We start from the raw sequence: 57671 nt of genomic DNA on the forward strand, positions 1-57671 counted from the left end.
ATCAGATTGTTCTCATTGTGACGAAAATCCTTATTCAACTTGAGCAATGTTGAGTCTTTGCTCCAGTCAACAGATTTCCCATTCTCCCTTTGATCGTTCCATTGCTTTTTAAAAATGCTTAAAAAATCGGGAAGCTGGGAAAAGGTAAACACACCAATTACTTTAGGTTGCCATTTTACCCAATAGGCAGTTAATGACACTTTAATGCTATCGGGATTATCTGTTTGCCTTACCTCAAAAGTTAAAGCTTTGCCATAATCTCCTTTAAATTGACCTAAGTAAGCGGTCACTTCATCTCTTTTGGTAGAGTCCGCAATTTTAGTCATTATATACGCTTTGGTAAATAATTTCGGCGTTGTCCAAGGCAAAACAACTTTCTTATTGTTCTCTAAAACCCGAAACTGATATTTTTGTGTGTTCTCTGCATTAATCCCATTTACGGTTATAATTATTCCGGTAGAGTCGAATATAGGTACAGCATATATTCCCGCATAGCTATTGTTAGCTTGCATATACGTTTCTGATTTCTGATTAGAATAACTTTTCAATTGAGGAATTTTTTCCAGTACATGGTAATAATTTACCGCCAGTTTATTGGAGAAAAAAGCCGAAATCAATAAGTTGTTCTGCTTATAAAATTTGCCGTTGCGACTGTAAAATGTGTGGGAGAAATATTTACGGATAGAATCACCATGCTGATCGCTTTCGATAATCGGGTTGACTTTGTCAAGGGTCATCTCCAGCTTTTGCGCGTAACAAAAAGCGATAGAAAAGTAGAAAATAGCGAATGTGATCGTTCTACGCATCGGATTCTTTGAGTTTATCTGATTTCAAAGTAAAGGCTTTAAGCTATTGGTTGTATATGAGGATTTGAATCTTGTAACTACTATTTTGAATTTGGTAGTTAAAGTAACATTTGTAAAACCTTAATGTGCTTAGGTTGTTGTAATTGCTTTTTTATATAAATTGCACATAAAACCCAAACAAAATGAAGAAACTTTACCTATTTAGCTTGTTCCTTCTGTTTTTTGCTGCAATGTCTTTTGCTCAGAACCAACAGGATTATAGCACAAATGCAATTTTAACCCAAAGGGTTAAGTTGCTAGTTCAGAAATACCCACAATGGGTTAAATCTAAATCTCTCACACAAACACTAGGCGGAAAAGATATTCTGATGCTTACCATCGGATCTGGAAAGACAGAAGGTAAGCCTGCTATTGCTGTTGTTGGCGGAGTGGAAGGCAAGCATCTGCTCGGTGTAGAAATGGCAATCGGCTTCGCAGAAAAGCTTTTGGCGGGCTCTGGGACAGATACCGTTAAAAATTTGTTAGCTAAACAAACTTTTTATGTTTTTCCGAACATGAGTCCGGATGCTACTGAGCAGTATTTTGCTAAAGTAAAAAGTGAGCGTAGTGGTAACGAAAATAAAACAGATGATGACCGCGACGGAAAGACAAATGAAGATGGCTCCGATGATTTAGATGGAAATGGTAAGATTACCTGGATGCGGATTTTAAACCCTACCGGAAAATATAAACTTAATACAGATGATCCAAGGTCGCTTGTATTAGCAGACGCAACAAAGGGTGAGACGGGAAAGTACATTTTATTGCCCGAAGGGTTAGATAATGATAAAGATGGCAATTTTAATGAAGATGGGGAGGGCGGGATACACTTTAACAAAAATTCAAGTTTCAATTTTAAAGCGTTTGCGCCAGGAAGTGGTGAGTATGCTGTTTCTGAAAAGGAGAATCGGGCATTATTCGACTTTCTTTTTGACGCTTTTAACGTTTATGCCGTAGTTACTTTTGGTCCAGTGAACAATCTTTCTACGCCAGTGACTTTTAATCCGAGTGGTATAGCAAAAAGGGTAATTACGAGTTGGTACGACGCTGATGTTAAAGCAAATACGTTGGTGTCTGATCGATATAATAAAATTACTAAGACAAAAGATGCACCAAAAGCGCCAGGAGAAAGTGGAGATTTTTCACAGTGGGGATACTTTCACTATGGTCGTTTAAGTTTTAGTACCCCAGGATGGTGGGTGCCAAAAGTAACGCCTGATTCTGCTCGTAAAGAGAAGAAACTTACCAATGATGACGTAGTAGCGGCTTATTTACGTTGGGCTGCCGGCCAGGGAATTACGAATACATTTACACCATGGAAGGCGGTAACTCATCCTGATTTTCCAGGGGAGACAGTTGAGGTAGGCGGGCTAGATCCATTTGTATTGATTAATCCTCCGTACAAATTAGTAGATGGCATTGTAACTAAACACACTGATTTTTTAGTTGCCCTTGCGGGGATGGCGCCAAAGTTAGACATGGTAAATATTAAAATGGAAAAAGTTGCAGATGGGTTAAACCGTGTTACCTTAATGGTGATGAATACTGGAGAATTACCCACCTACACCAAAGTTGGAGATCGAAGCTATTTCTTAAAAAAGATTTTGGTAAAACTGAACCTAAATACCAATCAATCTGTGGTTAGCGGACGCAAAACTCAAACGATAGAGAGTATTCAAGGAAAAGAGTATAAAGAATTAACCTGGCTAATCAAAGGGAACGGCAAAATAACAATCGACGCTGGCAGCCCCACTACAGGTAGTAAATCTATTGAAGTAACGCTATAATCTGTACAAGAATGAATATTAAACATACTATTTTTCTGGCGGTAATGATGTTTTACGCTGGAATTGTAAGCGCTCAAAAACCCGAGAATTTTTTGGCAGCAGTAGGTACCCCGCCAAATCCGAAAGTAACAGTAAGTTGGAATCGTTATAACGATTACGCTGCCATCACGGATATCTGTAAAAAGCTAGCCGCTGCCCATCCAAATTTGGTAAAGCTTGAAGCGATGGGAAAATCGTTTCAGGGGAAAGACCTTTGGGTGATGACAATCAGTGATGCCAAGGTTGGAAATCCCGATAAAAAACCAGCGATGTATATTGATGGAAATATACACTCTAACGAGATCCAGGGAAGTGAGTTTGCACTCTATACGGCATGGTATTTAGTAGAGATGCACGCTGCAGGTAATAAAGCAATCCAATCCTTACTTGCAGAGAAAACATTTTACATTGCTCCAACCATTAACCCAGACGCACGGGATCATTTTATACATCAGGCAAATACTGCTCATTCGCCCCGTACAGGCTTAATTCCGATCGATAATGATAGAGACGGTGGAACAAATGAAGATGGCTTTGACGATTTAGATGGGGACGGGCACATTGTGATGATGCGCCGTAAAAATGTTAATGGCCGTTATAAGGTCGACCCAAGCGATAACCGTAGAATGATTATGGTCGGCGGAGAAGAAAAAGGCGAATACGAGCTACTGGGGTCGGAAGGGATCGACAATGATGGTGATGGTTTTGTAAATGAAGACGGGGAAGGAGCTTATGATCCCAACCGTGATTGGGGATGGAACTGGCAACCAAACTATATTCAGGGAGGAGCCTATAAATACCCATTCTCTATCCCAGAAAATAGAGCTATTGTTGATTTTGTAATGAAACACCCAAATATTGCTGCGGCACAATCTTACCACAATAACGGAGGCATGATTTTAAGGGGACCGGGTGCCTTAGAAGATTTGGATACATATAATGCGCAAGATGTTCGCGTTTATGATGCATTAGGAAAGAAAGGTGAGGAAATGTTGCCGGGCTACCGATATTTGGTGGTTTATAAAGATTTATACTCTGTTTTTGGAGGCGAGTTAGATTGGTTTTACGGTGGTAGAGGAATTTATACCTTTTCTAATGAGTTGTGGACCGGCTACTCTATGTACAATAAAAAAGATGGAGAAGACAGCCAAAATCAACTTTACACATTCGATAAAGACCTTTTAATGAAAGATGCTTTTGTAGAATGGCACCCCTTTAAACACCCAACTTACGGCGATATTGAAATTGGTGGGTTTAAGAAAACTTATACGCGTTTACATCCAGGCTTTTTGTTAGAAAGTGACGCACATCGCAATATGGCTTTTAGCGTTTTCCACGCATATAATACACCAAAACTAAGTGTAGGAGAAATAGAGGTGGTTAATATTGGAGGTGGCCTAACTCAAGTAACTGCGATTGTGAATAACGAAAGAATGATTCCTACGCATTCTAGTCAGGATGTTAAAAACAACATCGAGACCCCCGATATCATTTCGCTATCTGGAGGTACTGTAGTTGCAGGAATGACGGTTATGAACCGCGACTTAGGAATTACAACCGAACAAAAAGGTGACCCTGCAAATATCAAAGTCGACAATATTGCAGGACATAGCTATGTAACTGTTCGCTGGTTGGTAAAGGGTGGTGCAAAATTTACGGTAAACGTAACTAGTAAAAAAGGCGGAACAGCAAGTAAATCAAACTAATACTAATTTTGTTGTCCAACGCATCGCGAAGGATTTAAAGATTGAATCATGAAGAAATATATATTAGCACTCCTATTGTTATCGACAGTTGTGCACGCGCAGCAAGTTGCACCTTTAACAGTTGAGAAAATAATGCGTGATCCGAAATGGATGGGGGTGGCGCCAACGAATTACAAATGGTCTGCAGATAGTAAAACGGTTTTCTTTACCTGGAATCCAGAGAGTAAAGAAAAAGACCAGACTTATAGCGTTAGCGTGGTAAATGGGAAGCCAATTTTAGCTGATGATAAAAACATGGCGCAGGAGATTGGAAATAATTATACTTATAACAACGATCGTAGTTTAGGCCTTTACGAGAAAGGCGGCGATATTTATTTTTATAATTTTAAAACCAAGGTAGAGTCCAGATTAACCAATACGGTAGAAAGAGAAAGTGGAGCACGCTTTTTATTTAATAATGAAATTGTTTATCAACGTGGCGATAATGTATTTCAGGTTAACCTTGCGAATAGCGAACTTAAACAATTAACCAATTTTGTAAGGGGTAAAAGACCGACAAGTCCCGAAAGGCCTATGGCAAGTGTTCAGGATTCCTGGTTAAAGACTGATCAAGCCGAGTTGTTCGATATCATTAAGAAAAGAAATAAAGCGGGTACAAGAAGCGGTATGTTTGGGGGAGGTGGAAGAGGCGGTTTCAATACCAGCTTTACACCGCAAAAAATGATCAAAACAATTTATTTGGAGGATAGAATATTAACTAATATTATTGTTAGTCCGGATGGAAGATTTGTTACTTATCGCCTAACAACACCGGTAACCACTAACCATAATATTATTGTTCCTAATTATGTAACTGCTTCTGGTTACACGGAAGATATACCCGGTAGAACTAAGGTTGGGGAAACCCTAGCGAAATCCGAATCGTTTATTTACGACCAGCAAAGGGATAGTATATATGTTATTCACACAGCCCAAATTCCTGGGATAAAAGACCTGCCTGATTATGTAAAAGATTATCCCAAACAATTGGAGGAGCGTGCAAAGAAAAATGAAGATAGAAAAGTTAACCTTTTAGGACCAATTTGGAATGAAAGGGGTAGTAATGCGATTATAATAGCTGATGCAGCCGATAACAAAGATTTGTGGATATTAAAGCTTAATGCCGCTACTGGCGAAGTGAGTTTATTAGATAGACAAAGAGATGAGGCTTGGATTGGAGGACCTGGAGTTGGTGGAAGAAGTTTAGGCTGGATAGATCAAAACCGGTTTTACTATCAAAGTGAGGCGACAGGCTACTCTCATGTATATGTGTGTAATATTGCAACTGGTGAGAAAAAGCAAATAACTTCGGGTAAATGGGAAGTACAAAGCTTGCAATTATCTAAAGATAAGAAAACATTTTATTTGTCGGGCAACAAGGAACATCCAGGTATTACTCATTTTTATAAGATGAATATCGAAGGGGGAGATTTCGTTCAATTAACTTCGATGAAAGGGGGCAATGAGATTACGATGTCACCCGACGAGAAATGGTTAGCGATTAACTATTCTTATATGGACAAGCCATGGGAACTGTACATCCAACCGAATAAGCCCGGAGCCAAAGCGGTTCAGGTAACTAAGTCTACCTCAACAGAATTTGATTCCTATAAATGGCGTCAACCGGATATGGTTACATTTAAGAATCGCCATGGTGCGGATGTTTATGCACGGGTTTATCCGGCTACCAACCCACATCCTAATAAACCAGCGGTCGTGTTTGTACACGGGGCAGGTTATTTACAAAATGTACATTTCTGGTGGAGCCAGTATTTTAGGGAATATATGTTCAATAACATGTTGGCCGATAATGGCTATACAGTAATTGATATTGATTATACCGCAAGCTCTGGCTACGGTAGAGATCACCGTACGGGAATTTATCGCGATATGGGAGGTAAAGATTTATCTGATAATGTGGACGGTGTTAAAATGCTAGTGGAAAAATATGGCGTTAATCCTAAACATGTAGGCTTGTACGGGGGCTCTTACGGTGGTTTCATCACTCTAATGGGTATGTTTAAAGAACCAGAGGTTTTTGCTGCTGGAGCGGCCTTAAGGTCGGTTACTGATTGGGCGCATTATAATCACGGATACACTTCCAATATTTTGAATGAGCCCGTTAACGACCCGATTGCCTATAAGCGCAGTTCCCCTATTTATTACGCAGATAAGTTAAAAGGGAACTTATTAATGGCACACGGTATGGTTGATGTAAATGTAAATTTTCAAGATATTGTGCGTATTACTCAACGCTTTATCGAGCTGGGAAAAGATAATTGGGAGCTTGCCGTGTACCCGGTAGAAGATCATGGCTTTGTTGAGCCAAGCAGTTGGACCGATGAGTATAAACGGATTTTTAAACTGTTTGAAACAACGCTGAAGAAATAGTCTCGGGTGTGAGAGAATCCGTCATTGCGAGGCACGAAGCAATCTGTGAGATAGATTGCTTCGTGCCTCGCAATGACGGTACTTGCTTGCTAATTTCCATGGCAATAAACCCAGGGCTGATGACTCTGGGTTATTTAAATAGATTTTATCTATAAGCCCATAAAAACTATAGATGGGCAATAAGTTAAGCCTCGTTGTTTTTGACTTCAATTAGCCGTACCTTTGCGCCATAAATAAAAAAATTATAATTATGGCATTTGTAGGAAAAAAGTTCCCTAACGTTAGTATTGATGCAATATCTGAAATGGGCGATGATATGAAAATCAATATCTTTGAAGAAGCAGTAAATAAGAAAACTAAAGTATTGTTATTCTGGTATCCGAAAGATTTCACTTTTGTTTGTCCAACAGAATTACATGCTTTTCAAGCAGCCCTTCCAGAGTTTGAACAAAGAAATACGATGGTAGTCGGCGCATCATGTGATACGAATGAAGTTCACTTTGCTTGGTTAAACACGGCAAAAGATAATGGCGGGATTGAAGGTGTTACCTATCCTCTGTTAGCTGATACACACAGACATTTATCTAGCATTTTGGATATCTTGGATCAGGAGGTTAATTACGATGCAGAAGGAAATGAATCATTCGAAGGTTCTAATGTTTCTTACCGCGCAACCTATTTAATTGACGAAACGGGTAAGGTATTCCACGAAAGTGTAAACGATATGCCGTTGGGTAGAAATGTTAAAGAATATTTACGCTTAATCGATGCTTATAGCCACGTACAAAAACATGGTGAGGTTTGTCCGGCGAATTGGGAAGAAGGTGCAGTTGCGATGAGTGCTGACAGACAAAGTGTTGCAGAGTATTTGAGTGCTCATTTAAACTAAGTTAAAAGATGTTTTTAGAATTATCAGAAGATAACCTTCAACAGTTTTTGGAAGACAACACCAAAGTAATGGTACAGTATTCAGCCTCATGGTGTGGGAATTGTAGAATTATGAAGCCGAAGTTTAAAAAATTAGCTACGGAGAATGAAAGCGTTGCCTTTTTAATGGTAGATGCTGAAAAATATCCAAACTCAAGAAAATTTGCAAATGTAGATAATCTACCAACTTTTGCTGCTTTTGAGCATGGCGCTTTAGTAGGTCAAATTCAAACCAACAAGGTTGAGGGGTTGAATGAGTTGTTTACCAAGATTAAATAAGCATGAAAATTCCGGTAATTAGACAATTATTTCAGAATAGTACGCCCGAAGAATTGGAAACAACCTTAAGCGTATTAGAGGGGTTTTGTGAGTTTAGAGGGGTAAGCGAAACCGAAATTGATGTGGCAGGCGAGATGATCACCAATATTTGTGGTGCACTCGAGGTTCATGCCAAAGTTAAAGACGGCGTTTTAGAAAAAGATGCCTTAAATGCTTTTGCTCAACGCGTAATGGGCTCTATTGATAGATAATTTTACTGGGCTTACGAAACCTTAAGACTTCGTAAGCCTAGTTTTTAAACGTCTAGTTTTCCTTCGATTGAATCGTCTAATGTTTTGCCGATAATTGCGCCGGCAATCATTTTTACAAAAGCGATTGCGTTACCGTGCTTATTGTCCCAGTAATATCCCTGTGTAGGCTCTACTTTGATGACTGAAATCCGCGGATCGTCTTCGCCTTCTGTGAACCAGACTTTTAATAGGGGTTCCCAAAGCTCCTTAATTTTAGCTCGGTCTTCTGAAATGGTTGCTATACCATAAATGCTCAGAAAATCCGAATGTTTTGATCCTTGAAACAATAGTTGTACAAAAGGATCCACGGCTACTTCGTCATTTTTGTGGCTGTCATTGGCGCTGAGAAACCAAAAATTTCCTTCCTCATCGACTTTTTGAACAGACATGGGCCGGGTTGAAGGAGGTAATCCTGTTTTGATGTTGCTGCAAAAGAAGCAACTGCTATTCTTTTCGGTTATTTCTTTTATTCTTTCTGCTGCTGCGCTGCCTGAAAGATCTTCATGATTTTTTTCGGGTTGTTGTTTATTGATGCTATCCATAGACTTGAGTTATGAAAAGCTAACAATGAATTTAAGAGATTGTTTTACTATACAATCGAAATTTTAATCCCCAAACTCTCTAAGCCTTTTCTCATTACTTCAGAAATTCCCCTGTCAGTAATAATATGATCTACTTTGTCGAGACCACAAATTCTTCCAAAACCACGTTTACCGAACTTGGTAGAATCGGCAAGTACAATGATTTTTTGCGAAGCGGCAATCATTTGACGGTTAAGGTGGGCTTCCAGGGCATTTGTTGTTGTTAAACCGAATTCTAAATCAATCCCGTCCACACCTAGAAACAACTTGCTGCAATAAGATTCAATAAGCATTCCTTCCGCATACGGACCCGTAACGGAAGAGGAGCTTTTTCTTAATACACCCCCCAATTGGATAACTTCAACATTTGTTTGGTGGACGAGTTCCAGGGCAACATTTAAGGACGCTGTTACGACTGTGAGCGTTTCAACAGGTTGGATGTTTCTTGCAAAAGCTAAAACTGTTGTGCCAGAAGCAATAATAATCGAGTCGTTCTCTTCTACAAGTTTAGCTGCAACTTGCCCAATCTGCATTTTCTCTGTCGCCTGGAGCAGCTCCTTTTCATTTACAGGACGATCCACAATATACGGGTTGTTTAAGGTAGCCCCACCATGCGTTCTGTACAGTAAAGACTTGTCTTCAAGTAATTTTAAATCCTTCCGAATGGTGACAGAAGAAACTTTAAGCTCTTTACATAGGGTCTGGACATCCAAACTTCCATGTTGCTGAATCTTATTTAAGATATATTGATGTCTCTCTGCAATGCCTATCATTTTATGAAGATTAAATCTGGCGTTCAAGATAAATATATTTTATAAAATAAAACATCCCAGGAAGATTAAAAATAATAAGACGAATACTTTTTTATTTAAAAAATTATGTATAGTTTCGTTTATGATAATTTAAGCGCGAAACGAAAGTTATCGAAAGATCATTTAAAAAGAGAGTTAATGAACGGAATTGCTTTTAATAGGGAAACTTTTTTAGATCAACTAGCAAATCGTAGTGATTGGGATGTAATTATTGTCGGGGGTGGGGCTACAGGCCTGGGTGTAGCAGTAGATTCTGCAACCAGAGGCTTCAGTACCTTGCTTTTAGAACAATCCGACTTTGCTAAAGGCACTTCAAGCCGTAGTACAAAGTTAGTACATGGTGGCGTGAGGTATTTGGCTCAGGGCGACATAGCTTTGGTGTATGAAGCACTGCATGAGCGCGGTTTGTTGCTTAAGAATGCGCCTCATTTAGTGAAGGATCAAGAATTTATTATTCCTATTTATTCTTGGTTTTCCAAATATAAATACCTTTTAGGATTAACATTTTATGATATGCTGGCGGGTAAAAGTGGTTTTGGTAAATCATCTTTTCTTAAGAAGGAAAAAGTAATTGCTGCGATACCTGGTCTTAAAGAAAAAGGCTTAATTGGTGGGGTGCGCTATAGTGACGGGCAATTTGATGATGCAAGATTAGCCCTTAACTTAGCACAAACGGCAGCAGAGCACAATGGAGTAATTTTAAATTATATGAAAGTTACTTCCCTAACAAAAACTGGAGACAAGGTGTCTGGTGTAATCGCTGAAGATGCTGAGACCGGCAAGTCTTACAAGTTAAATGCAAAAACAATCGTAAATGCTACAGGAGTATTTGTTGACGAGATCCTAAAGATGGATATGCCTTCTGGCGATCCTTTGGTGAGGCCAAGTCAGGGAGCACATATTGTTTTAGATCAGTCTTTTTTGCAAGGTGATGCGGCTTTGATGATTCCTAAAACAACTGACGGCCGGGTTTTGTTTGCTGTGCCTTGGCATGGAAAGGTGTTAGTGGGAACTACTGATACGCCACTAAATGCACATAGCTTGGAACCGGTTGCATTAGCAGAAGAAGTAGATTTTATACTAGCCACGGCGGGGCAATATCTTACCAAAACGCCAACAAAGCACGATGTACTTTCTGTATTTGCCGGCCTTCGCCCATTAGCTGCCCCAGGGAAAAATACCAATAGCACGAAAGAAATTTCAAGAAGCCATAAGTTAATTGTTGCCCAGTCGGGCCTAATTACGATTACGGGCGGTAAGTGGACCACCTATAGAAAAATGGCTATGGATGTCTTAGATAAAGCCATAGAGATTGGGCAGCTTGCGGTCAAAAAATGTGTCAGTCAGGACGTACATATCCATGGTTTCCAAAATCAAAGGCTTAAAGACGACCTGGCAATTTACGGTAGCGATGCTGATGAAATACGGAAGCTAATGAAAGAAAATCCAGGTCTTTCTAATCCTTTGCACCCAGCTTACAGGTTTAACCAAGCGGAAGTAGTATGGATGGTAAGGAGCGAAATGGCAAGGACGGTAGAAGATGTTTTAGCAAGAAGAATGAGGGTCTTGTTTTTAGACGCAAAGGGCGCGATTGCATTGGCTCCTGCAGTTGCAAAAATTATGGCAAATGAATTGAAAAAGGATGATGGTTGGGTTGATGATCAACTCAGGGCTTTTAATCGTTTAGCAAGCGCATATTTACTTTATGAAGTTTTAATAACTCAAAAAGAAGTTATGGGAGTAGCATAAATAGATTTTAACTTAATAGAGATTTAATATAAACTTTACGTAGAAAAGAGACATTTGTCCCGTTAGTTAAAAATGAAATAAATCGAAACGTAAGTAAACAAAAGAAACTAACCAAAATAAATCAAGTGATGAATAGAGATTATCTTAGAAGGAAGGCTTTAGTGTATATACTTGGGGCGACCAAGTTGGTCACGGCTATAGCCTTACCCTTATTTTTGTTTGAAGTGCCGGCAATGGCTTTTGTCGCACCGCCAATGCTTGTCCAATCGCAAGAAATTGTTACTATAAAAGGTAAAGTTGTTGACGAAGCTGACAATTCTGCCATTCCTGGTGCAACGTTGGTGGATGCACAGCGCAAAGTATTGGGCTTAACCAATGCTGATGGTATGTTTAGTATCAAATTGCCAAAAGGAACAGCTTTTAGCGTTAATATGATTGGCTATACAACATATACGCACACCGCTAATCAAACCAATGACAACCTGATGGTGAGAATGAGTGCCTCCAACAGTCGACTGCAAGAAGTTGTTGTTACGGCATTAGGAATAAAGCGAGAGGAGAAATCATTGGGTTATGCCGTTACAAAAATAGATAGCACGCAGCTAACCAACGCGATTTCCAGTAACTGGACCGATGCATTGTCTGGAAAGGTTGCGGGGTTAAATCTTGTCAGAAACGGCGGCCCAGCTGGATCAAACAAGATTATTCTGCGTGGAGAGAATAACTTGACAGGTGATAACGAGGCTTTGATTGTAATAGACGGTGTAGTGGCAAGTAGCAGTTCTAGACGTACGGCTTCCACAGGCGGTGGTGTTTATGGAACTTCTGGTGATATTATGCCAGCCGATTTTGGCAGCGCCCTGAACGATTTAAACCCAGACGACATACAAGATGTTACCGTGCTAAAAGGCCCTGGAGCGTCTGCCTTGTATGGCCAGCGGGGTGCTAATGGTGCAATTTTAATTACCACCAAGTCAGGTAACAAGAATAAAGGGAAGCTTGGTATTACTTTCACATCAAATACTGCATGGGAGAGTGTAAACCGTGGTCCCGACAGACAGAGCGAATATGGACAAGGACAATTCGGTGTGTCGTACTTTTCGTATGGTACTACCGATGATGGCGCAAGTACCAACGGAACCAGCGCAACTTGGGGTGCTCCGTTCGCTTCAGGGGGGAACTTCTTCCAATACGATCCAGCTCTCAAAGGCCGGAGTTTAGAGAGAATGCCATGGGTTTCCTATGAAGATCCGATTGATGCGTTTTTTAAAACAGGTTTAGAAACAACAAATTCAGTAAGTTTAGGCGGAACATTTAAAAAGATCGCACTACGCTTTTCTGCTAGTCACGGTACAAATGAGTGGATAGTGCCTAATACGGGTTTAGAACGTACTTCGGCATCTCTCTCCGCGAACACCAACCTTACTAATAAACTGAGTTTATCATTGAAAGTTGGGTATAATAACCGATTTAGTGATAATTTACCAGCCACGGGTTATGGCAATCAATCACTGATGTATTGGTTTATGTTTGCCCAACCCAATGTTAATACCGATTGGTACAGAGACTATTGGGTAAATGGGATGGTAAACCGTCAATTTGTGAACATCACCACAACGAACCCAGAAAGCCCTTATGCAATTTCAGAACAATATCTGAATTCGCAGCGAAGAAATGGTGTTTTAGGCAATATTCAAGCCACCTATAAATTTACAGATGAATTAAGTTTGATGCTTCGGTCGTCTATAGATTATAATAAGGATAATCGCGATACTAGGCGCCCATTTGATGCTTCAGGAAATAAATTTGCACAAGGATCTTACCGTGAGCAGGACATTAATTCATATGAAGTAAATGCAGATTTCTTATTAAAGTATGACAAAAAAATCACTAAAGATCTAAGTCTGTCAGCAACTGCTGGGGGCAGCCAGATGAGAAACCACTATAATAAAGCCGAACTAAGAGCGGATGGTCTAAAAGAGCCGGGAATTTATAGGTTGGATAATAATGCAAATCCTTTAATCTCTGTGCCAGATACGGCACAATACCGTATTAACAGTTTCTATGGAGCGATGTCATTTGCTTTCAAGAATTACTTGTATTTGGATTTAACAGGGAGACAAGATTGGAGCAGTACTTTGGCAACGCCAACGAGGACGGATAATGTTGGATTCTTCTACCCGTCTGCTAGTGTATCATTTGTACCGTCAGATCTATGGCAAATGCCAAAAGCTATTAATTTTGCTAAATTAAGAGCATCCATATCGCAGGTAGGTAGCGGAGGTACTTCACCTTACCGTACAGCTTACAACTATACCTTAGCATCCAATGGAATTTATCCAGACAGTGCGATGACCAATCCAAACGTTTTGCCAAATCCGAATTTGAAACCGTTAAAAACGACAACCTTAGAGGTTGGAGCTGAAGTTAAGTTTTTTAATAACAGATTAAGCTTTGATATAGCTGCCTATGCAGGAAGCACTAAAAATCAGATTTTAAATAGGTTAGTTGATCGAGCAACGGGATATAATGTTGCAGTAGTTAATATCGGAAGAGTTGACAACAAGGGTTTGGAGCTCGCTGTGAATGGAACAGTCCTAAAAGCGAAAGAATTTAGTTGGAACTTAACGGGAACTTTTACAGCTAACCGAAACAAAATCAAGGAATTAGCGGACAGTTCGGTAGTACTCCGGACTGGCGCATTGGGAGGTGGACAAGTAGTTGCAAATGTAGGTGGCAGTATGGGTGATCTTTACGGCCGTGGCTATCTCCGTTCTCCGGACGGCCAGATTATTTTTGACCCAACCACGGGAAATGCGAGAACCAATTCAACAGACTTACTTTATCTTGGAAATACAATGCCTAAATTTAGATTCAGTTTTGGAACGGGTATAACTTATAAGCGTTTTAATGTAAACGCGTTGTTTGATGCACAACTGGGAGCTGTTGGCCACTCGCTAACGTTCTCTAGAATGGCTGCGCTAGGGAAGCTTAAAATAACGCTGCCGGGAAGATATAATGGAGTAGTGGGAGATGGGGTAGTCGAAAACCCAGATGGTACGTACCGTAAAAATGATGTGATAGCGACGAATTTTGAGAGTTATTACACCTCACTTTATGGCTCTGATCAAGCAGAGGGAAGTGTGTTTAGAACGGATTATGTTAAATTTAGGGAGGCTACGATAGGCTACTCGCTTAAATCAGACCTTGCAAGGAAACTGGGATTATCTAGTGTAAAATTGAGCTTTTACGGACGTAATTTATTTATTTGGTCGCCATGGCCGGCATTCGACCCTGAGTTTGGAACATTATCTGGTTCAGACATTGTTCAAGGGTTTGAAACTGGTCAATTGCCATCAACCAGGACTTATGGTTTTCGTTTAGTTGTAGGTGTTAATTAAAAAGAAAATGAAAAAGATTAAAAATATAACCAGTTATACGCTATTACTAGCTCTTGGAATTTCATTCTTTTCTTGTAAGAAAGATTTTAATGAAGTAAATAAAGATCCTATTGGAAAATCGACTACAACGGCTAATCAATTATTGGCTCCTGCCTTAACAGGTGTGTTATATGCAAATATGGTGCGTAATCGTAGCTTTAATAATGAACTCATGCAGGTTACGGTTGACCTAGGAGATAATGAAGGAAAAGTCTTTCGATATGATATCAGGCGCAATGTTGCCGATTACACCTGGAATACTTGGTATCCGCAGTTAACAAATCTAAGAGATATCTACACAATCGCTAGTCAGCCAGAATCTCTAAACAAATCGTATCAGGCTATCTCATTAATTACCGAAGCATGGGTGAGTCAATTGCTTACAGATGTGTATGGAGATGTGCCTTACTTTGAGGCCAACCAAGGTAAAGTTGGTTTGCTGGAACCGGCTTACGATAAGCAAAAGGATATTTACCTGGATCTCTTCAAAAAACTAGAGGAAGCAAATACTCTGCTAGCCGCTGGTGAAGCGATTATACCCACTGGAGACCCTGTTTATCAAGGTGACGTGTCGAAGTGGCGAAGGTTTGGAAACTCATTGTATTTAAGACTGCTGCTTCGTGTTTCTGGAAAGGCGGACGTGAGCGCGGCGGTAATTGCCAAACTGAAAGAAATGATTGACACTAACCCTTCCAAATACCCGATTATGGAAAACAATACCCATACGGCTAACATTCTTTGGAATGGTACAAACAGTAGTTCAGCAGTTTACTCTTCCCCATTTATGATCAGCATTCGCGCTGTTGACTTTAGAACACCCGCTATCTCTGAGTTTTTTATAGATAATCTTACAACTTGGGCAGACCCAAGAATTAACCAATCTTTAGGAAAAAATAACGTCAACAGATGGGGAATTGCTCCCGGAATGAATGGTTTTGCCGGAGTACCTAGTGGTTATGCAAGTGGAAGTACCATCCTAAAACAAGCCTATTTTTATTCAGATGCACAAACCAATAATCCAACCACCTTACAAACTGACCCATATACTGGTATTATAATGAACGTGGCCGAAGTGGATTTTATTTTGGCAGAAGCTGCTGCTAAAGGATGGATAAATGGAACAGGAGAAGCCTATTACTACAAAGGAATAGCGCACTCTATCAACTATTGGATGCCCAACTTATTAATTGACCCTAATGACCCGAAAGTTATAGCCTATGCTGTAGCTGCCGATATTGATTGGGATAATTCACTGCCTTTAAATACAACTACAAGAGGGACGCAAAGTAAAATGGAGTTAATTCATTTGCAAAAGTACTACGCACTTTTTTTGGTCGACTTTCAACAATGGATTGAATTTAGGAGAACGGGACATCCTTTCTTAAATCCAGGAACAGGTTTGGCAAATGGGGGTAAAATGCCAGCTAGGTTAAATTATCCACTCATTAGCCAATCGACTAACCCGACAAGCTATAAAAATGCGGTCGCATCTCAAGGGCCTGATGATATTAATACATTAGTTTGGTGGCAAAAACCTTAGGAAGTAAAGCAGTTAAATTTGCTGCATTACCATTAAAATTAAACATAAAAAGATGAAAAATACATTAAAATATATCCTTTTACTAACTGCAATTGTTGGAATCTGGACCGGATGTAAACGAGATGACGATTATGTCAAAAGCACACCAAGCGATTTTATTTCCAATTTCGATTTAAAAAAGCTGTATAAAGAAAGCGATTTACCGCTAACCGCTACGCTATTGGGTGGTGCGACTTCTATAAAAGGAGTAGTCATCTCCGATTTTAGGGCGGGAAACTCTCCCGCTGGACTGCTGATTATGCAAAATAGCCGAATGGCTGGAAATGGAATTGATTCTTTGCGCGGCATGGCTTTTAACATTGGATCAGACGCCTCAACATATCTTCCAGGCGACTCTGTTCATATCAAGGTTGAAGGTGCAACCTTAAAAAGAGTAAACGGAATTCTGCAAATTGTTGGGGTCTCGAGTACCTCAGTTACAAAAATTTCTAGTGGTAAAGCAGTAAGAACCCAAGCGGTAAATACTGGTAAAATTTTAGCTAATCCATCATTTTATGAAAATACTCTTGTGACCATCAGTAGCGCATTGTACGATCCAGAACCCGATGCTGATGCAACTTATGCGGGCGACAGAGTAATAGACGATGGTTTTGGTAAAGCAACTGTGCACACAGAATCTACCGCTGATTTTGCAAACATGCAGGTGCTGCCAACTGGTAATTTTACGGGTATCCCTTTTGTAACTGGTAGTGGCGTTTCGGCTAAAATTAATTTATGGTTACGCGATGCGGATGATTTTTTCTTTGTGGTATTGCCTAAACTTTCTCCAATAATTATATCAGGTTATATGGTGGATCCAAATGGTGGTGATGGAAATAATGAATACATACAGTTTTTAGCAACTCGAGATATTAATTTTGCAACAACGCCATTTGCTGTTTATACAACTAACAATGCTGGCGCAAGCGTTACACCTGCACTGGGATGGAATACAGGTGGAAGTAGGACTTACAAGTTTAACTTAACTTCTGGAACTGTATCAAAAGGAGAATACTTTTATATAGGAGGTACAAATAAAAATATAAACGGATCTTCATCAACGGTATCTACAGATATTAGTTCTGCAAATTGGATTGTTAGTTTAGATTATACTAGTTTAGACGGAGCAGATGGAATTGGGACCAAAACATCAAACCTCTTAGCTAATAGTGGTAACGTAGCGGGTATTGCAGTTTTTGCAGGCACAAACGTTACTCCATCTACCGTTCCGTTGGATGTAATTTTCTATGGCGGTGCCGGGGGTGTCTTTTATAGCGCTGGTCCTCCAGAAGTGGGTTACAGAATTACTAATACCGATTATTATGGTACAATTAATCCCCTAACCCGACTACCGCAAAATTTCTATGGCGCAGGTACAAATAAAAATCGTTTAACTTTCCCTTCTGCTTCAACTAGCTTCTCTAAACTTGGCGGTGTTTACGACGCTACCTCAGGAAGATGGGTTACCGGAAGAACTTTAACATCTGTTAAACTAAGCCCAACTTCGCAACTCATTGAAATTGAAGGAGAAGGAACAAGCCTTGTGAATTAGATCAACATAGCCACTATGAATAGAAAATCGTTTTTACAAAACATAGGTTTAATTACCGGAAGCGCCTTTATCTCTATCAAAGCGAACGCTTTAAATAAATTAAAGCGAAACGAAACGATTACAGGGAGCGTTAGCGCGGACGGAAAGGGAATTGCTAATGCAATTGTTTCAGACGGTTTTTCAGTTGTTGAAACAGGCGCCAATGGAAAGTTCGTTATTACTCCCAATGAAAAAGCGCAAGCGATTTTTTTAAGTACACCAGCAGGTTACGATTTTAACGTTAAAAGCAACATTGCAAAACAATACGAAAACCTTGGAGCGAGAAACGAATACAATTTTAAACTGAAGAAGTTGAGAAAAAGTGACGATGCACATCGTTTCATTATATGGGCAGATCCGCAGGTAAAGAACAAAAAGGATGTTGCTCAGATGATGGCGACTTCAGTCCCAGATGTACAGCAGCTAATTCGTGAAATGGGATCAAACGCACTGGTTCATGGCATTTGCGTAGGAGATATTGTATGGGATAATTTGCCTTTATATGAAGATTATAACCTTGCCGTAGCAAAAATGGGCATTCCATTTTTTCAAGCGCTTGGTAACCACGATATGGATTACCGAATGGGCGGCGACGAGACTTCAGACAAAACCTTTAAGCAATATTTTGGGCCAACATATTATTCGTTTAACCGGGGCAAGGCGCATTATATCGTATTAGATGATGTGCGTTATCTCGGTCGGGAAAGAGAATATGACGGTTATATTTCTGAAGAACAACTGGCTTGGATGGAAAAGGATCTGGCATTCGTGCCAAAGGATAATTTAGTCATAATTAATCTCCATATCCCCGTTCATAATGCTGTTAAGAATAAAGAAGATTTTTACAGAATTTTAGAAAAGTTTACCAATGTACACGTAATGTCGGGACATACGCATTACAATAAAAACGTAATCCAGAAAGGCGTTTACGAGCACAATCATGGCACAGTATGCGGCGCTTGGTGGACGGGTGCAATTTGTGGAGATGGAACACCTCGGGGGTATGGAGTTTATGAAGTGAAGGGCACAAAGTTAAAATGGTATTATAAGTCGACAGGATTGGCTAAAAGCCACCAAGTTAGTATCGATATAGAACATTTAACTAACCAGAAAAGGATAATTGCGAATGTTTGGAACTATGATCCTGAGTGGAAAGTAGCATGCTTTTTAGACGGCAAACGGGTTGAGATGGAAAAGCAGATAGGGTTTGACCCGGAGGCAGTCCGCTTGTATTTAGGGGATAAGTTGCCTGCAAGCAGACCTTTTGCCGAGCCTAGTAGAACAGAACATCTTTTTATGGTACATTGCGAACCCGGCGTTAAGACCGTAAAGATGGTGGTAACCGATCGATTTGGTGAAACTTACGATGTTGTAAAAAATATCGGGTAGCGAGCTACTCAATAAACACATATTAAATGAAGTATACTTTTTTAATAATTTTTGCTTTAGTTTTAACATTAAGTTGTAAAACAGTTAGTCAACACAGCAAAATGGAGGTTAAATTTCCAGATTTTAGTGCCGAAGCACATCGAGGTGGAAGAGGATTAATGCCAGAAAACACCATTATCGCTATGCTCGATGCCATGAAGTATGATAAGGTTACCACTTTGGAGATGGACACCCATATTACCAAAGACCATCAGGTTGTAGTGACGCACGATGATTATTTAAGCCCCGGTTTTATGCTGAGCCCAGACGGCAAGGATATTCCCAAAGAGGACGCTAAAAAATACGCAGTCTTTCAAATGGATTATCAATTATTAAAAACCTTTGATATTGGAACGAAAGTAAACGCTGGGTTTAAACAACAGAAGAAAGTTAAAACCTATATTCCATTATTGGCCGATTTGATTGATAGCGTGCAGCAAGAGATTAAGGAAAAAGGGAAAAAACAAATTTTTTACAACATCGAGACTAAAAGCGGGGTAGCTGGCGATGATACCGTTAACCCTAAGCCAGAAGTGTTTGTAAAATTATTAATGAATGTGATTGAGCAAAAGAAGATTACACCGTTTGTAGTAATCCAATCTTTCGATAAAAGGACGATACAAATCATTCACAAGAAGTATCCTCAAGTAAAAACCTCTTTTCTAGTTTCTAATAAAAAAACCTATGAGGAAAATATAACCGATTTAGGATATAAACCATTCATCTTAAGCCCGGAATGGAAAACAGTTACGGCCGATTTAATAAAGAAGGCACATGCCGATGGAGTGAAAATAATTCCCTGGACCGCTAATACAATTGAAGATATTAACCATTTGAAAGCGCTCAAAGTAGATGGGATTATAACAGATTATCCAAATCTTTTTTAAGTGTTGAGACCACCCTCATCCGATGAGGAATTACTAACCTAACCAAATATGAGTTTTAATATTTTTCCGCCGCCTGCGGCCCATAAGCCGCTATTACCGCCAGATAGAATTAAGTCGATATATAGTAAAGAACGCATCAAAGTTTTTATCGGAATATTTTTAGGGTATGCAGCTTATTATTTAGTCCGCAAGAATTTTTCCTTTGCGGTGCCCGAACTCCAAAAATTAGGGTTTAGCAAGGCCGAGCTGGGTTTGGCCGCTTCCGCACTTTCCATTGCTTATGGATTTAGTAAATTTCTAATGGGTAATATTTCTGATCGAAGTAATGCGAGGTACTTCTTGTCCATAGGACTTGTTTTATCATCTTTTACAATGATATTTATGGGTTTAATACCTTTTGCCACTTCTTCCATTGCTGTGATGTTTGTATTACTATTTATCAATGGCTGGTTTCAGGGAATGGGTTGGCCGGCTTGTGGTCGTGTTGTAGCCCACTGGTACTCTGTTCGGGAACGCGGAACGGCTATGTCTATCTGGAATTTAGCACATAATCTGGGCGGTTTTTTTGTCGGGCCGCTCACTGTATTGGGTTTCGAACTCTTTGCTGGATTTCAGGGGATGCTTTATTTCCCAGGAATGGTGGCTATCTTCTTTGCTCTTGTTGCATTTGTACTGGTCAGGGATACTCCGCAATCTGTGGGATTACCTCCCATTGAAGTATATAATGAAGACTATCCGAAAAGCTATAATGCAAAAACACAAGAACAGGAATTTTCGGCAAAAGAGATTTTTTTAACATATGTTCTAAATAATAGATTGCTATGGTATATTGCTGTGGCAAATGCATTCGTTTATTTAGTTAGAAATGGAATTATAAATTGGGCGCCAACATTTTTACAGGAAGCAAAATATTATACTAAAGCCGAAGCTGCCTGGGCATCTGGAGGCTATGAATTGGCTGCGGTTCCAGGAACCCTTCTCTGTGGCATCATTAGCGACAAGGTTTTTAAAGGGAGAAGAGCGCCCGTAACGATTATTTATATGGCAATGACACTAATCGCAGTTTTGGTGTATTGGAAGTCACCCACCTCCAGCCACCTCGTCCAAAATCTTTCGCTTTGGGCAATTGGCTTCTTTATCTACGGCCCTGTGATGCTAATTGGGGTTCAGGCGATTGATTTAGTTCCAAAAAAAGCTGCGGGAACAGCTGCGGGTTTGACAGGCTTATTCGGTTATTTTATAGGCGATCTATTAGCCAACGCAGCTTTAGGTGGACTGGTTGATCGGCAGGGTTGGGACGCAAGCTTTATTGCCATTGCTATCTCCTGTTTATTTGCCATATTTTTTACGGCCTTCACCTGGAATAGAGAAAAAGAGAACTTGTCTAATTTAACTCCTTTATCACATTAAATCTTGTTTCTATGAATTACTTTTTAAGCAGATTATTATCAGCGATCACCTTAATTGTTTTCTTAAGTTCAGGTTGTGCACTTGCTCAAACCCTGCAATGGGATAGCACTTATCGCCCAGGCAAGTATGTGGAACTGGTCGGTAAATTTAAAGCGGAGGCAGCTGCTAAGAACGACTATATTTTCTTGGGCAATAGCATTACCGCCGGCGTTGATTGGGCTAAACTCTTAGATTTACCCCAAGCTAAAAATAGAGGTATTTCCGGGGATATTACTTTTGGTGTTTTAGAGCGGTTACAGGAAGTGATTGATCGTAAACCTGCAAAAGTGTTTGTGTTAATCGGTATCAATGATATCTCCAGGAATATTCCCGATGCGGTTATTTTGGCTAACTATAAAAAGATAATAAGCCGGATAAGAGCAGGCTCAAAAAAAACACAGATTTATTTTTATACGCTGTTGCCGGTAAATAGTTCATTTGAAAAATTCAAAAATCATTATGGCAAAGATGAACATATACTTTATCTCAATGAGGAAATTAGAAAGCTCAAGGCCAAAAAAGTGAGGATAATTGATTTATACCCAGTGTTTTTAGATAAGGATAGCCACTTAAGAGCCGAACTAACAAAAGACGGCCTGCATCTCATACCTGCTGGTTATCAAGTTTGGAAAGAGGTGCTGGAAAAGAGTGGATACTTGAAAAAAAATAAAAACATTATTTCAAATATGGCTCCATAATTTTTTGCCAAATTGCATATCCTTTGGCATTCATGTGCAACATGTCTGAGTTGAAAATATCTTTCATAATTGTACCGTCCGCATTAAACATCGAATCGAATGTATTAATAAATTTAGCGTTCTTCATCCCCTTCATCATTTCGGCAATCTTCTTATTCGCTTCTCTCATTTGCGGCCAATATTTTTCACGGGAGGGGCTAGGCTTGATCGATATGTAAGCAATATGAACTTTAGGGTTGTTAGCTCGAATTAAATCGAATAGTTTTTGAACCCTGTTCACTACATCGTCTACACTAGCATTTCCAGTAAAATCGTTTTCGCCACAGTAAATTACGATTTGCTTAGCGTTGTAAGGAAAGATAATGTCATTTGCATAGTTGATTACATGGGGAAGAGAAGAGCCCCCAAATCCCCGATTAATAATTACCTGTTTTGGAAAATAATCCTGCACATCTTTCCAATTGGTAAAGGTTGAACTTCCCACAAATAGTATTGCCTTTTTTGGAGGGAACTGGACACTGTCTTTCTTCTTAAAGTTTTGTATGTCCTTAAAGAATGGAGCTTCTTGTGCGTTAGCGAATGTAAAAGTTGCTAGAAAAAGGAGAAGTAGGGTTACACGTTTCATATGTGTTATTTAATTAATTTCAAATTGTAAATCCGGTCTGCTAATGGTTGTAGAGCAGGTAGATCGTTTGCTGGTTTATCAAGGTAAAAATAACTTGTTGCCGAATAATCATCAACTCTGTAAAATAAAACACCACCAGGTCTAAACCGCTCATCAGTAATGATGGGCGCCGGGTTCATGGTGTTTAATTTCAAATATCCGGTTTTTGAATTAGCGATGACAGGTTTTATCTTAATTTTTTTTTGATGGAGCTCTCTGGCAATTTCCAGGCTAGTGCCGCCTAATTCTTGTAGTGTCACTTTTAAGTTGGTATTAAAATAAATTTCATCGGGTACGTGATATCGATAGAACGCATAATAACCCATTTTGTTATCGGCAATTAAACAGCCCTGGTACTGATGGTTAAAGGTGCCCAATCCCCATGCTGCCCCTACATAATCCTCCGTCCCAGTACCATTAATCGTGGGGTATTTCGAGTCATTGTCAATGAACATTTTTACCTCTCCTTCACCCCACCAAGTTCCTTTATAAAGAGAATCGGTAATTACACCGATATTTGCCCCCAAAAATCTTCCCTTCCCTTTAACCGCAGGTAAAATTTCGAAGTCCTTACCCAATTCATTGGTCGATTTCCTATTCCAAAACGCATGAAAATATAATACATCATTGCCATGTGGAGGTGTTTCCAAAACGGTCACATCGTAGAACAAATTCACCTGTAATTTGCTTTCGTTTACGAAGAGAATCTGCACTTTTTTTCTAAATGGCATCGGAATAAAGCAATTAAAAGATTTACCTTCAGGATCGCTGAAAAAAACAGATTCGAATGGTTTTTTCTGACCTAGACCGATGCCGAAGAAGTCGCCGAATGGGACATCTACAGCTGGCTTATCTGCCCCATCCCAAAAAATCTTTAAGCGAATAGACCTCAGCACCTCAGGAGATCGGTCGCTTATCGTATACCACATTCGCTGCACAATTCCACTCCCATCAAAATCAACAATGGTACGTGTGGCTTCAGGTGCAATTGTTTCTGTAGCGTGACCTTTTGCGCCATCATTTTCTTTACCGCCATTTCCTTTTGCGCCACTCATGTTCTCGAAGCTGATTAACTTGGAACTTACATCGCTTCGCATTTTGAAAAGCTCCTGAGCAGGCACAATCGGACTAATTAGGGTTAGCGTGCAGACTAAAAGAACCTCTTTTATTTTTGTCAGATTAAAATGTAGCATCATTACCATTTCATTGCTTTTTTAAGGTAAGAGGTTAACTCGTTTCCAATTTCTTTTTGCTCTGCTAAAGAAGGGTGGGATCCGCAACCTTTCATACTTTGCTTCGTGAAAACGTAAGTGCCAACATTGCGATCTCCTTTTTTAATCATTTCACGCTCTACAGCCTGGATGTATTTTACAAGAGCTTTTTTCAATGGCTTATTGGCCATTGGACTGGACAAGAAAATTAATTTTGCTTTGGGATAATAGCTGCGTAAAGTTTGGGCAAATTGTACATAGGCATTGCAAAATTGAGCAGAGTCCTGAACGCCATCATTTTGCCCCAGACATACGGTAACTACATCGGGTTGATATCGATTAAAATCCCAGGTCATCTCGTTCTTTGACATGTTTATTTTGTCGAACACCTGAGGCATCAGGATCTTTTTGTCGCAACAGCTGTGTATTAAACCAATGCCTGAAACTGCCGAAATATGATATTGAGCATTAAGAGTTCGTGCTGTTAAAGGTCCATAAGCCAGATATGCATTATGTTGGTCGTACCATTGTGCGTTCTTATCTCCGCATTTAATTTCACTTTCGTCACTCCCAAAACCGCAGGTAATCGAATCGCCAATAAACTCTATCTTTCGCTTTTGCTCAGCCGGTGGCGATAATAGCTTTTCACAACTAAAACCTATAATTTCTACATAGCCGTTTTCAAATTCTGTGTTCTTACAAATAACGATCGTGTGTTCGCCAGCTGGCAAATTTTTAGCTAACTCGATTTTGTTCTCCTTGTTTTTTAGTTGAATTCGATAAGCTGGCTGATCATCAACCTTTACTTCAAGATAGTTGTGAACAATGCCATAGATCAATTCATCATTGATGTTAAGTTCACAAAACGTGCCTTTAAACCGAATGCTGATATAGGCTCCAGAGGCCCACATTTTAGGTTTTAAAGGGTTTGAAAAATCTATCCTGCCAATGTATCGTATTTTTGAATCGGCAGCATTATAGAAGGTCTTTTCCCTTTCTATGGCAAAGCATGAGCTACAGATAATTGATAATAAAAATATCAGGCGAAAATTCTTCATAAATCTATACAAAGACCCTATTACCCGAAAGATTTTCTCTAAACTCTTTGGGTGTGCAGCCTTTTTTCTTTTTAAATATTCGATTAAAGTTGGAGATATTGTTAAAACCACAATTGTAAGCAACTTCGGCAACGGATTCGGTTGTGTCTATCAGTTTTCTAGAAGCATGACCAAGTCTGATTTCGATTAAACTATCTATAAAGCTGATGCCTGTTCTGCTTTTAAAAAAGCGGCTAAAAGAAACCTCCGTCATACTAGCAATTCTGGCAACCTCTGCCAAGCTAACCTGCTTGTCGAAATTTACATTGATATACTCCATTACTTTCTCTACGCGTCTGCTATTGTAAGAGAATTCGGCATTGCTGAAGGTAGAATCAGAGAGTGTTCTCATATTACGAGAGGTGGATAAATCATGCAATATCGACATCAGCTCAAGAACCGAATCGAAGCCGTGCTTTTTGTTGAGCTTAATTAATCTTGGGCCAATGTTCTGTGCAGTTTCACTCGAGAATAAAATGCCGCACTTTGATTTTTCGAATAATTCTCTGATCACACGAAGTTGGTTTCGACGTAAGAATTTCTCGTCGAATAGGTCTTTGTGAAATTGAATGGTTACTTCATGAATTTCTTTCCCAGCTAATTTGTGAGTTTCCCAAACATGTGGCAAATTAGAGCCAATAAGCACCAATTCGATATCTCCGATCTCTTCGATATGATCGCCAACCACTCTCCGGGCTCCGCTCGCATTAGAAATGAAATTCAATTCCATCTCTTCATGGTAGTGAAGAGGGAAGTCAAAATCTTGTTTTTTCCTTTCAAAAATGGTAAAACAATCGCTGTTAGTTAGCGGAGTAATTTCTTTTATTATATTTGAATGCACAAAAAAGGATTAAATAATATCAACTTATTGGATAAAATAATATCAACATTCAAATATAAGCGATGATATGCTAAATTGCTAATTAAAATAGTGTTAGCAATGTTGGATAGCAGTTATTTCGCAGTTATTAACGGTTAAAGTGTTAAAAATATTATAAATGGATAAAATAGTATTATCGAATGAATAGAACTGACCGCTACTTTTGACATAAACCAAATAAAAAATGCTTATGCTTAATAAACTCTCTACTAAGTTATTTGTGCTACTTGTGTGTTTGTGCGCTTTCGGCAATACATATGCCCAAGATAAAAGGGTATCTGGGAAGGTGGCTGACGAGGCTGGGGCAGCGCTTGCCGGCGTTTCAGTAAGTGTAAAAGACACTAAGGCTGCTACGGTTACAGATGGGAACGGAAATTTTTCATTAACGGTTCCGGCAAATGGTAAAATCATTCTTTTCAAATATTTAGGCATGGAAGACCAGGAGGTTTCCATTGGCAATAAGATTATTTTTACAATTACCTTAAATCCTAGCAGTACCACTTTATCAGACGTTGTGATTGTGGGTTATGGCTCAGTAAAAAAATCAGATCTTACCGGTTCGGTAGCTAGAATTGGACGCGATGATCTCCTTAAAGATGTTCCTACTAACGTATTGCAAGCCCTTCAAGGAAAAATTGCAGGGGTAAGTGTAACCCAAAATGATGGAGCTCCGGGTGCGGGATTAAGTATAAGGATAAGAGGTTCGAATTCTTTTTTAGGGGGTACTGAACCTTTGTATGTAATAGACGGTGTTCCCTTTAACAATTCTAGTTCTGGTGCCACCCCAATGTCTATTGGAGAAGATGAAAAACAGACCCTCAATGCGATGTCGTTCATTAATCCGAACGATATTGAAACCATCGATATTTTAAAAGATGCATCGGCCACTGCTATTTATGGTTCTCGTGGTGCAAATGGGGTTGTTTTAATAACCACACGAAGAGGCAAAAGCGGTAAAGACAGAATTGAAGGGACTTTTACGGTAGGCACAGCTCAAGTATCGAAAAGACTGGATGTTTTAAGTCCATCTGAGTACGCCGCTTATCAAAACCTAGCCTATCTTAATTCTAATATTTATACAGGTACCACTTATACTATGCCATATAGAGGAGAAGACGTTCCTGATCCACTAAATCCGGGTAAAACGTATTACGATAAAGGTCCTGATGATTTTATTGGCGATAAGAACAATTGGCAGGATCGAATTTTCCGCACAGGCTTGTATCAAAACTATTCCGTAAATATTGCCGGGGGTTCAGATTTAGGGACACACAGTATTACCTTTAACTATTTAGATCAAGAAGGCACGGTTATAAATTCTAATTATAGCAGGTTTGGATTGGGGCTTAACTTAAATAGAAACTTAAGTAAAACCTTTAAAATTGGAACCAGCACCTCGCTCGCCAGCACCCTTACCAATGGGGTAAAAACAGGCACCGACAAATCTGATGCGGCAAGTGCGGGTGTAATCCGTTCGGCAATTACTTTCCCATCTACCATATCCGATCCAATTGCTTATGATGGTGTTGGAGATGCTTTTATCACCAATCCGTATGTATATGTAAATGATGCGTTGAATAATGTAAAGGGGTTGAACATTTTCTCGTCAAATTATATGGAAGCCACCTTTTTAAAAGATTTTAAGTTTAGACAAAACGTGGGCTTCAACTATTCAAACAGTGCCAGGGATCAATATTACCCACGAAGTATTTACGAAGGCTTTGCCATGAAGGGCTGGGGTTTAAAAGCCGATAACATTTGGAGCAATGCCACTTCGGAGAGCATTTTAACCTACCAAAAGAAATTAGCGAAACACAGCATTAATATTGTGGGTGCCGGCACGTATGAACGTACGAACGGGCAGAGTAAAAGAGCAGAAGCGAAAACGTTTCCTAACGATGCCCTGCAAAACGAAAATCTTGCTGCCGGCGAGGTTATTATGCCCGTAATTACTTCTCGTTACCAGTCTACATTGATGTCATTCTTAGGACGTGTTAATTATAATTTTGACGATCGCTACCTTTTAACCGTTTCCTATAGGCAAGATGGATCAAGTAAATTCGGTAAAGACAATAAATGGGCTGGCTTCCCTTCTGCTGCGGCGGCTTGGAAAATTTCGAGCGAAGATTTTATGAAAGACAGCAAGTTGATTAGCGATTTAAAACTTCGCTTTAGCTATGGCAAAACAGGAAATCAAGGAATTGGTTCGTATGCGTCGTTAGCCAAGCTTAGTGTATATAATTACGTATTTGGAGGGGCAGTACAAACTGGCTTAGCGAATGATTTATATGCTGGTCCGGCCAACGAAAAACTGAAATGGGAAACAACGGGTTCTTATAACTTGGGTGTAGATGTAGGAATGTTTAAGAATAGGCTAAGTTTAAGCGTAGAAGTCTACAAGAAAACTACCGACGATCTTTTACAGAACTTAATTATCCCTTCTTCAACAGGTTTTAGAAGCAAGCTGGTAAACTCTGGGTCAATAGAAAATAAAGGGCTGGAAGTAACTTTAAGCGGTGTTGTAGCTAAAGCGAAGGATTTTGAATGGAGTTCAAACTTCAACATTTCTTTTAACAGGAATAAAATTTTAAGCTTAGGTCCAGATGTAATCGAGCAATATGGACGTAATATTTCTACAGGCGACGCACCCTTTATCCAAACAGTCGGAAAACCTATCGGAGCACTTTATGGCTACATAGAAGATGGCTATTATGATAATGAAGCAGAAGTAAGAAACGATCTTGTATATACCAATCAGGGAAATGCAATTATTCTGCGTACCATAGGTGAAGTGAAATACAGAAACTTAGATAACGATCCCACTTCTATCGGCCAAGGTGATAGAACCTTTATCGGCGATGTAAATCCAGACTATACTTTTGGTTTTACCAACAATTTCAAGTATAAAAGATTTGATTTAAGTGTTTTTGTAAATGGTGTTCAAGGTAATGATGTGATTAACATGAACACAAAGTTTAATGCCAACCTTGGTACAAATAAAAACATTACAAAAGACATGGCAGATGGCGCATGGGCACAGGGAAAGGACAATAGCAAAGCAACAGGACCTAAAATAATGAGACAGTTTTTTAGAGATTTACAGTTTAGCCGAAGATTTATAGAAGATGGCAGCTTTGTGAGGATTAAAAACGTTACGCTTGGCTATAATGTCTCTTTAAAATCTAAAACAATTTCTGCTTTGCGAGTTGCCGTAGGGGCAAATAACTTGTTTACGTTCACCAATTACTCTGGTTACGACCCAGAGATCAATAGCTATGGGGACAACCCGGCAGTGTTTGGCGTTGATTTAGGGGGGTACCCTAATTCAAGAACCTATAATTTTTCATTACGTTGTAATTTTTAACCTTAATAAAATAATCACATGAAAGCGATTTCAACATATTTTATAGCACCAGTTTTAGTCTTAGCATTGTTATGCACTAGCTCGTGTAAAAAGGCTCTGGAAGAAAAACCTTTTTCATTTTATTCGCCAGAAAACTCTTATAAAAACGCAAGCGACGCACGAGCTGCTATCAATGGGGTGTATGGTGAGCTTTATACCTACGACTTATTTATCCAGCCTTTTTGGAATATGACTGTTCTAGATGACGACCATGTTTCGGGCGCAGATTGGTTCTTAGGGAGTACGGGTGCCGGTAACCCACAAAATTATTGGGGTGTAGATGGACCTTGGATTGGATGTTATACCATTATTGCTAGAGCAAATACCGTATTGGAGAATGTGCCCAATATTACAGAAATAGATCCTGAAGTTAAAAATAGAATTTTAGGTGAAGCTTATTTCTTAAGAGGATGGGCCTATTTTCAATTGGTACAGCTTTATGGAGGTGTGCCTATCCGATTAAAAGCTGTCTCAGCAGAGAACCCTGAAACAAACATACCGAGAGCGACAGTAAAAGAAACCTATGAAGCTGTTATTGCAGACTTAAAAGCAGCTGAAGCAAATTTATTACCTTATGGGCACGCAAATGCTGGCGAGCCAGGTCGCGTAAACCAAGGTGTAGCAAAGGCTTTCTTAGCTAAAACCTATTTAACAATGGCTTCAGGTGCTTCCTCTGGTAATGTTACTGTTCGCGGAGGTGTTGATAATGGCTATTATACCTACGCTAAAGACGTTGTAAAGGGTTTGGAAGGATTAGATCCCAAAGCTTATTATACTTTGGCGAGAGACAAGGCGCAGGAAGTAATTTCGAGCAACCTTTATGTGCTTACACCAAATTGGGTAGACTTGTGGAGTATTGCCGGGAGGAATTCAAAAGAGCAAATGTGGGAAATACAATCTTTGGCTGGATCGGCCTTTATCAACAATTTGGGTGTTTATTTTTCTGCCCGTTCTACCTTTGGGGTGGGCGCTGTTTGGACCACAAACAACCACTACAAAGACTACGATGAGTTAGATAAAAGAGTACTAGATGGGATTACACACAATTACCAAACCTTACAGGGTACTTACATTTTTTATCCCTTATCTCAAGCCGCAAAATATAAGGTTGTAAATGGGATTAACTATAATAATTCGGGGAGTACGACGGCAGAAAGAGCTTATACCATTAAGTATAGTGGTGTGGCCGACCCAACTGTGGCAAACAGCGATGCTTTTTACCCATTGCTAAGGTATTCAGAAGTGTACTTAATGTATGCAGAAGCTGAAAATGAAGTTAATGGTCCAACAAGTACTGCATATGACGCTTTAAATGCGGTAAGGTTTCGCTCATTTCCCACCACTGGTTCACCAGCTATGCCGGTTCCAGAGGCGTATGCGCCAGCTAGTATGACATCAGAACAGTTTCGAAGCTATGTGTTGGCCGAAAGGGCAAGAGAGTTGAACCTAGAGGGTGTAAGGCGTTTTGATTTAATGAGGTGGGGCATTTACTTACAGGTAATGAATAAAATTTCTACAGGGCAAAATAATATATCAAAGGTAAGAACAACAAAAAATTTATTATTACCCATACCAATTAATGAACTGAACTCAAACACAGCTATCAAAGGTAATAACCCGGGCTGGTAAAATTTAACTTAACTCATCAATTATGAAAAGGATCAAAGAATATATAAGTGTTGGCTTTATAATGCTCACATTTATGGTGGTTGGGGCCTGTAAGAAAGAGAAGACAGAAAATGCCGCCCCGCCAACTATAAGTTCTATAAACAATTTAACCGATCGTGGTGCAACATTGCAGTCAATAGGATATGGCGAATGGATTGTGATCAATGGCACCAATTTGAGTACCACATCAAAGGTTGATTTTAATGGCACATTGGCTGCAGATTCATTAATCTATGCGGACGATAATAGCATCACCGTTAAAATACCAGCAGAATTGGCCGACCCTGTAAATAACCCAATTACGGTAACAACCAAGTTCGGAACGGCAACCTTAAATTTCAAGGTAATGCAGCCTGGGCCACAAATTAATGATTTTGATCCTTCAGCCGGGTCGCCAAACGATGAGGTAACGATTTATGGAGCATACTTTAAGGGAGTAACAGATGTAACAATCAATGGTGTAGCGGCAACGATCTTGTCTAATACCAAAACCGAAATTAAGGTGAAAGTACCTGGCGGGGTTTCTTATGGTGAAGTAGTAGTTACAACCCCCGTAGGTACAGTTACCGCAACCAAGACGTTTGGAGTAAAACACTTTATTTACGAGGATGCGCTTAGTAACAAATGGACTAACACTTCATATTCTACATTAGGTCTCAACTTTGCTAACACCGATGTTGTGAAGAGAGGAACAAACTCGATACTCGTAAATCATAAATCCTTTTCTGCATTGAGGTTTCGTCTGGTTTCTAAATTTTCGACAGCAGGTTATAGTACGCTTAAACTGTCTATGTATGGTGGACCTGGTACAGATGGCAAAAAAGTTAAAATATCAGTTTCTCCTGCTGCGGGTTCTTACGAATTGATATTGACGGAAGGAAAATGGACAGATTATCAAGTACCTTTAATCAACATTGGAAGTCCTGCAACAATAGAATATCTTACCTTTCAGGAGTTTAGTGGCTTTACATCTTCCATTTATGTTGATGACATTGGGTTCTATTAAAAAGCACTTGAAAATCGTCATTGCGAGGCACGAAGCAATCTTAAAGCAGTGGATTACTTCGTGCCTTGCAATGACAGTAATGCTATTGTTGAGCGTTAAACCTGCAATAGCTCAGGAAATAAAGACTAAGAACGTGGTAATCATCACGTTTGACGGCTTTCGATGGAAAGAGCTTTTTGAAGGAGCAGATTCGTTGAATCTCTTTGGAAAGAAATTTACAAAACAGGACTCCGCCTGGAGAGTTAGAAAATACTGGGGTAAAGATACGGAAGAGCGTAGAACCAAATTGATGCCTTTTATGTGGAATTCCGTGGCCAAGCAGGGACAGATTCACGGCAACCGCAATTTTGGAAATAAAGTTGACGTAAAGAATAAATTTTGGTTTTCTTTTCCCGGCTATAATGAGATTTTTACAGGCTATCCCGATTCTTTGATTAATTCAAACGCACACCCCCCAAATCATAACATTAATGTGTTGGAGTTTTTAAATAAACGCCCAGAATTTAAAGACAAAGTCGCAACCTTTACTAGTTGGGACGCTTTCTATAAAATCTTGAATGCCGAACGATCTGGATTTCCAATAAATTCAGGTTTTAACAATGTAAAAGGAGATAAACTCAGCGAGGTACAAAAAACATTGAATGATTTAATGTGGTGGCTTCCGAAAGATTACGGAATGGGTGAGCGACATGATGGGATCACCTATTCATTTGCTAAAGAACACGTAAGATTAAATCATCCTCGGGTATTACAACTTAGTTTTATTGAAACTGATGCATTGGCACACGATGGACGATACGACTTTTACCTGGATGCAGCTAATTACAATGATAAAATGATCGCCGATCTTTGGAATTATATGCAGAGTGATCCATTTTATAAAGATCAAACAACTTTTATCATCACGGAAGACCATGGCAGAGGTTACGGAGATAACTGGCAACACCATTATCACACCGTAGAACATAGCAATGAAATCTTTTTTGCAATCATGGGCCCTGATACAAAGGTTTTAGGTGAGGTTAAGCAAAAAGGACAATTATATCAAAACCAAATTGCACAAACCATTGCGGCACTTTTAGGGGTTACCTTCGAAAATGGCCACGAGATAGGCAAACCAATTCAAGATGCATTGCCTGTAAAGAAATAAATATGAGCATTATCAAGATCTTTTTCGTCGTATTCTTTGTCGCATTTTTTGGCCAGGTAAAGGCACAGCAGTTGGTAGATCCGAAAGCGACAAAGGAAACCGTAGCGCTTTATAGAAATTTGCATTTACTAAGCGGAAAACACATACTATTCGGGCATCAAGATGATCTTGCATACGGCGTAAATTGGAAATACAAAGCCAAACGGAGCGACATAAAGGATATAGTAAACGATTATCCGGCAGTGTACGGTTGGGATTTAGGTCATATAGAGAAAAGGGCTTCTCAGAACCTTGACGGAATTCCTTTCGATAAAATGAGACAATTTATTAGAGAAGGGTATAGCCGCGGGGGCGTAATTACGTTAAGTTGGCATTTAGATAATCCTTTAACAGGAGGTTCAACCTGGGATACCACCCAGCGAACAGTAGCAGCTATTTTACCTGGCGGAGTAAAGCATGAGCTGTTTAAAACCTGGTTAGATAGGGCTGCGTCATTTATGAGAAGCCTGAAAGGTGCAAAGGGGGAATCTATTCCGTTGCTTTTCAGGCCGTTTCATGAGCTAAATGGCGACTGGTTTTGGTGGGGCAAAAATAAAACAACACCCGAAGAGTTTATAAATCTCTGGAAATTTACAATCAATTACTTGCGAAATGAACAAGGATTGCACAATCTCATCATTGTCTATAACACCAATAGTTTTGCCGACGAAACGGAGTTCCTTGAGAAATACCCAGGGGACGACATGGCGGATGTTCTAAGCTTCGATAAATACCAGTTTACAGCCAATAGCCAAGCATTTATTACATCCACACGGGCAGAGCTCGAGATTTTGGTAAGACTTGCCAAAGCAAAGAACAAATTATCAGCCTTCGCCGAAACAGGATATGAAGCAGTGCCCGACCCACAATGGTGGACAAAAACTTTATGGCCAATTGTTAAGGATATCCCTATCAGCTACGTATTGGTTTGGCGAAACCAGGGCTACATGGAATCGATCAAGAAGATGCACTATTATGCGCCTTACAAAGGGCAGGTTTCTGAACAAGATTTTGAGAAGTTTTATCAGATCCCAAGGGTAATTTTTGAAAAAACAACAAGAAAGAAGAACATTTACCAATATTAAATACATGAAATTACAACTGATCGATATTTCAATTTTAGTTGCTTACCTGGTTACCATGGTGCTGATTGGTATTTACATGCGTAATAAAGCTAAACAAGACAAGGAAAGCTATCTTTTGGGTGGTAAAAAGCTACCTTGGTATATGCTTGGCTTAAGCGACGCCAGCGATATGTTCGACATTAGTGGCACGATGTGGATGGTTGCCCTCTGCTTTGTATACGGCTTAAAAAGCATTTGGATACCTTGGCTATGGCCTGTATTTAACCAAGTGTTTATGATGATGTTTTTGTCTAAATGGCTTAGGCGATCTAATGCCAACACAGGCGCGGAGTGGTTGCAAACGCGGTTTGGTTTAACTGGCAAGGGGGTATTGGGCTCGCATATGATCGTGATTGCCTTTGCATTGATTAGCTGTTTGGGATTTTTAGCCTATGGTTTTGTAGGCCTAGGTAAATTTATGCAAGTTTTTATCCCCTGGGAAGTTGTTAAAGCTTATGTACCTTTCGAGATAACCGAAAAATATGTACCACATTTTTATGGGATTGTATTTACGCTATTTGCCATGTTCTATTCTATTTTGGGCGGACTGCATAGCATCGTACTGGGTGATGCCATTAAATATGCGATCATGACAATTGCGTGTATTTGTATAGGGGTTATTGCTGTGCAACATTTGCAAGGACAAAGCTTAAATGTGCCTAAAGGATGGGATGATCCATTTTTTAGCTGGAAGCTCGACTTAGACTGGAGCAAGATTGCGGCAGATGCGAATAAGAAGATTGCAGATGATGGGTATAGCTTATTCGGCTTGTTTTTTATGATGATGCTGATGAAAGGCGTTTTTGCCTCTTTGGCTGGTCCGGCACCAAACTACGATATGCAGAAGGTGCTCAGTACCCGCAGTCCAAAGGAAGCCAGTAAAATGACTGGTTTTGTTAGTATTATTTTATTGCCAATCCGTTATTCGATGATTACCGGTTTAACGGTGTTGGCATTGTTATACTACAACCAGCTCTACTTAAAAGGGCCTGATGGGGTAACAGATTTTGAACGGATTTTACCCGCTACCATCAATAATTTTCTGCCTGTTGGGGTGCTGGGTTTAGTCTTAACCGGCCTACTAGGCGCTTTTATGGGCACTTTTAGTGGGACTTTAAATGCCGCACAAGCCTATATTGTTAATGATATTTACTTAAAATACATCAATAAAAATGCAAGCAATAAAAAGGTAATGCGCATGAATTACCTGTCGGGTTTAGTTGTTGTAGTTGTAGGCGTGTTTTTTGGCTTTTTAGCAAGAGACGTGAATAATATTCTGCAATGGATTGTGGGTGGTTTATATGGGGGCTATGTTGCGGCAAATTGCTTGAAATGGTATTGGTGGCGCTTTAATGCGAATGGATTTTTCTATGGAATGGCAGTGGGGGTCATCTCGGCACTACTCATGCCTTATGTAACCACGGGCTTACCCCTTTATTGGTGGCCATTATTATTTGTACTCTCGTTGATCGGATGTATAATTGGCACCTATGCCGCACCTCCAACGGATATAAGCGTACTCAAGTCGTTTTATGGGAATGTAAGGCCATGGGGGTTTTGGAAACCTATACACGAACTTGTAGTTAAGGATAATCCATCTTTTAAAGCCAACAAAGGCTTTGCTCTCGATATGTCGAATGTAGCACTGGGTATTGTGGCACAGTTGTGTCTTACAGTTTTCCCGATGTACCTTATTATGGGCATGTATAGTCCATTAGCAATCACAGTTGCCCTATTGGGTGTCATTATTTTTGTTTTGAAAAGAACTTGGTGGAATAGATTAGAAGATTAAGCATATGGATATAAATTTCGAAGAACGCATAGCCGACATGGCAGTTAGACAAGAAGAACTTTTAAGAAAGAGGAATGTACCGGTTGTACCCCATAATGGTCTATATTATCGTTATAAAAATCCTATTTTAACAGCGGGTCATGTTCCTTATACCTGGAAATACGACCTTAACCCAGCAACCAATCCGTTTTTGATGGAGCGTTTTGGAATCAACGCCGTTTTAAATGCGGGAGCCATTAAATGGGGTGATAAGTTTTTATTGATTGCTAGGGTAGAAGGGATTGATAGGAAATCATTTTTTGCCATTGCCGAAAGTCCAAATGGCATCGATAATTTTCGTTTTTGGGATTATCCGGTCGCCATACCCGAAACTGACGAGCCCGATACGAATGTATACGACATGCGTTTGGTAGCTCATGAAGATGGATGGGTTTATGGCTTATTTTGTACCGAACGTAGAGATCCTGCTGCCAGTGCCGGAGATCAATCGGCCGCCATAGCGCAATGTGGTATTATCCGTTCAAAGGATTTGGTTAATTGGCAACGCTTGGCAGATTTAAAAACGCCATCACCACAGCAGAGGAATGTAGTGTTGCACCCGGAATTTGTAGATAATAAGTACGCTTTTTATACACGCCCACAAGATGGTTTTGTAGAAGCAGGAAATGGGGGTGGCATTGGATTTGGCTTGTCGGACAGTATTGAAAATGCAAGCATCCGTGAGGAAATTGTAATTGATAAAAAGGTTTACCACACGGTTTACGAAGCAAAAAATGGTTTAGGTCCGGCGCCTATAAAAACTGGCAAAGGTTGGTTACATTTGGCACATGGCGTTCGTAATACCGCGGCCGGACTAAGATACGTGCTTTATATGTTTTTAACAGACTTAAACGATGTAACCAAGGTTACCCATAAGCCCGCAGGATACTTTTTGGCTCCGGAGGGAGAAGAACGTATAGGCGATGTGTCGAATGTGGTTTTTTGCAATGGGTGGATTGTAGAGCCGGGTGGCGCGGTTTATATTTACTATGCCTCGTCTGATACCCGCATGCATGTGGCAACGAGTTCCATCGCCCAGTTGTTGGATTATGTGATGAATAATCCGGCAGATGGTTTACGATCAGCAACTTCTGTACAAACAATTCAACAGCTTATAACTAGCAATTATAAACTTAATGAAACAGCTAAACTTGTGTAGTCGCTTAGATGTGGCTTTTAGAGATGAACGATACAAAGGAGCAATTAGCAGCGTACAGTAAAACGGTTGATAAGGAATTGGATGCCTTACTTAGTTGGTGGAAAACTTATGCAGTTGATCATGCGCAAGGCGGATTTTATGGCGAAGTTACGAACCGTAACAAAGCTATAGCTGAAGAGCCGAAAGGAATTGTGCTCAATAGCAGAATTCTGTGGACCTTCTCTGCGGCTTATCTGCTTAAGGCAAATAAAGAAGACCTGGCAATTGCTAGGCGCGCATTCGAATATCTTTCCACTTACTTTTACGACTCATTAAATGGTGGGTTTTACTGGTCGCTTTACCCCAATGGCGAGGTGTTGGATGGGAAAAAGCAAATCTACGGGCAAGCATTTGCGATTTATGGACTTTCGGAATACTATAAGGCTAGCGGAGATGGAAAAGCACTTGAAATGGCTAAAGAGACCTTTACATTAATTGAAAAACATAGTTTTGATCCCGTTCATTTGGGTTATATTGAGGCATTTGATCAAGCTTGGGGTGGGCTGAGAGACTTAAGGTTAAGCGATAAGGATTTAAATGTAGAGAAATCCATGAATACTCATCTGCATATTATAGAGGCCTATGCTAACTTATATTGTTGCTGGAAAGACGAGCATCTGCAAAAGGCTATTAAGCAGCTACTTTTTGTATTTAAGACACATATAATTATTGACGATCGATTAAGCTTGTTTTTTGCCTCCAACTGGCATCCCCAATCAACCCTCATTTCTTACGGACATGATATAGAGGCCGCATGGTTATTGCAGGAATGTGCCGAAAGCCTGGGCGATTTAGAGGAAATCACATTGTTTAAGAAAATAGCCCTTGCAATTGCAGTTGCGGTTCAAGATGGGGTGGATGTGGATGGAGGAATGTATTATGAATATGACCCTGTTGCAGGCAATACTATACGGGAAAAACACTGGTGGCCTCAGGCAGAAGCAATGGTTGGGTTTTTTAATGCCTACCAGTTAAGTGGGGATATAAGCTTTTTGCATAAATCGATAAAAAGCTGGGCCTATATTACGGCTAATTTAAAGGATAAAGAGCACGGCGAGTGGTTCTGGGGAAGATATCCCGATGGCGAATTGATGAAGGAAAACAAGGCTGGCTTTTGGAAATGCCCCTACCATAATGGAAGGGCCTGTTTAGAAATCATCCGAAGAATTAATCATTCCACTATTTTACCTCAAACCTAAACACTCCGTTTCCCGGAACACCTGTGTTAGATAAACCATTGATTACACCTATATATGTCCCAGTTTGATCGGCCGTGTAGAAGTCTAATTTGGCTATCCCTTTTTCTTTGATCAAATTGGTTGGTGACCAAAATAATAGATTTCTGAAATCAGGAAGTCGGCTGCTCTTTTTTTCTGCTGTTTCATAAGTCGGACTATAAAACTCCCGCTGCAACTGCATTCCTTCATAATCTAACACCACCGCATTCGGACTAATCTCTAATGCCGCAACATTTGGCTTATAACTGGTAAAATTAAGGATGCCATTAAACATGCCTGCTCCGTAATAATAGTAATCCCTTACAATGTCTAAGTTCTTTATCTTTCGGGGGTCTATTTCCATCACCCTATCTGTATTAAAATAAGGAGCGCCATCTACTAACACCAGTGGTTCCCCTTCTAATAGGGCAAGCTTCCCGAGTACGTTTATCACAAAACGCTTTTGGCTCCTCGTGATAAATGTTTCTCTAACGTATTCCCTTAGTACATCTTCCATCAACGTAAACCGCGTATAATCATCTAGTTTGTAAGATTTATAGGGTTTCCCATAAAATTTTATGGTATCCGTATTGATCGGTCTAAATTTTTTAAGCTGGTCTCCAACATAGATGTTCTGAACCTGCATACCAAAACTATGCTTTTGCAATTCATTTAAGAGGCTAGGGTGCAGGTTTAGGATAGGATAGGCAAAGTCACTGTATTTTTCTGTAAATGGACTTTGAACCGTAATAACTGAGGTCGTATCTATGTTAGGATTAGACTGTACAATGATCTCATTAGGGCCATAAAAATCCTTCGTGTTAAATATAAAATGACCGGTACTATCGCTCAATGTATTATAAAACTGTTGATGGGTATTAGAAATGGTTAAGTAAACCTCATTAAAATTGTTCTTCCGGATATTGCCGGTTACCAAATGGCCATTAAACTCGGGAAGGAACTTCAGCATAGGTTTTTTGTTTAAAACATCATCCCATACCATTCTCCGCCAACCTTGTGTAAGCAGTAGGTTGTCTAGCGCCCTATCCGTTTCTTTATTTGGATTTTTGAAGTAATAGTTCGGCGCTTCAATATCTCCCTTTAATTCCGAGCTTAGCCAAAAATAGCTAACTATATCACTTTGATCCATTCCTTGTAATGAATCAATTCTCCGTACGGTTATAGAAACATCGGCTTTGATGGGTTGATTTTTTTCGTCGTTTGCACTAATGGTCACACTTACTTTTTCGCGTGGTTTGTAAGCTAAATAATCCGAATATGCTGCGATCTTTAAAGCTTTTCCTGGTCTTTTAAAGTATAATCTTTCTGCTACAGCCTGGCCGTCTTCATTAAACAAGGTTAGGTGTGAAAGCCCTTCGGCGAGCTTCGTTTTATCTACTTTGAAAACAGTTGTTCCATTATTCAGCAGCGCAGTTTCGGCCAAGGCAGTTTTGTTGCCCTGATGAATAAATAACGAGACATTTTGTGCGCTGAAGTTACTATTAACCGTTAACGTCAAACTTTCATTTTCTTTTTCCTCCAGCAATAAGGCATAACCTTGCTTTTTGGCTGTCGGCAAATCTTTAATGATAATTTCCTTTTGATCAGTACTTGCAATGGCTTTGTAGGTGTGATTAGCTACTGGCGTGAATCTAAATTGTCCGATTCCATATTTGAGTGTTTGAAATCTGGCTACTGTGTCGTTTTTTTGATTGATGACTACTCCTTTGATCGCGATTCCTAGTCCACCAGCATTTACGGCTTTGAAACCCATATTGTTGGCAACGCCTTCAATTAGGTCTCCTCCTTCAGCAAAAAACTGGAGATCATTGTTTGCTGCAGTCGTCGCCGGTTTTTCCGGATCGCTCAAGGGATTGATGATGGTAATTTGTTTCTCGAAAAAATGATTTGGCCCAAAATTCTGCATCCAGTTAGTATAGGCTCTGAGCTTGAAATTGCCATTAACAGCGGTTAATGGAATATAAACAGATCCGCTTCCAATGCCATCTTTAATAGCGATTTTTGCTTGTACAATAGGCTGGTTTGTCCGGTCTAATACCTCTATATAGGCTACTTTGCTGAGATCGGAGGTTAAATTGGTGAAAGCATCTACGTTATAGATCTTAAACCACATTAACTCGCCGGTTATATATTGCTCTTTATCGGTGTGTACAAATATTTTTTCTTGAAACGTATTTTGATAATAGGCATCAAATGCATTTTGTACTTGCTGTGCTTGTTGCGCTTTTAGTGCCGTTGTTGCCGTTAGTAACAAGCAAATGAAAATCAATTTTCTATGTATCCTATTCATGATCATAATTTATTGCCAAAAAATAGGTTTTTTGACGGTTCCTCTTATCGTGCAGTCTACACAGGCCCGAGAGCTTGCTAAATGTGCGATTAAAAAGCCGGCTGGGCTGTAAATCGCCTCTATCGGCACAATTAAATTACCGGGGAATATATCCTTCTGTCTAAAGAGTGGAACCGTGTCGGGGAGCATGCAACCATATGGGTCTTTAACCTGCCATTTAGGTAAATCACTTTTCTCAATGAAGATTCGCCGTTGCTGTGTTGTTCCTGCGCTAATGTAACCTATTACTGGTTCGGATCCATCGGCTTCATTCCGGATGTTCCCTGTTAATTGTGAAGGGAGTACATCGAAAATTGAACCCAAACTCTCGGTGTTTTTCTTAAGGTTCTGCCAAAATTCATAAGTTTCTTTATTAAGTGCGTATTGCTTGACCAAAATGCTATATTTTTCGGTTAGGCGTTCCGATGAAGAAACGATATCCGTTAAAGGGCTTAAGTGAATTACATCTTTACTAAGCTTTATCGACGATCCAAGTAATATGGTGCTAGATTTTGCATTGCCCCAGCATTTAAAAATGCTCTCTTCGGGGTAACGCTCAACTGCAATTGGCCCGCCCTTCCAAATCGATGAAGAATTATATCTCGAATAAAAAATCCATGATTCTTCATATTCCCACCTGTAGTAGCGTGTATTATTAGCTGGGTCGCTAGCATTTACATATAGTTGCAGGCCCTCGGGCTTTACTACATAATTTACGCTATCTATAGGGGGTGCTACCCTTGCGTCTACAAAGTCGGAAACGTAATTAGCCCCCTTATTCGTTCTTATTTTGAGGCGGTATTTTTTATTTACGCCGAAGTTCAAAGCAGAGGTAACATACAAGCCCTTTTCTTTCTCTACCAGTGTGCGTGCTTCATTCGCTGAAGTTTCTATAATTAGGGTAGCACCCGTTTCAGGATTGATGACATTTTTGTTGGTTAAAATCACCGTTCTACTTAGTTTAATTATCGTAGAATCTAAACCGGCATTAATAAAACCCTCTACTACCAGGATGTTGCTGTTTTTTGAAGTTGTTTCTGGTGTAAATGGTTCTTTACAGCCTATTAAGCTTAATACCAGGCCCACCAAATATATATTAAAGCGCTTCATGGTTAAAATTTTATGTTATAGTTGATGAATGGGATCACTGATGCGAAAATAGATAGTTTATATCCGCTTATTACGCCACCTTCTTGGACATAATAAACTGAATACGGGTTTTTACGGCCTGTTAGGTTATAAAAACCGATGGTATAGGAGTTATGTAAACGTTGATGAACTTTATGATTTCCTTCTATGTTAAACGAAACATCGGATCTAAAGTAATCAGGGATTCGGTTAGCATTCCTGTCGGCGTAGTAAACTCTTTCACTGCCTCCATAATTAAATTTAGCGATTGGAAGTGTTATTGGCCTTCCCGTACTATAGGTTAAATTCAAAGATAGGTTATATCGATGTTTGAAACGATAGTTTCCGGTGAAGTTAAATGCATGGGGCTTATCGTAGTTTGCGGGATAATATTCACCTCGATTCACTAAAGGTCCAATGGTAATATCATCCATTTTTAATTGGGTTCTTGAGTAGGCATAGCTCATCCAGCCATTTAGCTTACCATAATTTCTTTTTATTAGAAATTCAATACCGTAGGCTTTACCCTTTGTGCTAATCAAATCAGTTTCGATGTGTTGGTTTAACACCAGATTTGCCCCGCTTCTATAATCCAGGAAATCCTTTAGTTTCTTATAATAAACTTCAACGGAGGTTTCGTAACCCTGTGTTTCGAAATTCTTATAGAGCCCTAGTGAAACCTGGTCTCCAAATTGAGGTTTAATATTGGGATCGCTCAGTTTCCAAACATCAGTAGGAGCAATAGCTGTTGTATTAGATAATAAGTGGATGTATTGTCTTAACGTATTATAAGCAGCTTTCACAGAAAGATCTGGCTTAAAGTTATATCTCGCAGACACTCTTATTTCTGGGCCTCCATAACTATTGATGAACTTGTTTTTTCCATAGGTTGTGGTGCCAAGTAGATTATCTTCTGTAATAGGCAAATTTGAAGGGTAATTGCGAATGACCTGCGGCCCCAGGTAATTATAAAATGAGTATCGCAATCCGGCATTTATTGAGAAATCATTGCTTACATCAAATTGATCTCCAATAAATATTGCGCTTTCTAATGCCTGTTCTGTAGGTACAATATCGGGAACTACAAGCGACTCATTTCCGAGTGGCGTAAAATTACCAGGACTGAGTTTATAATGAATCGAAGATATGCCAAAGTTCAATGTATGTTTAGAGTTCAAAGCATATACCATGTCATATTTCAAGGTGCTTTGATTAATGTTGAAGTTTAACTTATAGGCATTTACTTGGTTAACATCGCTTTTTATGTTATACTCATAAAAATCGGAAGCAAGTGTAAGCGCTCCATTGAGCTTTTGATTGATGGAATGTTTCCATTTAAGAGAAACATTGCGATTGTTATAATTATAATTGGTATCGCTGTTCAGTTTAAAATTGTCTTTACTATAGTAAGCTGAAAGAGAGATAGTATGTTTTTCGTTGATCTGATGATTGAGCCCTAAGTTAAAGTCATGAAAATCAGCTTTACTTTTTTCATACTCGGCCGGAAGGAGCTTCAGCATCCAGTTCGAATAGGTAGTTCTTCCTCCAAAAATAAAGGAAGTTTTGCCGCTATCAATGGGTCCTTCAATATTGAAGCGACTGGTGAGCAGGCCAATTCCAGCACTTCCAGTAATTTTACTTTTATCGCCTTCTCTATTGGTAACTTCGAGTACTGACGCTAAACGCCCACCAAATTTTTCGGGAATGGTACTTTTGTATAATTGTACGTCTTTTACAATATCTGGGTTAAATGCCGAGAAGAAGCCAAAAAAGTGGGATGGGTTGTAAACCGTTGCGTCATTTAATAGAATTAAATTCTGATCGGCTGAGCCGCCCCTTACATTAAAACCAGTACTTGCTTCGCCAACGGACTGTACGCCTGGCAATGTTAAAACCACTCTCAAAATATCCGGCTCTCCAAAAACCGCAGGAATCTTCTTGATGGTTTTCATGTCCAGCCTGTTTACTCCCATTTCTAAGCTTTTCACATTGGAAGCTTTATTGGACACTATTTTTACTTCTTTTAGGGAAACCACCTTTTCTCTCAACTCTATATTGAGTTTTCCGTCTCCATAAACAACAACCTGCCGTTTTGAATCCCGATTACCGCTTGCTTTTACATTTAGTAAGTGTGGACCATAAGGAAGACTAATGGAGTAAAGACCTTGTTCATTTGATACCGCCTTAATCTTAAAGTCGGCCGTGGATATCACCGCTCCCTCAATAGGTTCTTCAGATCTTAAGTCTTTTACGTAGCCCGCTACTATTCCGATTCCTTTTTTAAGGATATTGGATTTAATGCCGATTTCATAAATTTTATTTGGAGTAACTGCATTTAACGTCTTTTCTGTTTGATCATCTAGATCTGAATCCATTGTTTTAGCTAACTCGTTTTGGGTTGGGGGTCGTTTTATACGATCCGCATAGTAACCTTCGGCGATTTCGGCTTTGATGCTTTTATTCCTAGTTAGAAAGATATTCTTTTCGTGAATAACAAAATTGATTTCTGTGTTTTGAAAGATAGTGGTTAGTACAACATTGAGCGGCTTTCTGTCAACCTTTGCGGTGATTAATACGCTATCAACCGAGAGTTTGTCATAGTAAAAATGGAGGCCGCTTTTAGCTTCCAGACCGGCAACTACCGAACTTACTTTGGTCTGACGGTAGTCGACACTATAAAGCCCATCAGTTTGCTGCGCAGCTAATTTGAGGGTTAGAAAAAGCAGGCAGCAGATATAGAAACAGGAAAAGCGCATATTAATTAGTTAAACTTTCGTAATAGGAGGCAAGAAGAACCATGGCTTCATCGGGCTGTTTTCTAAACTTGATCTTTTTTTCTTTGAGTAGCTTTTTCAGTTCTGGTTTTTTATCTTTAAAAAAGCTTAAAAATGATTTTTCTCCGTTAATTGTTGAATATTTCTGATCTCTTTCAATATAATAGCTGGTTTTAGGAACAAAATAATAGGTTACTACTTTGTTCTGAAGAGAGAACTGCATGTTTTTTGTTCTTCTTACGTAAATCTTCGATTTACCATCGTGTATTAAATCGTAAAAGCCAGGTCTAATAACAGAGATGGTGGTGTCAATTACTTTTATATATTTAAAATGATGATCGTTAAGATAAAAATCAGAGACTTTTTCGCTAACCAGACTATACTTATTATATTTACCTAATACGGAAATCAATTTGTCTTGATATATATCGTACATCAAAGGAACGTTCTCGAATCTAAAGTCTTGATATACAACTGTGCCTGTGGAGAAAGTATTTAGATCTTGAAAATTTGCCGAACCTTCAACAACCGTGGGGTAATCGTAGAATGCCGCGCCATTGTATAAACGTGATTGTTGCTTTATAGCCGAATTGAAAAACAATTCTGTACTATAATCGGCGCTTGGATTATTAGTTTTGCTGGTCGACTGAGCAAAGTTGGAATCGAGGCAAGTTAGATGAATACAAATCAGCACTAAAGTTGCGCTTAAAGCTTTATTCATAGCTACTAAGTTACCAAAAAAAACAAACGATATTGAAAATTTTAATAAATTAGCAAAACAACATCACCTACGTTAAATTCATGCTCAGTCAGATCTCAGAAGAAGGATACAAAGCTATTTTTTACCACAGTCAGCTTGCCATGCTTATTGTTGCACCAGATAATATTTATACAATGCTGGATGTGAACGATGCCTATCTGGCTGTTACCAACACCACTCGAGCAGATTTGTTAGGGAAATCGGTGTTCGACGTTTTTCCTGCAAACCCAACCGATGAGGTTTCTAAAAACATAGAGCGTACTTATTATTCTTTTGAGCAAGCTATACTCACTAAGAAGCCACATACCATGAGTAATTATCGGTATGACATCCCTATACGCGGAACAGCCGAATTTGAAGAACGTTATTGGACAACTACCAATACCCCAATATTGGATGCTAAAGGAGAAGTGATTTATTTTATCCATTGTCCTACCAATGTGACGGAGTTTTATAAGTTGAGGGAGCGCGAGCAGGCTACTTCAGATGCGCTTAAAAAGCAGAGAAAGCAGCTTTACGCTACCTTTATGCAGGCGCCGGTGGGTATTGCCATTTTTAGAGGTCCAGATTATATCGTCGACTTGATCAATCCACCTTTATGTGAAATTTATGGGAAAACAGTTGATGAAATTTTGGGAAAATCTGTTTTTGATGTGCTTAGTCATGCGAAGGGTTTAGGTTATGAACAACTGCTCGATGAAGTGCGTTTAACTGGCATTCCTTTTAAAGCCCAAGCTTCAGCAGCGCCTTTAATGAGGAATGGAGTATTGGAAACAGTTTACCTCAATTTTGTGTACGAACCTTTTTATGAAGACGATGGGACTATTAGCGGGGTGATTGCAGTGGTAACGGAGGTAACCGAAGAAGTTCTGGCAAAACAGTTCATTGAAGAGGCTGAAGAGCGCGCACGATTGGCAGTTGATGCTGTAGACCTGGGCACTTTTGACCTTAATCTCCTTACGGGAGAGATGACTACATCTGTTTTATTTGCCAACATATTTGGTTTTGAGGAACCCGTTTCAAGAAACGCTTATATTAAAGTTTTTCATAAAGATGATTTAGCACAACGCTTGAGGGCACACGAGGAGGCATTAAAAACGGGCAGCTTATTGTATGATGCGCGCGTTATTTGGCCTGACCGAACAATTCATTGGGCCCGTATTGAAGGAAAAGTATATTATGACAGGGAACTAAAAGCAGTAAGAATTTTAGGTACGGCGATAGATATTACTGAACAGAGAAAAGCAAGAGAAGAGCAACAGAAGCTGATTACTTTGGTAGCAAACAGTGTAGATCTCATGTCTATCCTCAATATGGACGGCACCAATTCGTATATTAATGAAGCCGGGCGTAAATTGTTAGGTTTCACTACCGAGGACGAAGTATCAAAGATACCCATATCGCAATTACATACCCAAGCTGATTTTGAGTTAGTGAAAAACGAAGTATTGCCAACCGTTATGACTAAGGGCCAATGGGCAGGGCGGATGATGGTTAGGCATTTGCAAACTGGAGAGGTATTTCCGGTTTTTAACAACTGCATCCGAATTGATGACCCTGTTACGGGAGAAATTATTGGCATTGGGGCGGTGATGAGAGATCAACGGCCAGAACTTGCAGCTAAGCAGGCCTTGGCAGATAGCGAACAGCTCTTAAGAAATATTACCATGGCAGCTCCAACCGGTTTATGGATGGCGAATGATAAAGGTGAGCTTACCTATGTAAATCAGACGTGGTTAGACTGGATAGGCTTATCTTACGAATCACAGTTGGGTTACGGCTGGTTAGATTCGATGTTAGATAATGCCAGCGACAAGGTAAAGCAGAAATTTGTGAGTGCTGCCCGTCATCAAAAATTATTTGAGGTAGAATTTAGGATTGTTCATGTGGATGGAACTATCCATTGGTGTATTGCTACGGGCAAGCCGCAATACGATAATAATGGGGCTTTTACAGGCTATATTGGCGCTTGCGTAGACATTACCGAACAAAAATTATTGCAGCAGCAAAAGGACGACTTTATTGGTATCGCAAGTCACGAGCTAAAAACACCCGTAACCAGTATAAAGGCCTATACCCAAATTTTAGAGCGGATGTTGCTCAAAAAGGGAGATGAAAAAGAAGCTTCTATGATCGGTAAAATGGATGCACAAATTAATCGCTTAACCAGTTTAATCGGAGATTTATTGGATGTAACTAAAATTAACTCAGGCAAGTTGCAGTTTAACGATCGGAATTTCGAATTTAACGAACTTGTTCAAGAAATTGTGGAAGATTTACAGCGAACGACAGAACAGCATCATTTGATAGAAAATTTGGAGGATATTGGGGTTGTTTTTGGAGACAGGGAGCGTATTGGGCAGGTAATTACCAATTTAATTACCAACGCCATCAAATATTCACCCAATTCAGACCAAGTGGTTATTGGTACCAAGCTAGTGGAAAATGAAGTTGTCTTATGTGTGGAAGATTTTGGGGTGGGTATAGCTGGAGATAAGCTAAATCGTGTCTTCGAGCAGTTTTATAGAGTAAGTGGCGATATGCAGCATACCTTTCCTGGTTTAGGTTTGGGCCTCTATATCTCGGCAGAAATTGTGAAGCGCGAACACGGTCGGATTTGGGTAAATAGCGAACCTGGCAAAGGCTCGAAATTCTGCTTTGCATTGCCTATGAAGAAGAGAAGCACTAAATAGAAATTAGCTGCTTCGTTCGACTGCTTGAGCCAATACAGATGAGATACGGATAGGACAGATAGCTTCGCCTCTGCTTCGGGATTGCTTCGTGCTTTTTTCCAGATGAGTCCAATATGAGTCCAGTATGAGTCCAATATAAGTCCAACTTTTGCTATAAAAACCTGGACTTACACTAGATTCAATTTTCACTTTATTTAGATTTATCTTAAAGCAGTCTCGAAAGAGATAGGAACCTGTCCCGAACAAAAGGGGGACTAAAACTTGGGCACTTGAGGCAGAGTCGGCTAATCCGCTATAACCCTTCAAGGATAGTATGTCCTATGGTCTGCATGCTTGCACCAAGCTTTAAATATGGAAGGTTATAGTGCAGGTTGTTTTCGGGTTTTAGGGGTGGTTTATGTCTTTAAATGCGTAAAAGGCATGGAAAGGGCGAGTTAAGCAGGTTGATGAAGGCGAAAGGTGTTAAAATTTTTGTCGGGTAGTGCTTTAGCAATGTGAAGCATAATTTTATATATTTGCGGTCTCAATGCCGGTCCCGTAGTTCAACGGATAGAATAGAAGTTTCCTAAACTTTAGATATGGGTTCGATTCCCGTCGGGACCACAAAAATCATTATCAAAATGTAAAAGGCTGCAAACGTTAGCGGCCTTTTTGTTTTTACCGACCTACCAAAAGGGTGCAAAAAATATAGCAAGTCTACTTAGTTCGTTAATGGTGTTTTAGCCCTTCAGAACTTGGATAAGATCATCGTGATGTAATATACCTCTTCCATCCTTTGCCGGGCTCAAGATCTTTACGGCAACGAGTTCGTCGAAGAATCATCATCAAGATACTTTGTCAATCCCATAATATTTTCTTCGAAGCCAAAAGGCAACATTCACTAGTGCAATCAGCGCGGGGACTTCTACCAATGGACCTATTACGCCCACAAAGGCTTGCCCGCTATTGATGCCAAAAACCCCGATAGCCACGGCTATTGCCAGTTCAAAGTTATTTCCTGCCGCTGTGAACGCGATTGAAGCACTCTGCGAATAATCAGCACCCATTTTCTTTCCTGCAAAAAAACTGACAATGAACATCATAGCAAAGTAGATAAGCAGTGGAATAGCGATGCGGATTACATCAAATGGTATTTGCACGATCAATTCACCTTTCAAACTGAACATGACTACAATGGTAAATAAAAGCGCAATAAGTGTTATAGGCGAAATAAATGAAATATATTTTTCCTGGAACCATTTTTCACCCTTGAGCTTAATAAGGCCATATCGGCTAATCAGCCCGGCGGCAAAAGGCACACCAAGGTAAAGACCTACGCTTTTTGCAATTTCCGCTATGGTAATGTTCACCGATATACCATTAATCCCGAACAGGGGAGGAAGCACTGTTATAAAAAGGTAGGCATACACACTGTACAGGAGTACCTGGAAAATGCTATTAAGGGCAATAAGACCTGCTGCATATTCCCTGTTGCCCTCTGCAAGTTCATTCCATACCACCACCATGGCGATACAACGGGCTAGGCCAATAAGGATCAATCCAATCATGTATTGAGGATGATTGTGTAAAAATATGATAGAAAGCACAAACATAAGTACAGGACCAATAACCCAATTTAGGAAGAGTGAAGTGCCGAGAACTTTAGTATTTCGAAATACTTCACCCATTTTTTCATATTTGACTTTAGCCAGGGGTGGATACATCATCAGAATCAGTCCGACGGCGAGCGGAACATTGGTTGTACCGCTTGAAAATGAATTGATAAAGCCTGCCGAAGAAGGAATAAAATAACCTATTCCTACACCTAAAGCCATTGCCAAGACTATCCATAAGGTCAGATAACGGTCTAAAAAACTGAGCTTCTTACGTTCAGCAGCTGGTGCACAATTATTTGATGACATGGCTAGTTAATTTGCGAAAATACATAACACATTTCAGTTGCAATCTGCCTACTTCTTTCCTGATATTTTTCGGCCTGTTGGGGGGTATTATCAAATGATTTCGGATCATCAAAGGTTATTGGAATACGCTTTTCAGCTCCTGCTATGAAAGGACAGCCTCCATCAGCCTGGGAACAGGTCATAACGGCTGCAAATTCGCTTGTGGGGTTAAATTTGTCGTCATAAGTTTTGGAGAAGCCGATGACAGGATGCTGATTGTCGCTATATTTTATGGCATACACGGGATTGTTTCCTTCACTGATGGCCTGAATATTAAATCCCGATTGTTTCAACGTTTCGGCAACCACAGGAAACAACGCGGTTGCCTCTGTCCCACCTGAGTAACAAAAAATACTGTTAATTCCGTAATAGGCAGCAGCAGCCTGTGCCCATGCCTGGGATAGGTGGCTTCTGCGGGAATTATGCGTGCAAATGAAATTGATATTTACTTCCTGCATGTTGGTTATTTTCTCTTGTACAAAATCTATCAATGGCTGTAATGCTGCTTTACGTTCGTCACTAACATTTTGCGGTTGTAACTGCTTAATTGTTTCCGATAATGGTTGATACATATTATTATATTTAAAATTGATACAATACGAAGCCCAATATTGCCCCACCCAAAACGATGAATGCGCTATTGATCTTTTTGAACCTGAATACCACGAAAGCACTTGTCATCGCAATCGCTATCGTCCGCCAATCGGTAATGGTTTCTTTACCCATTTGAAAGCACACAGCTACTATAATGGCTATTGATGCCACATTTACCGCATCAAGGAAAGCGGAGAGCCAGCCAGATTGACGCATCCTTTTCATTAATGGATTAATTAAAGCGACCAATACAAATGAGGGAAGAAAAATGGCGATGGTGGATAATACGGCTCCAGAAACGCCATTGATTTGGTAACCGATAAAGGTTACTGACGAAAAAACCGGCCCAGGCGTAAACTGGCCTACCGCAATAGCATCCATTAACTGCTGCCTTGTGAGTAAACCAGTTGATACCAGTTCGGTATCTAAAAAAGCGAAGAGCACATAACCGCTTCCATAAAGAATAGCACCAATTTTCAAAAAAATCCAGAACAGGCGGAGATTGCTTTCCGAAAAGAAATTTGTGATGCCAATTTGCAGCAACACAAAAGCAGCAATACTTTGCAAGGAGTTTGTCCTTCGGCTTTTAACATAAAATAACAAAATAGCTAATACTCCCGCACCAAACATTAAAAAAATCTCATTCATACTAAACAAAGACAGGACCAAGACAACAATTCCCATAATTGCCAGGAATGTTGATTTGACTGATTTCCGTGCTAATGGGAAAACTGCTCCGATAATGATCGCAATAATGGCGGGTTTAATTCCATAAATAAAGGGCTGCAGCAGGGGTAGTTTTCCGTATTGGTGATAAAAGAAGGCCAATATACCTGTTATGAAAACCGCAGGTAGAATAAAACATAAACCCGCAGCCAATAAACCTCTCCAGCCGCCTTTATCGTAACCAATATGTATCGCCATTTCGGTGCTATTGGGCCCGGGGATAAGATTGGTAGCTCCCAGCAGATCCAGAAAGTGCTGCTCGCTCATCCAATTTCTTTTTATTACCACTTCCTGTTGCATCATGGCTATGTGAGCTACCGGTCCACCAAAACCAATGAAGCCAAGCTTCAGGAACAACTGGATGATTTCTTTTATATTGACTTTAACTGGCATTATTTGTCAACTTTTTATCCAATGACCAGGAGCCACCACCTTTAACCAATAAAAATAAGCTCCCCAAAAGCATGGCCCAATCGGTACGGCTTCCGTGCAGCATTTCCCAAAATCCCTGATTGGCCAATAAATCTGCTTTAGTAGTGGAAATTGCAACCAGCATAATGATGATTAGCGGAATGCTCATTAATCGGGTAAGCAGACCGAGTAAGACACAAGCTCCGCAAATAATTTCGGATACGCCCACAAAATCTCCCAGAAATTCAGGAAATGGCAATCCGATTTTCTCAAATCTGCCTGCACCCCTTAACGCGGGAAATAAAAATTTCTGGATACCTTCTGAAAGGAAAACTGCGCCCACCATTAAACGTATGAGGATGGTGGTTTTCGAATGACCTGTAGCAATGAGCCTAGAAAACATAAAGAATCAATCTTAGCAACATCCGCCCCCAGGCGTACAAACATTATTTACAGGCAGTTCCGACAAACTTTTCTTTAGTTTTTCTGATGGAATGCCACAAGCATCGTTAGCCAGGCACGCGGTAGTTTTGTTCTTCAATATAAAATGATTTCCGTTAAAATCCAAGTCATATTTGCCAATAGTGCCGTTTTGGTATTCCACTTCTATTTCGGCATCTTCCATTCCCAGTACTTTTTCTGAAAGCTTGATAATGTTCAACAATTTTCCTGCTTTTAGTCGGTGTTCAAAATCATTGGCATCCCATAACTGGAAGTTGGCTACCTTTTCATGGCGCACTGTTCCGCCGCAGTCGATAAAATCCTTAGTAATTATCCCTACTTCTGTTATGTGGAAATGTTCAGGTACGAAACCCCCATTTTCGAGTTTAAAATTTACACTTTCGGCGCTGGTAAGGATCTCTTTAATTTCAGATAGTTTCATAATTTCAGGTTTTAAAGTATTATTGCAATTTAACGATTGAATGATTTAAAAAAGGGTCAGCAACAGTCTGTTGCCCCTTTATAGGAACTCAGAAACTCTCCCAAGATTTCTCCCAATAGGCTCCATGTTTTAGGGTTGATGCAATAACAAACACTCACTCCCTCAATGGTACCTTGTATAATTCCACTTGTTTTGAGTTCTTTTAGATGTTGTGAAATTGTGGCCTGGGCCAGTCCAAGTTCATCGACCAGATCACCGCAGATGCAGGAGTTGGAGATGATAATCCTTTGCAGGATGGCAATACGGGCAGGGTGCGCAATTGCTTTTAGCAAAGTTGAAAGCTGGTTCTGCTCGTCGGTGAATATTTCTGATCTTGTAAGTCCCATAACTTGTATATTGCAATATTACGATATATAGTTAATAGTGCAAAATAAATTTGAATTTTTATTTGGACGAATGGATTTTAACTAAACTATTCTCATGAAAAGACTAATTACTAACGTAGTTCGGGATATAGAATTGCCGAACGTCATTTCTAAAAATGACCTCTGTCATTATTAAATAGCTAATATTCAACAAATTTGACAAATAAAACAATTGCCATGATACCAAAAACGATGAAAGCTGCTGTACTCCATGAGTTCGGTAAACCATTAAAGATCGAAGAAGTAGAAGTTAAAATGCCTGGCGAAAAGCAGGTCCTGATCAAAGTTATTGCCAGCGGGGTATGCCATACCGACCTACATGCCTGCATGGGCGATTGGCCAATAAAGCCAAAACTTCCGCTTATCCCAGGCCATGAGGCAGTGGGTTATGTAGTTGCATTGGGGCCTGGCGTTGAAAATGTGAAGGAAGGAGATATTGTGGGTGCTCCATGGCTTTTTAGTGCATGTGGTTGCTGTGAGTACTGCATTACAGGCTGGGAAACTTTATGCGAAAGCCAACAGAACGGTGGATATAGTGTGGATGGCGGCTATGCCGAATATGTAGTTGCAGACGCCCGGTATGTAGCAAGGTTTCCTGCTGGGATTAATTTTTCGGAAATGGCACCGATTACCTGCGCAGGGGTGACGGTTTACAAGGGTCTAAAAGAAACGGAGGCGAAACCGGGAGAATGGGTAGCCATTTCGGGAATAGGCGGACTTGGCCATCTTGCGGTCCAATATGCAAAAGCAATGGGGATGCACGTAGCCGCAATAGATGTTTCTGATGAAAAGCTGGAACTGGCCAAAAAACTTGGAGCCGATCTAACGATAAATGCAATGCAGAATGATCCGGGTCTTTTTCTTAAAGAAAAAACTGGCGGTATGCATGGTGTGCTGGTAACTGCGGTATCACCGATAGCCTTCAAACAAGCACTTACAGCACTTAGAAGAAAAGGAACGATTTCATTGAACGGACTGCCCTCAGGAAGTTTTGATCTACCGATTTTCGAAACCGTACTGAATCGTTACACAGTGAGGGGGTCTATTGTGGGTACGAGAAAAGATATGCAGGAAGCCATAGGTTTTGCAGTCGACGGCAAGGTTAAGGCAACTGTTCATACAGCCAAGCTCGAAGATATTAACGAGGTGCTTGAACAGATGAAAAAGGGAGAAATAGAAGGACGGATTGTACTTCAGATCGCCCAACCATAAACCATTAAACTCAAGATTATGAAGAATATTTTAGTAGCCACCGATTTTTCAGCGCCAGCAGAAAACGCTGCTCATTACGCCATTAAACTTGCAAAGAAGCTGGAGGCAGGTGTGACCTTGTGCAATGCCTTTAAGGTTCCTGCTGATGCGCCCATGGCAGCACAGGTTGCCTGGCCGTTGGTTGATGAAGCCGACCTAGCGTCGGAATCTGAGGGTAGTCTAAGCGAGCTTGTCAGCAAACTACAAAGCGCAAATAGTGATGAATCAGATAGTTACTCTTCGGATCTTGTATTCGAAAGTGAAAAGGGCAAGGTGTGTGACGTAGTAGCCGAGGTGGTAAAGCGCAAAAAAATCGATCTGGTGGTGATGGGAATGGCTGGTGCTGGGCAGTTCGTACAGTGGGTATTGGGGAGCAACAGTAAGCAAATGATAGATGATGCAGATTTCCCCGTACTCTACGTACCCTATTCTGCTAAATTCCGGAACATTACAAAAATTGCCTTTACCACCGATTTGTCGAGTGATGACGTCGAACCTTTACAATTTCTATGCGCTATGGCAAAAGATCTGGAAGCGGAAATCGTGGTATACAATATCACTAGTTTTGAAAGGCAAAAGCTGGTTGAGGACGAGGGGCGTGATAAGCTTTTTTTTAAAAATGTTGTCTCGAAGTTAGATTATGAAAAAATCAGCTATGAAAATATCTGGCATTCGGATTTGGATGAAGGATTTAGGTGGATCAGGAATAACAAGGAGATAGATATGATCGCTATGGTTCACCACCAACACAGGCTGATCGATAAACTAGTAAATGGTAGTTACGCCCATAAGCTTTCAAGGTTTACGGAAATACCGTTGCTAATCTTTCAGCCATGCGAGAAGATCTATAAATGATATGAGGTCTCGCCAGTTCCTTAGCTAAACTGAGCCAATTTTAACGAAAAAATAATGAAAGCAGTAATTCTTGAATCGCTGGGTGCCGCAGAAACGGTAACAGGCTCTAAACACCTGCTCAGAACACCTGAAGTGGATATATTAATAGACTGCGGTCTTTTTCAAGGCATGAAATCCCTGCGAGAACAAAACTGGGTCCCTCTAGGAACTGATGCCCACATGATTGATGTGATGCTATTGACCCACGCTCACCTTGATCATTGTGGATATATTCCGTTGTTGGTAAAATATGGATTTAAGGGGAAAATCTATATGTCGAAGCCCACCATGGAGCTGGCACAGTTAATATTGCTTGATAGCGCCAAGTTACAGGAAGAAGAAGCTGAAAATGCCAATAGGCACAATTACACCAGACATAAACCAGCAAAACCCCTATATACAGTAGGGGAGGCAAAGGCTTCTTTCAGGTATTTTGTTGAAATTCAAGAAAATATACCCTTCAAGCTCAGCGAAAACTGTTGGTGTACCTTTAGATTAGCTGGTCACATTCTTGGCGCATGTTCGATCCTGATTGACTGTTATGGTAAAAAGATCTTGTTTTCAGGCGATATTGGTAAAAGCCATAGCGAAATATTACCTGCACCAGATTATTTTACTCAGGCTGATTACGTAATCATGGAATCGACTTACGGGGACAGGTTGCATGGAGAGCTCGATGCGTATAGTGAAATAGCCACTCACATCAACCATACGATAGATAATGGCGGAAATGTGATCATTCCCAGCTTTGCGGTGGGAAGGGCGCAGGAACTGTTGTACATTCTTCATGTGCTCAAAGCACAGGGACGGATCGCAAATGATATTCCAGTTATTTTAGATAGTCCGATGAGCGCTGCTGCTACAGAAATCTCAACCCGATTTGCTGATGATTATCTAAAGGTTGGTCAATCGGAATGGACACAACTTTTGGATCATGTCAGGATCAATAAAGAATATAGTGGCACAGCACGCCTGGTTAACGACAGAAGAAGCAAAATTATTGTAGCTGCAAGTGGAATGCTAACGGGAGGAAGGGTGCTGGAATATCTGAAGCACGATATTGGCAAGGCGACTTCAACGATATTGTTGATTGGTTTTCAGGCTGAGGGTACGCGCGGAAGGTCATTGCTGAACCAAGCACACGAACTAAAGATACATGGAAAATATTATCAGGTCAAAGCAAAAACAGTAGAGGTATTAGGCTTATCTGCACATGCGGATCAATCTGGATTGCTCACCTGGCTGAGAAAAATAAATGGATTTCCCAAACTGGTTATGCTGGTACATGGAGAACCCTGTGCATTGGAAGCTCTTAGGGTGAAGATTAATTATGAATTGAATATCGATGTTAAAATAATGAAGCAACACCAACAGGTAATTTTATTTTCTCCTGAAGATATTGACGGACTTTAGCAAATCCAACTGATGAGGGAATGCTTTTCCATCTACTCGCCCAATATTCTGAGCCTTCGGAAACTCTGCCTTCTTTTCTCTGCATGTTTAGCAAGAGCTATTGCCTTGATATGCTGAAGGGCATCTTCAACAGAATCTGTAAAAAGTAATAGGTCAATATCTTCCTCTGAAATCATTTTGTCTTTGAGCATAGAGCTGAAAAGCGGTTGCAATGGTTCCCAAAATTTTGTGCCGAACAGGATAATAGGGAAGTCCAAGATTTTTTTTGTCTGAACAAGTGTGAGTGCCTCAAAAAATTCATCTAGCGTCCCTATTCCCCCCGGCATGATGATGAAGGCATCAGAGTATTTGAACATCAGCACTTTTCGAACGAAGAAATATTTGCAGATGAACCATTTGTCAAGGTATGGATTTGGCTGTTGCT

44 protein-coding genes and 1 tRNA gene (2 of these 45 running past the window's edge) are annotated in these 57671 nt (G+C 40.0%); 27 read left to right on the top strand and 18 right to left on the bottom strand.

Annotation, left to right across the window (positions count from 1 at the left end):
* On the bottom strand, window positions 1–806 hold the 5' portion of the coding sequence (locus BM207_RS10255; RefSeq protein WP_090993643.1) for a sensor histidine kinase. Its footprint begins 934 nt before the window's first position; the window shows 806 of its 1740 coding nt (coding positions 1–806); the start codon lies at window positions 804–806; its stop codon lies off the left edge, out of view.
* A gap of 182 nt (window positions 807–988) precedes the next feature.
* Here BM207_RS10255 and BM207_RS10260 point away from each other — a divergent pair, with 182 nt between their 5' ends.
* The 6 genes from BM207_RS10260 (at window position 989) to BM207_RS10285 (ending at window position 8264) form a co-directional block, all read left to right on the top strand.
* Entirely contained in the window at window positions 989–2632 is a 1644-nt protein-coding gene (locus BM207_RS10260) for a M14 family metallopeptidase (protein WP_090993646.1), read from the top strand.
* A gap of 11 nt (window positions 2633–2643) precedes the next feature.
* Complete coding sequence (locus BM207_RS10265) at window positions 2644–4377, top strand: M14 family metallopeptidase (protein ID WP_090993648.1); 1734 nt, start codon at window positions 2644–2646, stop codon at window positions 4375–4377.
* Between the two features lie 48 nt (window positions 4378–4425).
* Complete coding sequence (locus BM207_RS10270; RefSeq protein ID WP_090993650.1) at window positions 4426–6807, top strand: S9 family peptidase; 2382 nt, start codon at window positions 4426–4428, stop codon at window positions 6805–6807.
* A 250-nt stretch (window positions 6808–7057) separates the two neighbouring features.
* Complete coding sequence (locus tag BM207_RS10275) at window positions 7058–7696, top strand: peroxiredoxin (protein WP_090993652.1); 639 nt, start codon at window positions 7058–7060, stop codon at window positions 7694–7696.
* An 8-nt stretch (window positions 7697–7704) separates the two neighbouring features.
* Window positions 7705–8013: a thioredoxin family protein gene (locus tag BM207_RS10280; protein ID WP_090993654.1), complete on the top strand. Its 309-nt coding sequence runs from the start codon at window positions 7705–7707 to the stop codon at window positions 8011–8013.
* A 2-nt stretch (window positions 8014–8015) separates the two neighbouring features.
* A complete protein-coding gene (locus BM207_RS10285; RefSeq protein WP_090993656.1) occupies window positions 8016–8264 on the top strand; it encodes a DUF6952 family protein in 249 nt (82 codons plus the stop codon).
* Between the two features lie 44 nt (window positions 8265–8308).
* Here the strand turns inward: BM207_RS10285 and BM207_RS10290 are convergent, their stop codons facing one another.
* Window positions 8309–8845 carry a pyridoxamine 5'-phosphate oxidase family protein gene (locus tag BM207_RS10290; protein WP_090993657.1) on the bottom strand — a complete coding sequence of 179 codons (537 nt, stop codon included), beginning with the start codon at window positions 8843–8845 and terminating at the stop codon, window positions 8309–8311.
* 47 nt (window positions 8846–8892) lie between these two features.
* On the bottom strand, window positions 8893–9657 hold the full coding sequence (locus BM207_RS10295; RefSeq protein WP_090993660.1) for a DeoR/GlpR family DNA-binding transcription regulator: 765 nt from the start codon (window positions 9655–9657) through the stop codon (window positions 8893–8895).
* Window positions 9658–9834: 177 nt separating this feature from the next.
* Here BM207_RS10295 and BM207_RS10300 point away from each other — a divergent pair, with 177 nt between their 5' ends.
* From BM207_RS10300 to BM207_RS10335, 8 genes are all read left to right on the top strand, one after another.
* A complete protein-coding gene (locus BM207_RS10300) occupies window positions 9835–11445 on the top strand; it encodes a glycerol-3-phosphate dehydrogenase/oxidase (protein ID WP_090993936.1) in 1611 nt (536 codons plus the stop codon).
* A gap of 128 nt (window positions 11446–11573) precedes the next feature.
* Complete coding sequence (locus tag BM207_RS10305) at window positions 11574–14846, top strand: SusC/RagA family TonB-linked outer membrane protein (RefSeq protein ID WP_245768075.1); 3273 nt, start codon at window positions 11574–11576, stop codon at window positions 14844–14846.
* A gap of 7 nt (window positions 14847–14853) precedes the next feature.
* Window positions 14854–16425: a SusD/RagB family nutrient-binding outer membrane lipoprotein gene (locus BM207_RS10310; RefSeq protein ID WP_090993938.1), complete on the top strand. Its 1572-nt coding sequence runs from the start codon at window positions 14854–14856 to the stop codon at window positions 16423–16425.
* 52 nt (window positions 16426–16477) lie between these two features.
* A complete protein-coding gene (locus BM207_RS10315) occupies window positions 16478–18016 on the top strand; it encodes a DUF5689 domain-containing protein (RefSeq protein WP_090993664.1) in 1539 nt (512 codons plus the stop codon).
* A gap of 15 nt (window positions 18017–18031) precedes the next feature.
* A complete protein-coding gene (locus BM207_RS10320; protein WP_090993666.1) occupies window positions 18032–19444 on the top strand; it encodes a calcineurin-like phosphoesterase C-terminal domain-containing protein in 1413 nt (470 codons plus the stop codon).
* A gap of 26 nt (window positions 19445–19470) precedes the next feature.
* The gene (locus BM207_RS10325; RefSeq protein ID WP_090993668.1) at window positions 19471–20370 is read left to right on the top strand and encodes a glycerophosphodiester phosphodiesterase family protein; all 900 of its coding nucleotides are present in this window, start codon (window positions 19471–19473) and stop codon (window positions 20368–20370) included.
* Between the two features lie 48 nt (window positions 20371–20418).
* Window positions 20419–21780, top strand: coding sequence for a phosphoglycerate transporter protein PgtP (gene pgtP, locus BM207_RS10330; RefSeq protein WP_090993670.1), 1362 nt, complete (start codon window positions 20419–20421; stop codon window positions 21778–21780).
* Window positions 21781–21791: 11 nt separating this feature from the next.
* Entirely contained in the window at window positions 21792–22517 is a 726-nt protein-coding gene (locus BM207_RS10335) for a GDSL-type esterase/lipase family protein (RefSeq protein WP_090993672.1), read from the top strand.
* Here BM207_RS10335 and BM207_RS10340 read toward each other — a convergent pair.
* From BM207_RS10340 to BM207_RS10355, 4 genes are read right to left on the bottom strand one after another with little or no spacing between them, the layout of a single operon-like run.
* Complete coding sequence (locus tag BM207_RS10340; RefSeq protein WP_090993674.1) at window positions 22495–23142, bottom strand: GDSL-type esterase/lipase family protein; 648 nt, start codon at window positions 23140–23142, stop codon at window positions 22495–22497. The two genes, BM207_RS10335 and BM207_RS10340, sit on opposite strands and share 23 nt — an antisense overlap.
* Window positions 23143–23147: 5 nt before the next feature.
* Window positions 23148–24377 carry a glycoside hydrolase family 172 protein gene (locus tag BM207_RS10345; RefSeq protein WP_218155043.1) on the bottom strand — a complete coding sequence of 410 codons (1230 nt, stop codon included), beginning with the start codon at window positions 24375–24377 and terminating at the stop codon, window positions 23148–23150.
* Complete coding sequence (locus BM207_RS10350; protein ID WP_090993676.1) at window positions 24377–25450, bottom strand: SGNH/GDSL hydrolase family protein; 1074 nt, start codon at window positions 25448–25450, stop codon at window positions 24377–24379. The genes BM207_RS10345 and BM207_RS10350 overlap by 1 nt, the downstream gene beginning before the upstream one ends.
* Before the next feature lie 4 nt (window positions 25451–25454).
* Window positions 25455–26330 carry an AraC family transcriptional regulator gene (locus tag BM207_RS10355; RefSeq protein WP_090993678.1) on the bottom strand — a complete coding sequence of 292 codons (876 nt, stop codon included), beginning with the start codon at window positions 26328–26330 and terminating at the stop codon, window positions 25455–25457.
* A gap of 229 nt (window positions 26331–26559) precedes the next feature.
* On the opposite strand from BM207_RS10355, the gene BM207_RS10360 reads away from it, so the two are divergent.
* The 8 genes from BM207_RS10360 to BM207_RS10395 are packed head-to-tail and all read left to right on the top strand — an operon-like array spanning window position 26560 to window position 38987.
* Window positions 26560–29733 carry a SusC/RagA family TonB-linked outer membrane protein gene (locus BM207_RS10360; protein WP_090993942.1) on the top strand — a complete coding sequence of 1058 codons (3174 nt, stop codon included), beginning with the start codon at window positions 26560–26562 and terminating at the stop codon, window positions 29731–29733.
* Window positions 29734–29751: 18 nt separating this feature from the next.
* Window positions 29752–31401, top strand: coding sequence for a RagB/SusD family nutrient uptake outer membrane protein (locus BM207_RS10365; protein WP_090993680.1), 1650 nt, complete (start codon window positions 29752–29754; stop codon window positions 31399–31401).
* Between the two features lie 22 nt (window positions 31402–31423).
* Window positions 31424–32446, top strand: coding sequence for an IPT/TIG domain-containing protein (locus BM207_RS10370; protein WP_090993682.1), 1023 nt, complete (start codon window positions 31424–31426; stop codon window positions 32444–32446).
* Window positions 32447–32453: 7 nt separating this feature from the next.
* A complete protein-coding gene (locus tag BM207_RS10375; RefSeq protein WP_245768076.1) occupies window positions 32454–33596 on the top strand; it encodes an alkaline phosphatase family protein in 1143 nt (380 codons plus the stop codon).
* Window positions 33597–33598: 2 nt separating this feature from the next.
* A complete protein-coding gene (locus tag BM207_RS10380) occupies window positions 33599–34720 on the top strand; it encodes a glycoside hydrolase family 26 protein (RefSeq protein ID WP_245768077.1) in 1122 nt (373 codons plus the stop codon).
* Between the two features lie 4 nt (window positions 34721–34724).
* Entirely contained in the window at window positions 34725–36551 is a 1827-nt protein-coding gene (locus tag BM207_RS10385) for a sodium:solute symporter family protein (RefSeq protein WP_090993946.1), read from the top strand.
* Window positions 36552–36555: 4 nt separating this feature from the next.
* The gene (locus tag BM207_RS10390; protein ID WP_090993686.1) at window positions 36556–37749 is read left to right on the top strand and encodes a glycoside hydrolase family 130 protein; all 1194 of its coding nucleotides are present in this window, start codon (window positions 36556–36558) and stop codon (window positions 37747–37749) included.
* A gap of 23 nt (window positions 37750–37772) precedes the next feature.
* Window positions 37773–38987, top strand: coding sequence for an AGE family epimerase/isomerase (locus BM207_RS10395; RefSeq protein ID WP_090993948.1), 1215 nt, complete (start codon window positions 37773–37775; stop codon window positions 38985–38987).
* Here BM207_RS10395 and BM207_RS10400 read toward each other — a convergent pair.
* Genes BM207_RS10400 through BM207_RS10415 form a run of 4 tightly spaced genes read right to left on the bottom strand, consistent with a single transcriptional unit; the run spans window position 38968 to window position 45978 of the window.
* Complete coding sequence (locus BM207_RS10400; RefSeq protein ID WP_090993688.1) at window positions 38968–41316, bottom strand: hypothetical protein; 2349 nt, start codon at window positions 41314–41316, stop codon at window positions 38968–38970. The genes BM207_RS10395 and BM207_RS10400 overlap by 20 nt on opposite strands.
* Before the next feature lie 9 nt (window positions 41317–41325).
* A complete protein-coding gene (locus BM207_RS10405; protein ID WP_090993690.1) occupies window positions 41326–42465 on the bottom strand; it encodes a DUF4249 domain-containing protein in 1140 nt (379 codons plus the stop codon).
* 2 nt (window positions 42466–42467) lie between these two features.
* Window positions 42468–45239: a TonB-dependent receptor gene (locus BM207_RS10410; protein WP_090993692.1), complete on the bottom strand. Its 2772-nt coding sequence runs from the start codon at window positions 45237–45239 to the stop codon at window positions 42468–42470.
* 1 nt (window position 45240) lies between these two features.
* Entirely contained in the window at window positions 45241–45978 is a 738-nt protein-coding gene (locus BM207_RS10415) for a hypothetical protein (protein ID WP_090993694.1), read from the bottom strand.
* Window positions 45979–46058: 80 nt separating this feature from the next.
* On the opposite strand from BM207_RS10415, the gene BM207_RS10420 reads away from it, so the two are divergent.
* The gene (locus BM207_RS10420) at window positions 46059–48710 is read left to right on the top strand and encodes a PAS domain S-box protein (protein ID WP_090993696.1); all 2652 of its coding nucleotides are present in this window, start codon (window positions 46059–46061) and stop codon (window positions 48708–48710) included.
* 531 nt (window positions 48711–49241) lie between these two features.
* Window positions 49242–49313 (top strand) — tRNA-Arg (locus tag BM207_RS10425).
* A 221-nt stretch (window positions 49314–49534) separates the two neighbouring features.
* Here the strand turns inward: BM207_RS10425 and arsB are convergent.
* Genes arsB through BM207_RS10455 form a run of 6 tightly spaced genes read right to left on the bottom strand, consistent with a single transcriptional unit; the run spans window position 49535 to window position 53650 of the window.
* On the bottom strand, window positions 49535–50611 hold the full coding sequence (gene arsB, locus BM207_RS10430; RefSeq protein ID WP_090993698.1) for an ACR3 family arsenite efflux transporter: 1077 nt from the start codon (window positions 50609–50611) through the stop codon (window positions 49535–49537).
* Window positions 50612–50613: 2 nt separating this feature from the next.
* Entirely contained in the window at window positions 50614–51222 is a 609-nt protein-coding gene (locus BM207_RS10435) for a low molecular weight phosphatase family protein (protein WP_090993699.1), read from the bottom strand.
* Window positions 51223–51232: 10 nt separating this feature from the next.
* Entirely contained in the window at window positions 51233–52363 is a 1131-nt protein-coding gene (gene chrA, locus BM207_RS10440; RefSeq protein WP_090993702.1) for a chromate efflux transporter, read from the bottom strand.
* A complete protein-coding gene (locus BM207_RS10445) occupies window positions 52353–52784 on the bottom strand; it encodes a DoxX family protein (RefSeq protein WP_090993703.1) in 432 nt (143 codons plus the stop codon). Before BM207_RS10445 ends, chrA begins: the two co-directional genes overlap by 11 nt.
* 12 nt (window positions 52785–52796) lie before the next feature.
* Entirely contained in the window at window positions 52797–53264 is a 468-nt protein-coding gene (locus BM207_RS10450) for a DUF6428 family protein (protein WP_090993705.1), read from the bottom strand.
* Between the two features lie 56 nt (window positions 53265–53320).
* The gene (locus tag BM207_RS10455) at window positions 53321–53650 is read right to left on the bottom strand and encodes an ArsR/SmtB family transcription factor (RefSeq protein WP_090993707.1); all 330 of its coding nucleotides are present in this window, start codon (window positions 53648–53650) and stop codon (window positions 53321–53323) included.
* A gap of 216 nt (window positions 53651–53866) precedes the next feature.
* Between BM207_RS10455 and adhP the strand changes: the two genes are divergently transcribed.
* Genes adhP through BM207_RS10470 form a run of 3 tightly spaced genes read left to right on the top strand, consistent with a single transcriptional unit; the run spans window position 53867 to window position 57247 of the window.
* Window positions 53867–54901, top strand: a complete 1035-nt coding sequence (gene adhP / locus BM207_RS10460) for an alcohol dehydrogenase AdhP (protein ID WP_090993709.1) — start codon at window positions 53867–53869, stop codon at window positions 54899–54901.
* 18 nt (window positions 54902–54919) lie between these two features.
* On the top strand, window positions 54920–55795 hold the full coding sequence (locus BM207_RS10465) for a universal stress protein (protein WP_090993711.1): 876 nt from the start codon (window positions 54920–54922) through the stop codon (window positions 55793–55795).
* Between the two features lie 54 nt (window positions 55796–55849).
* Complete coding sequence (locus BM207_RS10470) at window positions 55850–57247, top strand: MBL fold metallo-hydrolase RNA specificity domain-containing protein (RefSeq protein ID WP_090993713.1); 1398 nt, start codon at window positions 55850–55852, stop codon at window positions 57245–57247.
* Between the two features lie 32 nt (window positions 57248–57279).
* Here BM207_RS10470 and BM207_RS10475 read toward each other — a convergent pair whose 3' ends face one another.
* Window positions 57280–57671, bottom strand: the 3' portion of a protein-coding gene (locus tag BM207_RS10475) for an LOG family protein (protein ID WP_090993714.1). It continues 385 nt past the right edge of the window; 392 of the gene's 777 nt are visible here — the last part of the coding sequence; the start codon falls outside the window, past its right edge; its stop codon occupies window positions 57280–57282.

It is taken from the genome of Pedobacter insulae (assembly GCF_900113525.1).
GTDB classification, from domain to species: Bacteria; Bacteroidota; Bacteroidia; order Sphingobacteriales; family Sphingobacteriaceae; genus Pedobacter; species Pedobacter insulae.

Bases quoted from the DNA above. Each gene is read 5' to 3' on its own strand.
- BM207_RS10270 (WP_090993650.1), top strand. From the start codon at position 4,426: ATGAAGAAATATATATTAGCACTCCTATTGTTATCGACAGTTGTGCAC.
- BM207_RS10305 (WP_245768075.1), top strand. From the start codon at position 11,574: ATGAATAGAGATTATCTTAGAAGGAAGGCTTTAGTGTATATACTTGGG.
- BM207_RS10345 (WP_218155043.1), bottom strand. From the start codon at position 24,377: ATGATGCTACATTTTAATCTGACAAAAATAAAAGAGGTTCTTTTAGTC.
- BM207_RS10435 (WP_090993699.1), bottom strand. From the start codon at position 51,222: ATGTATCAACCATTATCGGAAACAATTAAGCAGTTACAACCGCAAAAT.
- BM207_RS10260 (WP_090993646.1), top strand. From the start codon at position 989: ATGAAGAAACTTTACCTATTTAGCTTGTTCCTTCTGTTTTTTGCTGCA.
- BM207_RS10335 (WP_090993672.1), top strand. From the start codon at position 21,792: ATGAATTACTTTTTAAGCAGATTATTATCAGCGATCACCTTAATTGTT.
- BM207_RS10300 (WP_090993936.1), top strand. From the start codon at position 9,835: ATGAACGGAATTGCTTTTAATAGGGAAACTTTTTTAGATCAACTAGCA.
- BM207_RS10325 (WP_090993668.1), top strand. From the start codon at position 19,471: ATGAAGTATACTTTTTTAATAATTTTTGCTTTAGTTTTAACATTAAGT.
- BM207_RS10465 (WP_090993711.1), top strand. From the start codon at position 54,920: ATGAAGAATATTTTAGTAGCCACCGATTTTTCAGCGCCAGCAGAAAAC.
- BM207_RS10280 (WP_090993654.1), top strand. From the start codon at position 7,705: ATGTTTTTAGAATTATCAGAAGATAACCTTCAACAGTTTTTGGAAGAC.
- BM207_RS10380 (WP_245768077.1), top strand. From the start codon at position 33,599: ATGAGCATTATCAAGATCTTTTTCGTCGTATTCTTTGTCGCATTTTTT.
- BM207_RS10320 (WP_090993666.1), top strand. From the start codon at position 18,032: ATGAATAGAAAATCGTTTTTACAAAACATAGGTTTAATTACCGGAAGC.
- BM207_RS10285 (WP_090993656.1), top strand. From the start codon at position 8,016: ATGAAAATTCCGGTAATTAGACAATTATTTCAGAATAGTACGCCCGAA.
- pgtP (WP_090993670.1), top strand. From the start codon at position 20,419: ATGAGTTTTAATATTTTTCCGCCGCCTGCGGCCCATAAGCCGCTATTA.
- BM207_RS10455 (WP_090993707.1), bottom strand. From the start codon at position 53,650: ATGGGACTTACAAGATCAGAAATATTCACCGACGAGCAGAACCAGCTT.
- BM207_RS10340 (WP_090993674.1), bottom strand. From the start codon at position 23,142: ATGAAACGTGTAACCCTACTTCTCCTTTTTCTAGCAACTTTTACATTC.
- BM207_RS10295 (WP_090993660.1), bottom strand. From the start codon at position 9,657: ATGATAGGCATTGCAGAGAGACATCAATATATCTTAAATAAGATTCAG.
- BM207_RS10275 (WP_090993652.1), top strand. From the start codon at position 7,058: ATGGCATTTGTAGGAAAAAAGTTCCCTAACGTTAGTATTGATGCAATA.
- adhP (WP_090993709.1), top strand. From the start codon at position 53,867: ATGATACCAAAAACGATGAAAGCTGCTGTACTCCATGAGTTCGGTAAA.
- BM207_RS10365 (WP_090993680.1), top strand. From the start codon at position 29,752: ATGAAAGCGATTTCAACATATTTTATAGCACCAGTTTTAGTCTTAGCA.
- BM207_RS10400 (WP_090993688.1), bottom strand. From the start codon at position 41,316: ATGAATAGGATACATAGAAAATTGATTTTCATTTGCTTGTTACTAACG.
- BM207_RS10385 (WP_090993946.1), top strand. From the start codon at position 34,725: ATGAAATTACAACTGATCGATATTTCAATTTTAGTTGCTTACCTGGTT.
- BM207_RS10420 (WP_090993696.1), top strand. From the start codon at position 46,059: ATGCTCAGTCAGATCTCAGAAGAAGGATACAAAGCTATTTTTTACCAC.
- BM207_RS10310 (WP_090993938.1), top strand. From the start codon at position 14,854: ATGAAAAAGATTAAAAATATAACCAGTTATACGCTATTACTAGCTCTT.
- BM207_RS10410 (WP_090993692.1), bottom strand. From the start codon at position 45,239: ATGCGCTTTTCCTGTTTCTATATCTGCTGCCTGCTTTTTCTAACCCTC.
- BM207_RS10290 (WP_090993657.1), bottom strand. From the start codon at position 8,845: ATGGATAGCATCAATAAACAACAACCCGAAAAAAATCATGAAGATCTT.
- BM207_RS10450 (WP_090993705.1), bottom strand. From the start codon at position 53,264: ATGAAACTATCTGAAATTAAAGAGATCCTTACCAGCGCCGAAAGTGTA.
- BM207_RS10370 (WP_090993682.1), top strand. From the start codon at position 31,424: ATGAAAAGGATCAAAGAATATATAAGTGTTGGCTTTATAATGCTCACA.
- BM207_RS10350 (WP_090993676.1), bottom strand. From the start codon at position 25,450: ATGAAGAATTTTCGCCTGATATTTTTATTATCAATTATCTGTAGCTCA.
- BM207_RS10470 (WP_090993713.1), top strand. From the start codon at position 55,850: ATGAAAGCAGTAATTCTTGAATCGCTGGGTGCCGCAGAAACGGTAACA.
- chrA (WP_090993702.1), bottom strand. From the start codon at position 52,363: ATGCCAGTTAAAGTCAATATAAAAGAAATCATCCAGTTGTTCCTGAAG.
- BM207_RS10390 (WP_090993686.1), top strand. From the start codon at position 36,556: ATGGATATAAATTTCGAAGAACGCATAGCCGACATGGCAGTTAGACAA.
- arsB (WP_090993698.1), bottom strand. From the start codon at position 50,611: ATGTCATCAAATAATTGTGCACCAGCTGCTGAACGTAAGAAGCTCAGT.
- BM207_RS10415 (WP_090993694.1), bottom strand. From the start codon at position 45,978: ATGAATAAAGCTTTAAGCGCAACTTTAGTGCTGATTTGTATTCATCTA.
- BM207_RS10265 (WP_090993648.1), top strand. From the start codon at position 2,644: ATGAATATTAAACATACTATTTTTCTGGCGGTAATGATGTTTTACGCT.
- BM207_RS10315 (WP_090993664.1), top strand. From the start codon at position 16,478: ATGAAAAATACATTAAAATATATCCTTTTACTAACTGCAATTGTTGGA.
- BM207_RS10405 (WP_090993690.1), bottom strand. From the start codon at position 42,465: ATGAAGCGCTTTAATATATATTTGGTGGGCCTGGTATTAAGCTTAATA.
- BM207_RS10395 (WP_090993948.1), top strand. From the start codon at position 37,773: ATGAACGATACAAAGGAGCAATTAGCAGCGTACAGTAAAACGGTTGAT.
- BM207_RS10360 (WP_090993942.1), top strand. From the start codon at position 26,560: ATGCTTAATAAACTCTCTACTAAGTTATTTGTGCTACTTGTGTGTTTG.
- BM207_RS10445 (WP_090993703.1), bottom strand. From the start codon at position 52,784: ATGTTTTCTAGGCTCATTGCTACAGGTCATTCGAAAACCACCATCCTC.